Annotated in this window: 41 protein-coding genes; 16 read left to right on the top strand and 25 right to left on the bottom strand. The window is 56.4% G+C overall.

The features are described from left to right. Nucleotides 1-296: 296 nt before the first annotated feature. Nucleotides 297-647 carry a hypothetical protein gene (locus ACNPN0_RS01090; protein ID WP_402735350.1) on the top strand — a complete coding sequence of 117 codons (351 nt, stop codon included), beginning with the start codon at nucleotides 297-299 and terminating at the stop codon, nucleotides 645-647. Nucleotides 648-807: 160 nt separating this feature from the next. Here the strand turns inward: ACNPN0_RS01090 and ACNPN0_RS01085 are convergent, their stop codons facing one another. Together ACNPN0_RS01085 and ACNPN0_RS01080 are read right to left on the bottom strand one after the other, a co-directional pair. Then, on the bottom strand, nucleotides 808-1,170 hold the full coding sequence (locus ACNPN0_RS01085) for a hypothetical protein (RefSeq protein ID WP_332595321.1): 363 nt from the start codon (nucleotides 1,168-1,170) through the stop codon (nucleotides 808-810). A gap of 220 nt (nucleotides 1,171-1,390) precedes the next feature. Continuing rightward, nucleotides 1,391-2,302, bottom strand: coding sequence for a GT-D fold domain-containing glycosyltransferase (locus ACNPN0_RS01080; protein WP_448938829.1), 912 nt, complete (start codon nucleotides 2,300-2,302; stop codon nucleotides 1,391-1,393). Nucleotides 2,303-3,948: 1,646 nt separating this feature from the next. Between ACNPN0_RS01080 and ACNPN0_RS01075 the strand changes: the two genes are divergently transcribed. Beyond that, the gene (locus tag ACNPN0_RS01075) at nucleotides 3,949-4,371 is read left to right on the top strand and encodes a hypothetical protein (protein WP_448938549.1); all 423 of its coding nucleotides are present in this window, start codon (nucleotides 3,949-3,951) and stop codon (nucleotides 4,369-4,371) included. Nucleotides 4,372-4,649: 278 nt separating this feature from the next. Here ACNPN0_RS01075 and ACNPN0_RS01070 read toward each other — a convergent pair whose 3' ends face one another. After that, a complete protein-coding gene (locus tag ACNPN0_RS01070) occupies nucleotides 4,650-5,084 on the bottom strand; it encodes a hypothetical protein (RefSeq protein WP_332595318.1) in 435 nt (144 codons plus the stop codon). Between the two features lie 602 nt (nucleotides 5,085-5,686). Between ACNPN0_RS01070 and mobF the strand changes: the two genes are divergently transcribed. Both mobF and ACNPN0_RS01060 read left to right on the top strand, forming a co-directional pair. Further along, nucleotides 5,687-10,027 (top strand): MobF family relaxase, encoded by a 4,341-nt coding sequence (mobF, locus tag ACNPN0_RS01065; RefSeq protein WP_448938553.1) that lies wholly within the window; start codon nucleotides 5,687-5,689, stop codon nucleotides 10,025-10,027. Nucleotides 10,028-10,214: 187 nt separating this feature from the next. Next, the gene (locus ACNPN0_RS01060) at nucleotides 10,215-10,481 is read left to right on the top strand and encodes a hypothetical protein (RefSeq protein ID WP_332595317.1); all 267 of its coding nucleotides are present in this window, start codon (nucleotides 10,215-10,217) and stop codon (nucleotides 10,479-10,481) included. 156 nt (nucleotides 10,482-10,637) lie between these two features. Here ACNPN0_RS01060 and ACNPN0_RS01055 read toward each other — a convergent pair whose 3' ends face one another. After that, a complete protein-coding gene (locus tag ACNPN0_RS01055) occupies nucleotides 10,638-10,880 on the bottom strand; it encodes a hypothetical protein (RefSeq protein WP_332595316.1) in 243 nt (80 codons plus the stop codon). A 368-nt stretch (nucleotides 10,881-11,248) separates the two neighbouring features. Here ACNPN0_RS01055 and ACNPN0_RS01050 point away from each other — a divergent pair, with 368 nt between their 5' ends. Beyond that, complete coding sequence (locus ACNPN0_RS01050; RefSeq protein ID WP_332595315.1) at nucleotides 11,249-11,488, top strand: hypothetical protein; 240 nt, start codon at nucleotides 11,249-11,251, stop codon at nucleotides 11,486-11,488. Nucleotides 11,489-12,059: 571 nt separating this feature from the next. Here the strand turns inward: ACNPN0_RS01050 and ACNPN0_RS01045 are convergent. Next, nucleotides 12,060-13,448 (bottom strand): IS256 family transposase, encoded by a 1,389-nt coding sequence (locus tag ACNPN0_RS01045; protein ID WP_332731467.1) that lies wholly within the window; start codon nucleotides 13,446-13,448, stop codon nucleotides 12,060-12,062. A gap of 522 nt (nucleotides 13,449-13,970) precedes the next feature. Here ACNPN0_RS01045 and ACNPN0_RS01040 point away from each other — a divergent pair. From ACNPN0_RS01040 to ACNPN0_RS01030, 3 genes are all read left to right on the top strand, one after another. Next, nucleotides 13,971-14,597 (top strand): hypothetical protein, encoded by a 627-nt coding sequence (locus ACNPN0_RS01040; RefSeq protein ID WP_448938548.1) that lies wholly within the window; start codon nucleotides 13,971-13,973, stop codon nucleotides 14,595-14,597. A 10-nt stretch (nucleotides 14,598-14,607) separates the two neighbouring features. After that, complete coding sequence (locus ACNPN0_RS01035; protein ID WP_332731465.1) at nucleotides 14,608-14,817, top strand: hypothetical protein; 210 nt, start codon at nucleotides 14,608-14,610, stop codon at nucleotides 14,815-14,817. Nucleotides 14,818-15,141: 324 nt separating this feature from the next. Continuing rightward, complete coding sequence (locus ACNPN0_RS01030; protein WP_332731464.1) at nucleotides 15,142-15,966, top strand: hypothetical protein; 825 nt, start codon at nucleotides 15,142-15,144, stop codon at nucleotides 15,964-15,966. A gap of 80 nt (nucleotides 15,967-16,046) precedes the next feature. Here ACNPN0_RS01030 and ACNPN0_RS01025 read toward each other — a convergent pair whose 3' ends face one another. The 8 genes from ACNPN0_RS01025 to ACNPN0_RS00990 form a co-directional block, all read right to left on the bottom strand. After that, the gene (locus ACNPN0_RS01025) at nucleotides 16,047-16,685 is read right to left on the bottom strand and encodes a hypothetical protein (RefSeq protein WP_402735321.1); all 639 of its coding nucleotides are present in this window, start codon (nucleotides 16,683-16,685) and stop codon (nucleotides 16,047-16,049) included. Further along, nucleotides 16,682-18,442: a type IV secretory system conjugative DNA transfer family protein gene (locus tag ACNPN0_RS01020; protein WP_448938547.1), complete on the bottom strand. Its 1,761-nt coding sequence runs from the start codon at nucleotides 18,440-18,442 to the stop codon at nucleotides 16,682-16,684. The genes ACNPN0_RS01025 and ACNPN0_RS01020 overlap by 4 nt, the downstream gene beginning before the upstream one ends. Next, nucleotides 18,417-19,814, bottom strand: coding sequence for an ATP/GTP-binding protein (locus tag ACNPN0_RS01015; protein ID WP_402735323.1), 1,398 nt, complete (start codon nucleotides 19,812-19,814; stop codon nucleotides 18,417-18,419). The genes ACNPN0_RS01020 and ACNPN0_RS01015 overlap by 26 nt, the downstream gene beginning before the upstream one ends. 233 nt (nucleotides 19,815-20,047) lie before the next feature. Then, complete coding sequence (locus tag ACNPN0_RS01010; protein WP_402735324.1) at nucleotides 20,048-21,670, bottom strand: hypothetical protein; 1,623 nt, start codon at nucleotides 21,668-21,670, stop codon at nucleotides 20,048-20,050. Between the two features lie 9 nt (nucleotides 21,671-21,679). Next, nucleotides 21,680-23,764 carry a hypothetical protein gene (locus ACNPN0_RS01005; protein WP_448938546.1) on the bottom strand — a complete coding sequence of 695 codons (2,085 nt, stop codon included), beginning with the start codon at nucleotides 23,762-23,764 and terminating at the stop codon, nucleotides 21,680-21,682. After that, the gene (locus tag ACNPN0_RS01000; RefSeq protein ID WP_448938545.1) at nucleotides 23,761-24,516 is read right to left on the bottom strand and encodes a hypothetical protein; all 756 of its coding nucleotides are present in this window, start codon (nucleotides 24,514-24,516) and stop codon (nucleotides 23,761-23,763) included. Before ACNPN0_RS01000 ends, ACNPN0_RS01005 begins: the two co-directional genes overlap by 4 nt. Next, the gene (locus ACNPN0_RS00995) at nucleotides 24,516-24,869 is read right to left on the bottom strand and encodes a hypothetical protein (RefSeq protein ID WP_448938544.1); all 354 of its coding nucleotides are present in this window, start codon (nucleotides 24,867-24,869) and stop codon (nucleotides 24,516-24,518) included. The genes ACNPN0_RS01000 and ACNPN0_RS00995 overlap by 1 nt, the downstream gene beginning before the upstream one ends. A gap of 3 nt (nucleotides 24,870-24,872) precedes the next feature. Next, nucleotides 24,873-26,159, bottom strand: coding sequence for a MinD/ParA family ATP-binding protein (locus ACNPN0_RS00990; protein ID WP_448938543.1), 1,287 nt, complete (start codon nucleotides 26,157-26,159; stop codon nucleotides 24,873-24,875). A gap of 90 nt (nucleotides 26,160-26,249) precedes the next feature. Between ACNPN0_RS00990 and ACNPN0_RS00985 the strand changes: the two genes are divergently transcribed. Both ACNPN0_RS00985 and ACNPN0_RS00980 read left to right on the top strand, forming a co-directional pair. Beyond that, nucleotides 26,250-26,768, top strand: a complete 519-nt coding sequence (locus ACNPN0_RS00985; RefSeq protein ID WP_448938542.1) for a hypothetical protein — start codon at nucleotides 26,250-26,252, stop codon at nucleotides 26,766-26,768. Beyond that, on the top strand, nucleotides 26,768-27,967 hold the full coding sequence (locus ACNPN0_RS00980) for a M23 family metallopeptidase (protein WP_448938541.1): 1,200 nt from the start codon (nucleotides 26,768-26,770) through the stop codon (nucleotides 27,965-27,967). The genes ACNPN0_RS00985 and ACNPN0_RS00980 overlap by 1 nt, the downstream gene beginning before the upstream one ends. Here the strand turns inward: ACNPN0_RS00980 and ACNPN0_RS00975 are convergent. The 3 genes from ACNPN0_RS00975 to ACNPN0_RS00965 all read right to left on the bottom strand — a co-directional run bounded on the left by ACNPN0_RS00975 (nucleotide 27,951) and on the right by ACNPN0_RS00965 (nucleotide 30,519). Further along, nucleotides 27,951-28,685 carry a hypothetical protein gene (locus ACNPN0_RS00975; RefSeq protein WP_448938540.1) on the bottom strand — a complete coding sequence of 245 codons (735 nt, stop codon included), beginning with the start codon at nucleotides 28,683-28,685 and terminating at the stop codon, nucleotides 27,951-27,953. The genes ACNPN0_RS00980 and ACNPN0_RS00975 overlap by 17 nt on opposite strands. A gap of 5 nt (nucleotides 28,686-28,690) precedes the next feature. Next, nucleotides 28,691-29,383, bottom strand: a complete 693-nt coding sequence (locus ACNPN0_RS00970; RefSeq protein ID WP_448938539.1) for a hypothetical protein — start codon at nucleotides 29,381-29,383, stop codon at nucleotides 28,691-28,693. A gap of 428 nt (nucleotides 29,384-29,811) precedes the next feature. Then, on the bottom strand, nucleotides 29,812-30,519 hold the full coding sequence (locus tag ACNPN0_RS00965; protein WP_448938828.1) for a helicase associated domain-containing protein: 708 nt from the start codon (nucleotides 30,517-30,519) through the stop codon (nucleotides 29,812-29,814). Between the two features lie 339 nt (nucleotides 30,520-30,858). On the opposite strand from ACNPN0_RS00965, the gene ACNPN0_RS00960 reads away from it, so the two are divergent. Further along, on the top strand, nucleotides 30,859-31,827 hold the full coding sequence (locus ACNPN0_RS00960) for a GGDEF domain-containing protein (protein WP_448938537.1): 969 nt from the start codon (nucleotides 30,859-30,861) through the stop codon (nucleotides 31,825-31,827). A gap of 967 nt (nucleotides 31,828-32,794) precedes the next feature. Here ACNPN0_RS00960 and ACNPN0_RS00955 read toward each other — a convergent pair. The 3 genes from ACNPN0_RS00955 to ACNPN0_RS00945 all read right to left on the bottom strand — a co-directional run bounded on the left by ACNPN0_RS00955 (nucleotide 32,795) and on the right by ACNPN0_RS00945 (nucleotide 35,661). Beyond that, complete coding sequence (locus tag ACNPN0_RS00955; RefSeq protein ID WP_448938536.1) at nucleotides 32,795-33,481, bottom strand: MAE_28990/MAE_18760 family HEPN-like nuclease; 687 nt, start codon at nucleotides 33,479-33,481, stop codon at nucleotides 32,795-32,797. Further along, nucleotides 33,453-34,514 (bottom strand): DUF262 domain-containing protein, encoded by a 1,062-nt coding sequence (locus ACNPN0_RS00950; RefSeq protein ID WP_448938552.1) that lies wholly within the window; start codon nucleotides 34,512-34,514, stop codon nucleotides 33,453-33,455. Before ACNPN0_RS00950 ends, ACNPN0_RS00955 begins: the two co-directional genes overlap by 29 nt. Before the next feature lie 205 nt (nucleotides 34,515-34,719). After that, the gene (locus ACNPN0_RS00945) at nucleotides 34,720-35,661 is read right to left on the bottom strand and encodes a toll/interleukin-1 receptor domain-containing protein (protein WP_448938535.1); all 942 of its coding nucleotides are present in this window, start codon (nucleotides 35,659-35,661) and stop codon (nucleotides 34,720-34,722) included. Nucleotides 35,662-36,024: 363 nt separating this feature from the next. Here ACNPN0_RS00945 and ACNPN0_RS00940 point away from each other — a divergent pair, with 363 nt between their 5' ends. After that, nucleotides 36,025-36,588 carry a recombinase family protein gene (locus tag ACNPN0_RS00940; RefSeq protein WP_434694034.1) on the top strand — a complete coding sequence of 188 codons (564 nt, stop codon included), beginning with the start codon at nucleotides 36,025-36,027 and terminating at the stop codon, nucleotides 36,586-36,588. A 26-nt stretch (nucleotides 36,589-36,614) separates the two neighbouring features. Next, nucleotides 36,615-37,421 carry an abortive infection family protein gene (locus tag ACNPN0_RS00935; RefSeq protein ID WP_434694037.1) on the top strand — a complete coding sequence of 269 codons (807 nt, stop codon included), beginning with the start codon at nucleotides 36,615-36,617 and terminating at the stop codon, nucleotides 37,419-37,421. 406 nt (nucleotides 37,422-37,827) lie between these two features. Here the strand turns inward: ACNPN0_RS00935 and ACNPN0_RS00930 are convergent, their stop codons facing one another. The 4 genes from ACNPN0_RS00930 to ACNPN0_RS00915 form a co-directional block, all read right to left on the bottom strand. Continuing rightward, nucleotides 37,828-38,070: a hypothetical protein gene (locus ACNPN0_RS00930; RefSeq protein ID WP_402473985.1), complete on the bottom strand. Its 243-nt coding sequence runs from the start codon at nucleotides 38,068-38,070 to the stop codon at nucleotides 37,828-37,830. 1,115 nt (nucleotides 38,071-39,185) lie between these two features. Continuing rightward, nucleotides 39,186-39,710, bottom strand: a complete 525-nt coding sequence (locus ACNPN0_RS00925) for a DUF2812 domain-containing protein (protein ID WP_434693979.1) — start codon at nucleotides 39,708-39,710, stop codon at nucleotides 39,186-39,188. Further along, entirely contained in the window at nucleotides 39,707-40,030 is a 324-nt protein-coding gene (locus ACNPN0_RS00920; protein ID WP_434693976.1) for a helix-turn-helix transcriptional regulator, read from the bottom strand. The genes ACNPN0_RS00925 and ACNPN0_RS00920 overlap by 4 nt, the downstream gene beginning before the upstream one ends. Before the next feature lie 410 nt (nucleotides 40,031-40,440). Continuing rightward, the gene (locus ACNPN0_RS00915) at nucleotides 40,441-40,737 is read right to left on the bottom strand and encodes a DUF4190 domain-containing protein (protein ID WP_448938534.1); all 297 of its coding nucleotides are present in this window, start codon (nucleotides 40,735-40,737) and stop codon (nucleotides 40,441-40,443) included. A 258-nt stretch (nucleotides 40,738-40,995) separates the two neighbouring features. On the opposite strand from ACNPN0_RS00915, the gene dapF reads away from it, so the two are divergent. Then, nucleotides 40,996-41,868 (top strand): diaminopimelate epimerase, encoded by an 873-nt coding sequence (gene dapF, locus ACNPN0_RS00910; protein WP_448938533.1) that lies wholly within the window; start codon nucleotides 40,996-40,998, stop codon nucleotides 41,866-41,868. Between the two features lie 107 nt (nucleotides 41,869-41,975). Here dapF and ACNPN0_RS00905 read toward each other — a convergent pair whose 3' ends face one another. Both ACNPN0_RS00905 and ACNPN0_RS00900 read right to left on the bottom strand, forming a co-directional pair. After that, a complete protein-coding gene (locus ACNPN0_RS00905) occupies nucleotides 41,976-42,710 on the bottom strand; it encodes a hypothetical protein (protein ID WP_448938532.1) in 735 nt (244 codons plus the stop codon). A 279-nt stretch (nucleotides 42,711-42,989) separates the two neighbouring features. Then, the gene (locus ACNPN0_RS00900) at nucleotides 42,990-43,487 is read right to left on the bottom strand and encodes a GNAT family N-acetyltransferase (RefSeq protein ID WP_448938531.1); all 498 of its coding nucleotides are present in this window, start codon (nucleotides 43,485-43,487) and stop codon (nucleotides 42,990-42,992) included. Nucleotides 43,488-43,776: 289 nt separating this feature from the next. Here ACNPN0_RS00900 and ACNPN0_RS00895 point away from each other — a divergent pair, with 289 nt between their 5' ends. Next, nucleotides 43,777-44,376 (top strand): recombinase family protein, encoded by a 600-nt coding sequence (locus ACNPN0_RS00895; RefSeq protein ID WP_448938530.1) that lies wholly within the window; start codon nucleotides 43,777-43,779, stop codon nucleotides 44,374-44,376. Between the two features lie 311 nt (nucleotides 44,377-44,687). Continuing rightward, the coding region (locus ACNPN0_RS00890; protein ID WP_448938827.1) for an AAA family ATPase at nucleotides 44,688-45,739 on the top strand (1,052 nt) is incomplete at its 3' end.

Here is a 45,739-nt window from a genome sequence, read left to right as displayed (position 1 = left end):
AGTTTCAACCGAGTTCAGGTCCCGAACCATGAAATGTATGCACGCACCAACCTCCGTGGGAACTGGACCAACATCCATAGGCTCAAGCGGAAATCTTTCGCTTGCTTAGCTGTCCCTTGCGGAAATAATGCATACGGCCGAACTGTGAAATTGAAGATCAATTGAACTACAGCTAAAAATAATATTTTGAAAGGTCTTACGAGTTGGAAAATTGCGTTAAAGAACGTCTTAGCTCACAGATGCTATCGCTGCCGATATTTATTCTCATTGCATTCACTGTTGATCTGATCTCATACATGTCTGAAGCTACGCCGCTAGGGTACACGACGTTGTGGGCTGGCATTCTTGTTCCTTTTACCGCCATTTTGATCTTTGCCACCGTACCGACCTTGATCAAGAAGACTCGTTCCGTGGTGCGTGATCTGATCGGCGTCTTCCTCGGTGCAACACTGTTTGGCGTAATTGCCAGTCTTCCCATCTGGAGTTCGACAGCAGGACAAAGTGATGTTGCTCGGGGAGACTACGCATCAGGCGTTATGCTGTCACCGATTCTGGGATTGATCGTCGTAGCGACCTTTGCTGTTTCCTCGGGATTTTTTGAATACCTATTGCATCGACGTATTCGGACCCGCAGCACGAAAAGGTAGATCTTTCGCTAAGGGTGAGTTGAACCAGGCAGCCCCTGAACTACAGCTTTATTGACGCCCTTGGAAATGATTGCATCGTTGACGTAGCGACCCGGTTCTAAGTAACTGGCACTAGACAGGGACCGCGCCTACCCGGCGCGGTCCCTGTTCGCGCTGCTTGCTATGTTGAAGGTGATGGCATCGGTTCCAACCGGCGTGCGAGCTTCACCAGCAAGCCCAAGGCCAGGAAGCCGATAAATAGCGCTCCGAGGCCAGCGGGCGCAGTCCAGAGCCACAGCCAGGCATTCGTCGGTGCGTGTGGGTACATCGCAGAAACGAGGATGGACGGGGTGCTGATGATGGCTAAAGCCACGACGGCAGCGGGCAAGCTGGCCACCAGGGCCTTGGCGGAGCCAGTAAGAACGTTCTCAGAAGGCATGACGTGCTTGAAGGTATTGCGGCCCAAGCACCATAGTGCCATGAGGCTGGTGGTCAACAATGACCACCAAAGAGCATATTCAGCGGCTTGTACTGCTTTGTTCATGGTGTTTTCTCATTTCAGATGATTTGTTGAAAACATACCATTTAGAGGTTGGTTCGCCGTTCCAGGCTCCCATTTGACTGCAGGCTTCGGTAAGAGAGCGCGAGTGAGGTCCATGGTCCTCAAGTCAGCTCGATTTATGCGCGGAATTGGATGGCGTTCCAGTAAGTGCAAGGGGGAACGCGCTGCTTCACGGAGGCGGCATTTGGGGCAAAGGTGCGGGCTATTTGCGTAGTTGCCGCGTTGCGGGAGTATGTTCCGGACGTGCTTGGCCTTGCACCACGTTGAGGTAACTGCTGCTCAAATGGCCAATATCAAGAGCTCGGATCCCGCGTTCGGAGAGTTTTTTGGCCAAGACGGTTCCGGCCGGGCCCAGGGAAATAATGGCAAGGTCCGGATTCTTTTCCAGGGTCTCGGAGACAACTCGTTCCAGGTCGGTAAATGCGTCTTTGGGAGTTGAATGGATAAAGTCTGCGGTTTTCAGGTTATCGAAAAGTGCCGGGACCAAATCAAACCGTGAGCCCTCGCCGGTGATGATGACGGCATCTTTCCGGTCCCAGACTTTACGCCATAGCTCTACTGCTTCCTGGCCCAGGACTTCAAACACTCGGGGCCTGGTGATATGGGCATTGATGTATTTTTGCTGAGGGTTAACCAGTGGCTTCAAGCTGGGCCACAGCTCGGCATACACGTTGGACCAGTGGGCATCTCGGAATAAGAAGGGGAAACCGATGAGCAGGTCTTCGGATTGAGTTTCAAAGACTTCCCGGAGCTGATACTGGAGCTCCTTGGAGTTGCTTTGGAAGCCTAGGTTGAACTCTGGGCGGAGCATGAGCCGGAATTCGCCATCTCCGAATCGTGCGATGGAGGCGTTAGACGCGGCCAGTAGCTCCAGAGACTCCTTAAAGGGCAGGACTTGGTGCGCGTAGACTTCTGCCACTTCGTCCATGTACCGGCCAGTGGTGGCAGTGCGAATCGCGGTCAGCTCGTTGCGATTTTTCTTCAGTTCGGCGATCACTTGCTTGAGCAGTGCCGGCAGTTCCTCGTGTCCGCTCATCTTGACAGGAATGGGTTTCTTATTCCGGATCTCCACGTGGAAGGTGCGATTCGCGATTTCTTTGATCTTTGACAGCAAAACTAGTATCCGTTCTCGCGGAGGAGCCGCGTTATCCCGCACTGCAGGGCCGCAGGGTGATGCGCAGAGGGTGCAATGTATTGCAGTGATTCTATGCGTTTGGATTCATCTTACGATGCGCTTCGATGCCAGCTCAGGGCTGTGGTCGTGTCGCTCAAACAATTAGATGGATGGATAAGCGAAGTATCTGCGGTTCAAATGTGGGCAATTATCCTTTTACGAGTCTGCAGTGGACGCGCAATGTTAAAGCGATTCCAGGGGCGACGGGCGCGTCTTACCGTCTATCTGGGAAGGATCGAATGCTGTGATCGCGGGTGGACTACCCGACCAATCCCGTGTTCACGAGTGCGTCTACTGCAACGGATGTTCCAACGAAGCTGAAGGTAGTAAAGGAGCGTGCGACTATTGGCATGAAAGCCACTGGCAGGGAGCTCAAAGTAAGCGCTGGTACCTGAAACGCGAAGGGCGTGAAAGATTTGTATCAGTGGCTGCGCTCGGGAAAGATTATCGGCAAGATCACCCAGCCGAATTAGACCGTGACCAAGAAGGACGCTGCTAAGAAATCGACGGTCTGGTTAACTGTCGCGAAGCCTGGATATGCCACAGTGGCGATGACGCTGAATAAGAAGTAAATATCGCTTGCTCGTGGTTGTTCATCGCTGGTTTAAGACCGTTGAAGTGTGGCTGCCCTGGTCCACAGAACGTCAATCTAAGCCTGTTCAGTGCTTGCAGATGAAAATGGCTAGGTGCCCAATAGGGCACCTAGCCATTATGCAGGGTTCCCGCACGGATGAGAGAGGTGAAACGCTCAATCCGAACAGTGCGTGGTGTCGCCATGAGACTGAACCACGCATGAAACTAGGCTAAACCACCAGCTGTATGCTTACTGGCACACCACGCCCTGAAGATTTCTGGTTTTTCATTAAGCCAGTTACCGGTGGACCAGTTCTCACGCGCTGAGCCGGTAGGCCGGAAGATACTCACCGCGCATGGTCCTACGCCCTTGTCGCTTCCAAATTGAGTCAGATAGCATACCGCGATGAACGAGTACTTTGCGCTTTCGTGTGCTGCTCGTAGTTGATCTGTGGGGCATCATGGGCGACTTGCAGAGAGTTGATTGTTTCCTGTGTTTCAAGGGCTGCGTGAACCCGATGTCCCGAACTTTTGTGACAACTCCCGCTGGTGGTCCTGAACATGCGAGCATTCCCCGTTCAGGCTAGTCGTGGACGTTAGACGCAGTCTAGGTATGCCGTGAGGTGCCCGTCCCGCTGAGCACCCTGGCCCCTCGCAAACTCGTCTCCAGTGTGTATCGGGCGTCCGCAGGCGCGGCCGGCTGTTGGCCCGGACTCCGTCCGGTTTTTTCCTGTTTTTTGCTGCTGTCCTTCGGAGTGTACGGGCCACCTACAAACCCACAAGCCACTCGCTGCGCTTCGGGCGTGCTCCACCCAGAAATTCTCGGGCCGCGCTCCTTCGTCGCTTCTTTCGGCCCAAGATTTTCCTGGATTGCGCACCCCTGACGGGTTGATGGGTTTTCCGGCTGGCCCCGCTTCATTTCATTTCGCCAGCAGGCAAAAAACAACCGGGGGAGGGCTTCGGCGGGAGGCTGGCAACCTGCCCCTCTTCCGTAAAGCGAAGGACAAAAACCTATGCAGACCACAACCAAGGACACCCGCGAAACCGTCACCGTCCCAGCGACGGTCGAACGCGATATGTATGGCGAAGGGTATGACTGGATGGAATCGCTGGCCGGCACTGGATGGCACGAAGTTCCAGGGTGGGGACGCGATGGATGGGACTTGGGATCCTGGCCCTACATCATCTTCGCCGCAGCTAAGGCGACCGATGAAACCGGGATGCTCTTCGGATACACCACGTACGTGGAGGGCGATGTGACCGCGCGCTGGTACCGCAGCTGCGAAGCCCGCAACCTTGCCATCAGCAAGGAGGCGTTCTGGTACTGGGCGAGCGGGCAATCGGATGGACCGGAAGCGCTGGAAGGGATGAACCCGCAAGAGTTCAAGCAGATCGACGGGCTATGTGAACCATACATTCCGGACTTCGGGAACTAACCCAGCACTTTGGCTCTGAGTGCTCACGCGTTCAGAGCCAAAGCTCTGTCACGGGCATTCTGCCAGTGGCAATGGGCTGTATGTTCCGCCGCTCGATTGAGGATGTTTTTCTAGCACAAAAGCACCGGCGCTGCCGTGTTGCATGGATTGCGCAGGAGCCGGTCTGAGGGGAAGACGTTCGCGCCTCAAGATCCGCAGTCAACGGCCAAACGTGGGCCGAACACATAAGCTCAAACCCGACGCATCGGCAGAAGCGGCACCGCGCTCAGCATTCGGCCTTAGGCGTTGGCCGCAACTCCGGAAGTTTGTCCCTCGGCAGTCGACGCTGGGGCCTGGGCAGTCTCTTCGTTTTGTTCTTCGACCACTTTGGGTTCCTTCGCTGGAGCCGCCTGGGGTAGGAAGCTCTTCAACTCCGCGGAGCTGAGCCCCAGACGCTCACCGATCGACTTCTTCGACTCTCCCGTACCGAGCATCTGCTCCACCACCGACGCCGCAGCAACTCGCGCCTTATCCTTCTTCACTTCGGCAGTCGCATGCAGCTCGGCGATCTTCTTCGCGGCATCCTCATCGATCAGTTCGATCTCGTCCTCATGGATGAAGAACTTCGCCGCCAACTCGATCAACTGCTCATTGCGGCGCGTGATCTCCTCAGCCTTCGCACGCGCCTTCTCCCGGGCGGCCAACGCTGCAGCAGACTTGCGTGGCTTACTCATCAAAACACTTCATCCTTCGCCAACTCGAAAACAAAATTTTGCGAGGGGACACCCCTCGCGCACCCCGGCCCAAAAACGCGTTAACGGGCTTCGCTGACGCTCAGGCTCTGTCCTGCCCGATGTTTGCCACCTGTGGACGGCTTTGAGATTAAGCGCCGTCTCCACCCGCCCACACGTGGAAAACATCGGGCCACGGTTTCACACAAGAGACTTGCCCTGGGCACAGCAGCGACCCTATCAAACCCACCTTGGACGCACCTGCACACAGCGAAGATCGCATATGCAAAACCGCACCAAAAACATCCTTCTTTTGATGGCCAGATCTCTTTGCCCGCCTCTGCACTATTTCTTCTTCGTTCCTCAAAGGATGCAGAGCCGACCAACATGATGAATCGGTAGCAGCCCTCCGGCCAGTTCCATCCCCGACACGCAAGAGCCTTGGCCCGCCAGTTTCCACTCGTACCTCATTCGGACGTCCCAAGATCTCTCACGCATCGTCGAAGTCCTCCGGCCCTATTTTCTCCCGATCCATCAAGACCAGATCTGTCACACCTCTTGCATCCTCGATAACTTTGGCCGGAATTGCTAGAGTCGAACGTGTGATGACCCTGCATAAGCTCAGTGCAGGGGACGGCCATCTCTACTACACCCGCGAAGTTGCCTCCGCTGATGAGCTGCGCTCACCGGATCGGAAGCTCGGGGATTACTACACCGTCACCGGCCACCCGCCCGGCATTTGGGGAGGACGGGGTGCTAAGAACCTCGGCGTGAACGGGGAAGTCACCGAAGAGCAAATGGAGCTGCTCTACGGGCTAGGACAACACCCATTAGCCGGCCAGATGGATCCGGTGTCGGGGGAGAAGATCCACGCGCAGCTGGGTCAACGCTACAAGCGTTTCGACCAGTTCGACGGCGAACTGGCCAAGAAGATTAACACCGCCCTGGGTGATTTCACCAGGCTCAAGCACCGCGAACCGACCGCTGATGAACGACGCGTCCTCCGCACCAAGGCCGGTGGCGAACACTTCTACAAACTGCACGGCCGCAAGCCGAAGACCAAGGAAGAACTCTCCCAGTTCATTTCCCGGCAGACCCATAGGGGCTCGAACGCGGTGGCCGGGTATGACATGGTGTTCTCCCCGTCCAAGAGCATCTCCTACCTCTGGGGAGTCAGCGACCGCAAGGTCCAGGAAGTCATCGAGAAAGCCCATCACGAGGCCATCGAAGACGCCATGAAGTACTTGGAGAACAATGCGGTCTTCACCCGCCGCGGCAAGAACGGGGTCCGCTCGGAAGACGTGGACGGTGGCCTGATCTACACCACCTTCCGGCATTATGACTCCCGTGATGGGGATCCGCAGCTGCATGACCACATTGTCGTTTCCAACAAAGTGCTGGGGATGGATGGCAAGTGGAGTGCCATCGACGGGACCGTCCTGCACAAGTATGCGGTATCTGCTTCGGAGCATTACAACGCAAGGGTCATGCAGAACATCTGCCGCGACCTGGGACTCGCCACCACCCAACGAACGGTGGAAGGCAAACGCCAGATCACCGAAATTGGCGGCATCCCCCTGGCCAGTATTGAGGCTGCGTCCTCACGCCGGAGCAATATCAAAGCCCAGCTGAAGACCCTCGTTGATGAGTTCGAGGACAAGTATGGGCGGGCTCCGAGTCCGAAGCAGCTGATCAAGCTCTCCCAGCAAGCCACTTTGGAAACCCGTGCTGAGAAGAAGAAAGGTCTCTCCCTTTCAGAGCTCACCGAGCACTGGCAAGACAAATTCTCCACCGTCCCCGGAGCCTTGGTGGGCGATGAATTATTCGCTGCGGCGCGCAAGTATTCCGTCGGCCAGGAACCGGTTTACACGCCGATCGGCCAGCTGCCAGAGGAACAGATCCGTGAGTTGGCGCAGTCCACCATCACCCGCCTGGAGCAGTCGCGGGCGACGTGGAATCAGGCGCATGTGGAAGCTGAAGTGCGCCGCCAGCTTTCCAGCCAATATCAAGCCCAACCCGTCGCTGATGCGGTTATCGCCCAAGTCCGATCCACCGCGATCGACTCTCTGAGCTTGAAAGTCACCCCTGATTTTCCTGTGCCTGCATCGGTGGCGGGGGCTATGGTGGCGGTGCACAAGTACCAGAAACCCCACGCCGCCCTCTATACCTCAGAGACGGTGTTAGAAGCCGAACACAAGGTTTTGCAGGCCGCGCGCACCGACGTTATTCCCACGGTCACGACTGATCATTTCCAGAGCGTCCTTGATAGTTTTGAGGGCCGCTTGAACGAGGCGCAGGTGGCGTTGGCCCGCGAATTCTCCTGCAGCCCCAAACTCCTCGTCGCAGGTATCGGACCAGCTGGTACCGGTAAAACAACCTCGATGAAACTGGCCGTAAACGCCATGAAGCAAGCCGATCACCACGTGATTGCTGTGGCTCCCTCGGCCAAAGCAGCGACCCTGTTGGGCCATGAGGTCGGGGTGGAAGCGATGACTGTGGACCGGCTCCTGGCCAGCGAGGAGAAGCTGTCGCCGGGGGACGTGGTGATCATCGACGAAGCCGGCATGATCGGCACCACCCAATTTCTGGCCCTGATCGAACAAGCCCAGGAGCACGGCGCTCTGGTGCGGGCGATTGGTGATGACAAGCAGCTGGCTGCTGTGGGCTCTGGCGGCATCCTGCGCCTGCTCAACCAGGAAGAGCAACTGGTTCACCTGGAGGAAATCCACCGGTTCAGGAACGCCGATGGCAGCCCGAATCTCAGCGAAGCCGCCGCATCCCTGGCCCTGCGTGAAGCTCCCGCACTCGGGAAGGATGACCCGTGGGCGTACTACCGTGCTGAAGGGAAGATCAAAGCTGGCATCACCGGTGACATGGCTGATCAAGTGTTCGCTGCCTGGCAGAAAGACACCAACGAGGAGCGCACCTCGCTCATGCTGGCCGGCACCAATGAACAAGTCGCCACCCTGAACCAAAAGGCCCAGGTCTACCGGCTCGGGCGCGGCGAACTGGATGAAACCCAGGTGATCACCGGCCGCAACGACACCCAGATTTATGTTGGCGATGTCATCCTGACCAAGAATAACGACCGCCGCCTCAGCGTCCACCAGGGCAAGGACTTCGTGAAGAACAACGATTCCTGGGTGGTCGAAGGCATCGAATCCGGGCACCTGCTCGCCCGGCACCAGCAACACCACGGACTGGCCGCCATCCCCGCCGACTACGTCGCTGAAAGCGTGATCCTCGGTTATGCAGATACCGTGCATAGTGCCCAGGGCGCCACCGTGGACACAGCCCACGCACTGCTGACCAGCAGCACTGATCGTGCCGGCGCGTATGTGGCGACCAGTCGCGGCAAATATGACAACCGCATCTATGTGGGCCTGGCCGACGGGGACCGAGCCGACACGGTCCTGAACGGTATTGCCGAGCGGACGGACCTGAACCTCACCGCCCACGAAACCGTGACTCGCGAATTCGAGCAGGCCCGAGACATCAACAGCCTCGGAATGATCTATCGGGACCTGGTAGTCCAAGCCCAGACTGCCAAATACGAGCAGATCCTGCGCACCACCCTCAGCAACCCGATCGCCCAGCCAATCCTTGAAGACCCGGCCTGGGGAGCTGTGGCCCGGCATCTGGAGCGGGCCGAAGAGTCCGGGGTAAAGCTCGAAACCCTCATCGAGGACGCCTACTCCCAGCACGACTTCGCCGAAGCAGACAGCATCGCCGCGATCCTGGCCTGGCGTATGGGCACCCTGCTCGACAACCGCGAAGCCACCCTCGCCACCGCCGAACGCCCACTGCGCGAGGTCGACCAGGACCACCTTGTCGCATTGAAGGAACGCGCTATGGATCGGGCTGAAGACGCCGGCACCTCGTACCGCAAGAGCGCGGTCGAGCTTGCCGAAGCTGAAAAGATCTCACCGCTGCCCCGCCGGCTGTATGGCCACCTGTCCGAGGAGGAACTAGCAGCCCGGATCAAGTGCACCGATAACGAACTGATCCGCCAGATCCCCTCCGACATGGACAACAACGAAGAGTACCTATCCTGGTCACTGGGCCGACTGCGCGCAGAACAGCAGCTGCGCCAGGACATGCCAGAACCACTGGCCCAAGCAGAGATCCGCGACCGCGACCACAAGAACCTGGCCGCCACCAGCGGCACCGTCCTGCGCCGCATCAGCACCGAGCTGAAACTGCGCGAACTGGAACAGGCCCCGTTCGATAAGCACCGTGAACCGAACAGGTTGGGCGAGTGGTTCGCACCGCGCGAGCCGTTGGCTGACCCGCGCCTGCCCGCGGCGTGGAAGGAACAGATCGAAGCATACCGTCCCGTGGTTGATGCCGAGCATCAGCGGCTCGGAGCAGAACTCGCCCAAAACCCACCAGCATGGCTGGAAGACCTGGGCCCAGTACCGGGCCGGGCTGACCGGGCTGAAGAATGGCGCCGGCTGGCCGCGGAAATCGCAGCCTACCGCCGCACCTACAACATCCCCGATGCTGAACCAGCCCTCCTGCCTGCACAGCATGTGAAGAACAGTCCGGTGGCGCAGGATCTGCGCAACCGCGCCGCGGCACTGCATAAGCACTCTGAACTGACGAACCGCGAGCCAATGCCAGCCGATGCGAAGGAACAACTAGCACAGCAGAAGACGAATGAATCTGCCGCAACGGTGGGGCAGTCAGACGCTGCGGCGAAGATCGCGGCGCTACGCCAACGAGCCCAAGCCAGAAACGAAACGACCCCACAGGAGAAGGAGAACGCCATGAGCACGAGCGAACACCATGCCGGCCAGGAAGGGTCCGGGGCTGCTGAGACCAACGAACTGCTGGTCCGCCTGCGCAAAACCCAAGAGGCACAGGAACAAGCAGCTGATCAGCAGCGTAAGCTCAAGGACGATGAAGCGCAGCGCCGAGGACCATCTGGCCCAACACTGAGATAAGGGGTTTGAACTACTTATCGTGTTGAATGCACGCTTGGGTTAATGACGTGGTCTAACATCCTGCCCCTCGCAAGACAGAAGGAAATCGGACATTGAGCAATAAGCAGCATGCTGACAATGGCAGTTGTTTGCAGAGGAGATGGGGCATGCGGATCAGCGGTGGGTGATGGTCCGTCACAGGAAGACCATGCCTATATCATCGTCTTATCAGGATGGCCTAGGTCCGTTATGGCATGCCAAGAACGATCTCTGGGTAACTCAAAAAGCCTGCGCCAGTTTGGAAAAGGCTTATGGGCTGGAGGCTGCGCCGCGACTTCGAAAACAAATGAAACAGCTGGAGCTGGTGGAGCGCGAGAACGTCTGGTTAAAAACACAGTTGGCTGCCGTGAAACGTGCGCAAAAGGAACGAGAGGCTCAGAACGTGGCAGCAAGAGCAGTGCGCCTCGCGAAATAACGTGCCTTCAGATTCCCGACCCTGCCGACTACTCGAAGCCCTGCTATGCCACCTCGGAAAATTGCGACGCCATATGTCCCGGTGCAAGCTATACGTCCAAAGGACGGTGGCTATGAAAGATAGCGGTAAGCGCTCTCTTTCATAGCCACCGGGCACTTAATTACGGTGCTTATCGTGATCTAGCCAAGGAACAAAACGACCTTTGTTGCCAGCTGCGATGAGATAGGTGAAGCACAAAATTGCGCCGAGCTGAAGAAGACCTATCCATAGTCCGTTGGTCTGGAAGGTAGCAGGAAGCTGCGAAAGGCCCAAGAGAGCGAGGACGAGATAAAAGTAGTCGCTAAGAATAGCCTTCGGCTTACGTTTATTTTGCGACGTTGGGTTAGCTTCAGTAGCCATTGGGAACTTCTTTCCGGATTAGGAGAAACAGTTTTGCTTGATGTCGTTAATGCCAATAAGCTCGGCGAACAGGCCACCAGCTACAGCTACAGCTGCATTTCGCTTTGCGGTTGCGCCCTTTTTGCTGTGGTACGCACGCCATATAATATTCACGCCTTTTTTGACGGATCCGAACCGCTTGACTAACTTATATCCAACTTTTGCAGCAGCTCCCAAGGCATTAGGTTGGCACCCACTGTAGCAACACAAACAGTCCAGAGACCAAGGCCAGCGCCCTAGCTGACCGGCTCAGGTCCTATCGGCCCACATCTGAGGACCGGCTGGTTGCCGGTACTGCGCGCGGCAGTGAAAAGACGATTGTCCACGGGGTGCAGCAGTATGCCGGTGAGCAGGTCTCCGACGGCACTCGGCCGCGGAAGAGGACCGAAGCGCTGATCGAACGGATCAAAGGATCGGCTCAAACCAGCGAACCGGCCTCGGCCGCCATCGAAGACATCATGAGCAAGCTGCAGCGGATCAAGCAACAACAAGCCAGTGAGCGGCAGCCACCGCCTGCTGAACACAATCGAGCAACGAAGCCGACACCAGAGGGCCCTCAGCTCAGCTGAGCGGCCTTTTGGTGTGAACGTAAGAAACCCACGGAATCCGTGGGTTTCTTCGACGTAGAAAGCAGGAGCCCTCGTCCCTTGCTATTTATACGAGGATGCATGCGATTCGGATAACAGCAGACATGAAATGAACCGCTTTACCGCCGATGCTTCACAGCAGTTTCCTTTTACGCGGAGCCAGAGCGTTGAGCGCAGGAAACGTACGTAGATAAAAAAGAAGCCCCACACCGCTTGGCGATACGAGGACTTCCCATCAGCACTGATTGTCAGCTCAGTTGCTTTCATTGCTTTTGCAGTCTTTTCAGCGCCCACCTGTTCGCGTAAGAGACGTCTGGCCCCGTTTTGATTGTTTTCTGACGATCTACCGACCCATGTGATGCCCTGAATGGAGACGGATAAGAAATGCTGAAGGAGAAAAGTTTAAAAGTCCCTGACAGGGGCGAGCGATACCACTCCTGCATGGAGACTTCCCCCCTCTCACCCCAGAAATGGGATTCATGGAAACGCTCGGAGCCTGTCAGTTTGTTTGTGTAAGCCCCTAGTCACGTCCGTTATTCAGGGATCGTAATACTCACGTCAAATACGGTTCAATCCGCTCCGGGTACGCCATCGCCAACTGCTGCAACGCCTGCTTCCAACCGTTCGTCCCGGCCCCTTCCACCAGATGCGACCCGGCACCAGCCCGCGGCGTGCGGCCCTTCTTCTGCGCATCCTTGAAACGCTCCCTCGCCCGCTTGTCCTCGATATTGCAGATCGCCAGCCACAGCATCTTCACCGCCGCCGCATCGGAAGGAAAATGGCCTCGGGACTTGGTGACCTTGCGCAGCTGGTAGTTCATCGACTCAATCGCATTGGTCGTGTAGATGACCTTGCGCAGCTCCGGGGGAAACGCGAGGAACGGGGTGAACCGCTCCCACGCGTTACGCCACGTCGCCACCGCTGAAAGATACTTCCGCCCCAGCTCGGACGCTTCGAAATCATCCAGGGCCTTGGCTGCGGATTCGATGCTCGGGGCGGTGTAAATGCTCTTCAACTGCGCACTGACGGCCTTGCGGTCGCCGTAGGACACGAACCGGTTCGCCGCCCTGATCAGGTGCACGACGCAGGTCTGCACGGTCGCACGAGTCCAAGTCGCCTCGATCGCCTCGGGGAAGCCGGTCAGGCCGTCGCAGCAGGCGATGAGGACGTCCTTTACGCCCCGGTTGGCCAGCTGCGCGCAGACTTGCGCCCAGAACTTCGCGCCCTCGTTCTCGGTAACCCAGAGGCCCAGCACGTGCTTGATGCCCTCCACGGTGACGCCGATGGCCATGTGGGCGGCCTTGTTGCGGACCTGATGCCCGTCGCGGACCTTGATCACGATGGCGTCCAGGTAGAGGATCGGGTAGAACTCCTCGAGTGGGCGTTCCTGCCAGGCCGAGACTTCCTCCAGCACCTCGTCGGTGATCTTGCTGATCGTGTCGTGGGACAGCTGGGTGCCGACGGTCGTTTCCAGATGGTAGGCGATATCGCGGACGGTCATGCCGCCGGCGTAGAGGGAGATGATCATTTCATCCAGGCCGCCGGTGCGCCGTGAGCCTTTGGGCACCAGGGTTGGGGTGAAGGTTCCGGCCCGGTCTCGTGGGATCTGCAGGTCGATATCGCCGGCGATGGTTGACACGGTTTTCGGGTAGGACCCGTTGCGGGAGTTCGGCAGGAACCGGCCGTGGCTTTCGCCTTGTTCGTAGCCCAGGTGACTGCTCAGCTCGGATTTCAGGCCGCGTTCCAGTCCGGCGCGGATGATCTGCTGGATGAAGCCGTCTTTGCCGTCGAGCTGGATCTCTCCGCGGTCGATGAATCCCATGAGCTCGTCGAAGGCCCCGGATTCCTTGACGGCATCCATGGAGCCGAGGGCTGCGAACTTGTCGGCGATGTCTGAGGCGTTTACCACTGGTTGTTCAGCCTGGTCTTTCTGGATGGTCATGTCGTGTTTTCCTAGTCTCTTTCTATCAATTGACTAGGGTTCTTACACAATCAGCCTGACAGGCTCAACGCTCGATTGACGCAATGGTGGTCCCTTAGGGTTCTTCGTATGCTCGATAGGCACACCAAAATCTGAGTTCGTTGTCAATGGCCCTAGAGCCCTGTCTGTCAGGGCAAATGCATCTATGCAACACACACCCGCAGCACAAGACCCACCAGAGTAGCGTCCTCAAAAGAAAACTCCGCGACCACGAGCAGGCAAACGCAAGTGTTAGAAACGTACCTAGCGACGTCACAAGAAAGTCGCACGCGCTGAACCGTTCGGAATTAAAACGGAAGCTTCCCCTCCTACTAAAGTATGATTTACAAGCAGATTCGTCTTCACTACCGTGTAATTTATCGGTTAGTAAGAGAAAAATAGTCGTCCGCTCAATTGATCTTTTCTCGAACTCTCGCAGAAAGCATCGGTTGTAGGAAGCTTCAGCCGATTATCATCACTGTTACACTCAATGAGGAGTACCCGATGTTCAAGAAAAGTACGGTTATGTTGTGCTCCGCAACTCTGGTCGGTGCCTTGCTTGCAGGAGTTCCGTCCGGTGCGTTCGCTGCCTCTCAGCAAAGCACTGGAACTATTGCTACTTCTGTAGCTGTTGACTCGTCAGGTGAAATTAGCCAGAAGGAAATGGAACAGCTGGAAAAAAACGTGGAGACTCTGTTCACGCGCTATATCCAGATGGATTCTTCGGGTCAGTTCTTTGTGAACACAAAGAATCTTGCTGAGGATGGGGTTCAGGACAGGACAGCTGAGTTACGTATGTTGAGCGACTCGTTAAACCTGATGGCTGAGAAAGAATCTGAGCAAGCAACTAACGAGATTGAGCGCCGTACTCCTGGGAAAACACTCCAGCCCTACGGATCGACAGAATTCGCAAAGTGCGTAATTTTGAACGGTTTGGGCATCCCCGCTCTAGGTGGATCTCCGGGCATCATTTCAGCTATAAAACTCGGAATCAGCTCTTGGAACTGGGGAATTGCGGCAAAAGCAGTTGCTAAGTTCCTAGGCCCTGCTGTCGTAAAGTCTTTGGGCGGTCCTGTGGGGATTGGCGTGGCGCTGGGATGGGGCGCATGGAGTTGCCGCGGCAAACTATAAAGGAGTTGAAATGGAAAATTCTGCTCGCTCAAGTAGAGCGCTAAAAACTGTCCTGACCTTTGTATGGGTTCTGCTAGTTGCCCGAATCATTACTGGTCTGACGATTTCACATGATCTTTCTTCAATGCAGGCGTGGTTCTCGGTTCAGGCTTGGATTGCACCTTTAGGGTTTGCTGTCATCGGCACTGTTATCTATTGGAAGAACTCTGCGAATAAATAATTAGCAGGATCTAGGACGCTTGATGACTGCTAGGAAAACTTTTCTAGCGGTCGTCGAGCGTCCTTTCTCGGCTACCTAAGAATTCTCTCCTAGTACGTGAATATGGTTGCTTGCGAGCAAACCTGGCTACGGACTGCGGGCAAAGTTCAGGGACCCCCGTCTAATGTGATCAAAGCGGGCCGTACTTGGCCATGAAGCGTCTGTAGATAAAAAGAAGCCCCATACCGCTTGGCGGTACGAGGACTTCCCAATGATATATGCACGGATCACAATCCCAACTTATACAAGTTAGGCGGTCCAGCTTCTGTCTAATATTCTACTTTGGTGACCCCAACGAATCAACTAGCGGATTTTGGTAGCTTCCTGGCCGGCGCTCGGTTTCAAACCTACTTGGATTGCTGCCAGGACGACCGCAAATTAGCTTTAGCTACCTACACGTGGAACTCAAAGCTCGCGGCGGAACTTTCACGAGTTCTGGGACACGTTGAAGTTGTCCTCCGCCATGCGATGGATCTGCAACTTCGTATCTGGAATTCGGCCCAACCTCTCACCCTCGGGCAGCCGAACTCTAACGATGCTCGTCAACGCAACGGCGGCAATTCCGAAGAGTGGCTCAAGCACCCGGCGCCGCTGTTGTTCAAACTCGTCAATACGAGAACGCGCAAGGGCAAAATCTTGTCAACCTACGAGGGTGCCTTGCGGCGGGCTATTGACGGAAGCAACGAAAGAGACCCAGCCCACCCCAGGCATGGAGCCCACATCACGCACGATGACATCATCGCACACACCACCTTTGGTTTTTGGCTGCATTTATTGCCCAACCCCAAGCATCGACACACTCCGCTGTCCCAGCTCAGCCAGCAGGAACGGACGAAAGAGCTGGCCGCTAGACGACTTTGGTCTGAAGCCCTGTCCAAAGCCTTCCCAGGCCTGAGCAACGTCTACGTGGTTCAGTACTACCTTCAGAGGGCGCACGCCTTGCGAAACCGCATTGCTCATCACGAACCACTGTTGAATACCGACGCGAAATCATACTTCAGAACCTCCACCCGGCTGCTACACGGAATTAGCCCGGCGGTCGGCAGCTGGGTCGGTGCTACCGCCGAAGTCGTGCAGATCCTCAGAAAACGACCAACCGGGAATTCATGAAAGCAAAACCCTGCGGATGCTATCCCGCAGGGTTCCAGCTTCCTAGCAGGGTCTCGCCCCTAACTTCTGGGATGATCGTTTTACTGCTGTGGCTCCCCGACGGGGCCAGGTTCTAGGTCGGGTTCCTTTGAATCATCTGGCTTTTCCAGGGGATACGCTTCGGCGAGCCACTGTGCGAAGTCATCCTGGAGAGCTTCGGGGACTGGATCCATTCGCTCAGGTGTGCGGTGCTCACGTCGGCAGCCGGCCATCCCTCCCTTATCTGCTGGCGCGTTCACGATATCCAGGACGTCGGGCAGGCAGCGCAGGTTCCAATACACCAGATCACTATTCGGAGTCTCGGACCCGTAGTTCGCCGCCGTCCACGACGTATATAACCCGACCACGTGCGCGACGACGTTCGGGTGGAGGAACCAGCAGGTGGGGATCATGTTCGTGCTTTGCCCGGCTCCGTAGGTTGCGTTCATCCAGGGCAGCCACTGGTTGATCTCAGTGAGCAGCTCCGAGATTTGCTTCGGGTTGGCCGTATAGAGGTTCCAAGGTGCTACCTCTTGTTCGGGTCTTATGTTGGTGAGTCGTTCCAGCTGGTTCGTGAGTTCCACAAGAACTGTTTCTTGTGCGGCGAGGCCTTGCTCGACTTTTTCTTGCCGTTCGATCAGCGGCTCAACCAGCGGAACGATCAGCTCGAGGACATCATCGGTGGGTTGCGTATCGCTCATCGCGCACCGCCAAGGGTTTCTGCCGGATCGCTACCTGCCAGGGTTTGGGTGGGTTCGTGGAAGATCTTGCCGCACCTGCGCAACGTCTGATCCTTCATCTCATTCAGCTCCTGGTGGTCTTTGCGCTGCCACACCATCTCGGTATGCACCACATGCGGCGGCAGATTCCGATACACCGCGGTGGCCTGCCCGAAGCGCAGATGCTTGAGCTCTTCAGCGCGCACGATCGCTTTCTCCTCGGAACTAGTGGTCCTCGAGCCTCCACTCTTGCTAGAAGAATGGCTGATGCGTGCCTTATTTCGGACGCCCATGTCGTTGGCGTAGGTCTTCAGGTCTTCGCTGTTGATGCCGGGGAATATCAGCTTCAAGCTCGCGTTGGATTCGATGGTTTTCGCTTCTTCCTTGCCCCAGCGTGCTTCGTTCTGGATGAAGGATTGGCTGATGCCGATCACTTGGATGCCCCGTCCGCCGGTATCAGTGATCAGTTCGCTCATGTTGCTGAATGCGGCAACGTTTGGTGCTTCGTCCAGGACCATGCGGAAGACAGGCCAGAGCCGGCCGGAGGCGAACTGGCTGGATTTGCGGCGAGCTGCCCGATAGACCTGGTCAGCGAACATCGTGCTCAAAGTCCCCAGCGGGGATTTTTCCCCGTCAACCACGATGTGCAGGGTGTTCGGCCCTTCAAGGAACGTGTTGATGTCGAAGGCTTCCTCCTTGCGGAATCGGAATTGCGAGAGCACTTTCTCGGTGACCAAGGGTTCGGCTAGGGAGAGGAGGGTGGCTTTGATGGAGTCTTCGGTTTCGCCGGCCCGTGATTCGGTGCGCTCACGCAGGGGTTGGATGAAGGCCCTGGATTTGTGGTGGTCTTCGAGGATGGTGATGGGTTCGGGGTTGTGGGAGTCGAAGATCCACATGAGCAGGTCATCCATGGTGCAGTCTTCCAGTGCGGCGGCGTGCAGGAGCCGGCCGAGGACGGTGCCGGCTTTGGCGCTGAACCATGACCCGTTTTTGGTGCCTTCCATCGGGGCGGCGTTCGCCCAGGCTTTGCCGCGCTCGAGGGCTTCGTCTTCGTCTTCGCACCCGTAAATGGGTGTCCAGTTCACCCTGGTCGGCCAGCCGGTGATGTTTTCCCAGTCGCACACAAATACGTGCCCTTGTTTTTCCCGGGCAATGGCGGTCCAGGCGACCACATCGGGTTTCGTGGAGGTGGCTAGGACGGGGCCTGGGGCGTTGAGGATCATGGGGATGACGATGCTGGAGGTTTTGCCGCCGCGGGCTGGGGCGTAGACCCACATGCTGTCTTCCAGTTGGATATACAGCGGGGTTTTCTTCGACGCATTGGCATAGACGGCCAGGGCGATGAATGCTTCGGCGGTCTTCTTCGTGACCTGCGCCCCATAGATTTGGCGGGCTTTGCGCCAGGCGGAGGTGAAGCCCATCATTGACGTAATCGCGGCCCCTTGTGGGGTGAATTTCTCAGCCTCGTCCCGCGAGCTTCCCCAGATTTCGGTGAACAGCACATATGCCACGATCAGTAGGGCTGCGAAGCCGCCGAGGATGAACCAGGACGCGGTCGGCCAGGCGAGGTTCTTGTCGATGGCGGCTTGGACCAGTTCCATGGGGTTCCACGAGATCCCGGTGCCGGTGGGGGTGAGTCGTTCGCCCCAGTTCAACGCCACCAAGGCCAGCCCGGCGAGGGCGGCGATGATCAGCCAGGCGGGGATTTCGCGGTTACGCTGCGTGGGGTTCGAGCTCATCGGTGATCACCTCGTTCATTTTCTGGGCGGTGAGGGCCTTGTCGGTGTCGGTGAGGATTTTCTCCACGTCGCTGCGCAGGTGCTTGACCTCGAACGGAGCTTCGTTGCCGATCTTCATCAGGCACGTGCCAGTCGCCAAGTTCAGGATCGTGCCATAACTGGAAGCGGGCAGGTCGAACATTTCCACTGCAGCCCGCGCATCCGGGGCTTTCTTCTGCTGATACACCAAAACGGTGTCGCATTCCTTGATGATCGCCTCAGCTTCGGTGCCGGGCGGGATGTCTGAGACGTGGTGGAACATGAACCAGTTCGACAGGCCGATGGCGCGGGAGACTTTCTGGTTGCGGCGGATGACTTTGGCGACGGAGGTTTGGACGACGTGCCAGGCTTCTTCGACGATGAAGTGGGTTTGGCGCCGGTTCTTGGCCCGGAAGAGCCGGTTGGTCATCCACGTGTTGATCACGGTCATGATGATCGCCAACGCCGGCCCGGTCTCTGGCAACTGGGAGACATCGAAGACGGTCAACCCGTCAGCCAACACGACGTTTTCTGAGGTTTCGCCGTCGATTAGGCCGGAGAGGTCTTCATCGACGAACCGTTCCAGTTCGAATGCCAGATCGTACCCCCATTCGCGCAAGACTGTCCGTTCGATCTGCAGTTCCTCGCAGTCAATCGGGGAGGGGTCGAGCATGCGGGCGATGACCAAGCCGATGGTGGGGGTACGGCCAGCAGCGCGGGTTTCTTTCAGCACGCGGTGGTGGGCAGTGCGCATGGCTTTGCCTTCGCGGGAGGAGACAGGCCGGCCGAGGACTTCGGTGGCAACCGCGCGCAATAGCTGAGCTTGGCTTGGTGGGGCTTCGGAGCCGTTGGTTCGGGTGTCTTCGACTTCAGGGGAGATGGCCGGGTCGAAGATGTTCAGGCAGGCGCCGCCTCCACCGATTTTGAAGGTGATCGGCTCGCGCCCGAAGAATCGGGACAGGGCTGCGTATTCGCCTTCTTCCGGGTTGGAGTCCGAGGGTTTCTTGTCGACGACGATGACGTTGCGGTTCAAGATCAGCGGGCGCAGGCAGCCCCAGGTTTTGCCGCCGGAGCTTTTGGCGGAGCCGAGGTCGCCGATGAGAATGACGTTGGCGTTGTTCACGGTGTTCGGGTAGGCGAAGATCGGGTCGTGCATGACACCCCACCCTGATTCCAGGTCCAAGCCGAAGAGTAGGCCTTTGTAGGAGGTGGGAGACCAGGGGACGGCGAGGTTGCTGATCTCTGTTTGCCGGGTGGTGCTGATTCCGCCTTCAGGTGCCGGGTCGTAGAGGCCGTAGGCGGATCCGGTGCGGGAACGGCGGCCAGCGTCCCAGGACACGTCCGGGCGGAACATGTCCGCGGGTGCCTGGGTGTAGCCATTTTGATTGCTTGCTAGTTTGCTCGTTTGTGTTCGAGCTAGTTTCCTGGCTTGCTTAGCGGCCCTCCGGTCCTTCCTCGAATGTTTCTTCGTGTCTCCTTGGCCGGCGACTGTGCTGGCAGGGGAGGTGGGACCGGATGCGGTCTTCCCAGATGTGCTGGCGTCTGCGGGGTTGGTGGTGGTGCCGGTTTTCTTGAAATATTTCATGATTAACGGATCCCTCGTCCTAGCGGCATCACGGCAGCCAACGCCATATGGTGGCGGTCATCGAGCCAGATCAGCCGCTCGATCCCGCAATCAGTGGCCACCGATTCAATCTGTGTGGACACAGCCAGCAGTTCTTCTTCGGACTGCACAGTGAAGCTCAGGTACGCACCCCATTTCACTCCGTGATGCCCGCTGCCGGGCATGAGGTCGGCGCCGCGCTGGTCCGAGGAGCTGGACATGACGTGTTCGGTGCCGTCGCTGACTTTGCCTTTCTCTGCATCGGATTTGCGCTTGGCCTTGTCACTGGTGCGATCAGAGACCGCTTGGGCACGGGCGGTGCGGGCATCGACAACTTCGTTGACCCACGACACCGAATGGATCACTGCGGGCACGATCCCGTTGACCAGCTGCCGCATGGATTGGACGGGAAGGGCGGAGCCGGCCATGAACCCATGGCGGGGAATGTAAGCCACTCGTGTGTAGGCATGGTTGTTCACCAGTACTGCTTTGGACGTTTTTGTGGCGTCCAGACGCTGCCAGACCGAACTGAGGTTTTGGTCTGGGTCGTCGATGCTGACCTCGTACGGGTCTTGTAGGTGGGAGAGGAGTGCTGCGGCCATGTTGGAGTTCACCGGCCGGAAACTGCGGATCGCTTTATGGGTGACTGCTTGGGACATCAGGGCGTGGGCTTCGCTGACGATCGCGTCATGCACCGCCCGCGGGCCAGGGGTTTGGGCGGTGATGGCGCGCTGCAGTGCGGCGAGGTTGTCGAAGCGCAGCACCCAGTAGGAGCGGTGCTGTTCGGCCTTCTGCTCCACATCCAGGCATAGCTCTTGGTAGGAGCGGACCAGGTGGTCATGGGCTTGGGGGTGGACGTAGTCAGAGAGCCAGGAAATGTGGTCGGTGATGTCCAAGGGGACGGAGCGGGTGAAGCTTTGGATGTGGGAGATGGCGCTGGTGCGCCGCGCTGCCCGGGCGAGGACTTTGCCGAATCCGATGAACGGGATGTCTTCGATGTCTTCTTCCACGACACCGCCGGTGCTGCCGCGCACTTCGAAGATCGCGGTATAGAACACCGGGCTGGTGTTCGCATGCCTGAACACGGTGAGGCGTTCGCGGGTGTTGAAGGGGACTTCGGTGGCGCTCATCTTCCCGATCATCAACGGGGCCGGCTGGTCGGTGGCTTTGCGGCGTTGGGCCCTGCGCACTGCGAACCCTTTGGGGCGGGCAGTTTTCGGCTGGTTCGAAGTTTTCTGTTTGTTCTGTGTTCTCTGCTTATTTTGGGTGGCGTGCTGGTAGGTTCTCAGGCGCTCTGCGGCGATCTGTTCGTGGACGGGATCGAAGACATCGGTGCCGGTGGTTTTCTGCCAGATCCGGTAGGCCCGTTCGGCATAAATGGCTGCCAGGCTGCGGCCTTCATTGATGGCGGTAGGCATCGTAGTCAGGATGCTGGCCACGGCCACGAAGAGCGCCGCGACGAGGAAGAAGAAGCTGAACGATCCCAACATGACCAGGAACGCGGAGAGCGCGAGACCAATGAAGAGGAGGAGCTTTTCGGGCAGGGAACGGCCTGAGAGCAGTCCGCGGGACTTGAACTCACCGCCGAGGGCAACGTGACGAGTCATGAGGGTTGATCAGTCCTTAAACGAATCCCAGGTATCGGGGTCGGAGTCCTGTTGGGCGATGCGGGCTTGGGCTGCCGCGTTGGACATGGCGTAGCGGGCGTTGGCGAGCATCCCGACCTTGCCGGTGTGCAACGGCCGATACGCCTTGCTAGAGGTGGCATTGGTTGGAGAGTTAGGGCCTGCGGGCTGGGTTTGCCGGCCGGAAGCACCAGCAGCCTGGCCAGAAGTGCCAATACCGGCACTGTCGAAGGTCGGTTCTCCAGCAGAGCCACCTTCAGGATTGCGGCCTGAGGAACCCGTTGTCCTTGGAGCACCCGCGCCGCTGGAACCACTGGCATTTCCTGTGCTGCCTGTTCGGGGGCTGGTTGGCCGTTCCATGACCTCGGTCGGAGTACCCTGCCCAGGGCTGCCAGGCGACGACTGGCCACCAGAAGAACCCTGCGGCTGGCCAGCATCCGGGCCGCCGGACGCGCCGGCCCCTGAAGGTGGGGCTGAACCATCCTCACCGCCACGCGCAGCTGAAGATCCCTGGCTGGCAGCACCGGTACTTGCTGCTCCAGCACCTGCTGCAGTACCGCCGCCCGATGTACCGTTACCGGCCCGGGGGGCAGGCGAAGGTGTGCTGGAAGCATTGCCGCGGCGTGAGGAGATCGCGCGACGCACGGCTCCTGCGCCGGCACCGGCGAGTGAGCCGGCCATGCCACCTGCCGCAGCGCCGACACCAGCAGAAATTTCAGGGGAGATCCCGCCGAAGTTCGCTTCACGGCTTTGGATGATGGGCATCCACCGGAAGATCGCTGCGGGGGAAAGAACGATCAGCAGCATGATGAATGCGGTCGCTCCGAGGTTGCCCACATTGACCAGCACATCGTCGGTGCCTTCCTTGAACGCGGTCTGCGAGGCCAGGACCCCGAAGACGGCGCCCATGACGAGGAAGACCACGGGCTTGAGGATCAGCAGGGTGGCGAGGGTAGAAGCGATCTTCAGTACGTAGCGGCGGGTTTTCGGCGAGATGAGCATGCCGATCAGGGCGGCGATGGCCAGTCCCATGAGCTGCTGGAAGATCGGGATGAGCAGGAAGTAAATCATCAGGGCGATCGAGCCGATGAACAGCATCCCGAAGAAGATGATCGCCGCCAGCGGGCCGAACCAGCTGCTGGATTCCAAGGAAGCGAAGCGGGAGATCACGGTGATGAAATTACTGATCATTTCCGCGGACCAGTTAGTGGCCCCGGAGGTCAGTGGGGCGATGCGCTGCTGTATTTCGTTCATGGCCCACGGACCGTAGATCACCAGGAAGAGGCTGACCGGGAGGTAGTAGAGCAGGGAGTTGCTGAAGTCGTCGTCGCTGATCTCTCCGTTGCTGTGGTGCTTGAATAAGGTGAGCAGCATGATGGAGAGCCCGACGACGCCGATGCCCGCGTAGAGTGCCCAGCGGTCTTTGAACTCTTGGCTGGAGGCGTCGAATTCGGTGGTGGAGGTGAGCTCTTCGAGGACTTTTGAGGTGAGTGCGATGGATTCTGATTTGCTGCTGTTGGCGACTTCTTCGAGTCCGCTTTTGGGGTCGGCAACGAAGTCGATGGTGTTGCCGATGGCGTCCATGGCGTTCAGGACCGATCGGCCGATCTCGCTTTGGCCCATCCAATTTCTCAGAGTGCCTGAAGCCCACCCCATAAGGAATTCATTAGCTTGCTGTCTGATGCAGAAAGTAACGCTTTGCTGTCCCGCACCCGTGGAACTCAGGGCCTCGCACAAATCCATCGCTGGTTCCTGCTTGATGATCAGCGCGTCAGGGTCCGGATACATGGCGTGCAACGCATCGCGCGTCTGTTCTTCGCAGTTGCGGGTATCGAAGTTGAGGAAAGATTCCATGCTGCGGTAGTACGTGAAATTGCTGCATTCGTCGGCGCCGATCTCCGTGATGACATCATGCAGCAAGGTGTTCTTATCGTCATCCGATAAGTTCTCGTACCGCTTGACCTGGTCTTGGCTCAGAACCTCAGAGACATTTTCATCTGTTCCGGTGGCTTGGGCCGGAGCCGCTAGACCTAGGGTGAGCAAGGCAGCGAAGACGGCGGTCAGCAACCGCCTCATCGTGCAAGCTCCATCCAACCATCGCGGCTTAGCGGATTGCCCTTGGAGTCCACGAAAATTTGGTTCAGCAGATCGTTCGGCGATTCTGGAGCTTTCTCGCCATCGGCAATGATCAATTGAGATTCTGCACGGACGGGCGTCGGCGAGAGATCGAGCTTCCAATCGCTGCCGTCCCACACCAAAGCTTGATTCTGAGTACGGATTTTAACCGAGGGACCAATAGCTCTTCCGTCGAGAATGAGCCCTGGATCGTCAATCTTGAGTGCCACGGCAATGTTTGCTGATTTGCCTGATTCGCAGTTCTCGACCTTGTAGATCGCCGGAGAGATCAGGCTGCTTTCAGCGGAGGCTGAATTATTGGAGACCAGTGAAGCTGTGGCGTTGATGTACTTCGTGTTGTACTCGCCCGAAGCGGTGATCTGCTGAAGCGTTGCCTTCTGGTTCTTCCAGTTTTCAGGGGAGTAGGAATCGGCCGCCACATAATTAACGGCAGCACGGACGGCGTCTTCACACGAAGCCGTGTATCCAATAGGGGTTTTGCCGTCGGGTGCCGTCCCGGTTCCGCCTTCACCGAGGCGGATGCTGGAGACAGGGAACCCGTACTCGCTGGTTTTGGCGGGTGTGGCAGGGGTGGTGGCCGCCGAAGAACCGGGTTGATCCTGATTCTGGGACATGAGGACGCTGGCTACCACGACGAGGGCGATGGCCACCACAGCGACGATGAGGACAATAATTCTGCGGCGGCTGGCCATTAGAGCATCCCCGCTAATTTCAGGACTGCACCGATGATGACACCGAACGCGGCAACCGCGACCAGGGCAATGCCGCGGCGTTTCATCTCATCGGTATGCTCGCCGAGCTCTTCGTAGTGGCCTTGCTTTTTCGCACCGGCGAACTTGCCAAGACTGGTCAGCAGCTTCACGGCCACATAAATCAGTACGACGCCCCAGATGACGCCGAGGATGATGCCCAGTGCGCTGTCGAATCCATCGCCCAAAGGCGAGATGTCGGGGGAGACGCCCTCGAACGGGTTTTTCACGGTCGTTGTGGTTTCTTCGGTTTGTTCCGCAACGATTCTGGGCGCGGTGTGTACTGGTGCGAACACGGGCTAGTTCTCCTTGGTGTTTCGTGGGGTCGTGTCGTTGGAGGCTGAGCGGAAGAGTCCGGCGCTGACGGCAGCGGCGACTTTCTCGAAGGCGCGCACTGACTCGTCAGTGGCTAGCTGCCAGTCGATCAGCCCGTTCGTGTCCAGGGCCGGCTCATAGGGGACGGCCAGGAATGTGGCGGTCTCGCCGAGGGCTTGTTCGAGCATCTGGCGCAGTTCTTTGCAGCGCTCCGCGGCCACGGCCCGTCGGTGGGAGCCCGGGGTGATGACCAGGACCGCATGCTCACACAGGCTGGCATAGTGCTGGTTGCCGGTGACGTGGGACATCGCCTGCAGTTGCTCGACGGTGCGCAGGACAGAGACGACGGATTTGTCGTTGAGCTCTACTGGGAAGACGAGCTGGTCGGTGGCGTCGATGCCGGCCAGCCAGTTCTCGGCACGGGTGTTGTTTCCGGTGTCCAGGACGACGACGTTCCAGAAACGCTGGACGACTTCGAGCAGTTCGTTGAAGGTGGGGCGGGTGAGCATTTGCATCCGGTCTGGATCTTCATCGGAGGCCAGTACGCTGAAGCGGTTGTCGCCTTGCGGGCGGGTGTAGTACTGGACATCGCCGCTGCGGGTCCGTTCGCTTTTGAGCTGCTCGAGCGCGTCGAGCAGGTCGATGATGGTCATGTTCGACCCGTTGGAACGGGTTCGCACCCCGAGAGTGCCCATGGTTTCGTTGTTGTCCATGGCCAGCACGTTGTGATCCGAGGTGTTGCCGATGGTTGAGGCCAGGGCGACGGTGAGAGAAGTTTTCCCTGCGCCGCCGGCAGGTTGGGCGATGGTCACTGTCACCGGCCGCGGGTAAACCCTGCGGATTGAGGCGAGCGTGGCCCGGCGTTCCAGTTCTTGGGGTCCTGGTTTCGGGGCGATCAGCCCGCCAGTGAAGGTGCGGATCTTTTTCTGCCATCCTTCTTCGGCTGGCAATGGTGTTTCCAGGGCGTCGGAACCGGTGATGGCACTGCTGAGCGTTCCCGAAACCAGCGGTGTCCCTGAGCCCAGTAGTGTCCCTGATCCCGGAGTCGTCCCGGATGCCGGGGATGCCTGTGCGGAATACGGATGCCCAAGAGCGTCAGCTGAATCTTGTCCCGCAGTGCTTGGGCTGGCAGTGCTCGAAACAGCTGCTGGATTGTCGCCGGCTGGTTGCTGGGTGGGTGGGTTGCTGGTGTCCTTTTCGTTGGGTGCTGGTTTCACCAGAAGGTCTGTTCTCATGCGGCGGCGTTCTTCGCCCGGCCAATCCCCGCTCATGCAGGTCCCCTTTCGTTCATCAAACCAATAGTATCAATTAGTATTGAAAATATAAGCTTCAACACTAAACAATACTCAACGGGGATTGCCATGAACCAGAGAATGCACCGCACCACGCACCACGCTAGGGAACACTCTCGCCGCCGTGCCGCCACGGCAGGGCTCGCTCTGGCCTTAGCCAGTGCGCTGCTTGCTAGCTGCGCGCCAGCCGACCCAGAAGACACGCCGGGGGATGAGAACGGGATCATGCACGACATCCACGCCTCACCGGAACAATCAGCCATCGAAAAATGGAGCCCCGAGATCGCCCAAGAAGCCAGCGACGTCGCCACCAACGCCGCGACAGCCTACGCCCGCCCCGGCCTGGAACAGTCCCAATGGTTTACCGGGCTGCGGCCCTACCTTTCGGACGACGCGCAACGCACCTTCCAGAACGTCTCGAACCTGAACATCACCGCCACCAAAGTCACCAGCACCGAAGACCCCGTCAAAGGACGGTCACCTGCGATCGCCACCGTCACCGTGAATACCAACACCGGCTCCCTGGACTTCCTGCTGAGCCGGGCTGATGGTGAATGGGTCGTCGAAAAGATCACCAGCACCAAGTAATGCGACGCTTCAGACTCATCAAAATCCTCGCCATCACCCTGATGATCTTCTTCGGCGGCATTTTCCTCTCTCTGACCATCCTCGGACCACGAGACGCCACGGATCCCCGGACTATGGACTGCAACCCGAACAGCAGCATCGGGGACAACATCAACGTCACCCACCTGCCAACCACCCCAGTCGGCAGCTACACCGAGAAACAACTGGCTAACGCCGCGATTATCATCAACGAAGCTAGCACCGCAGACCTGCCCCAACGCGCGGCCATCATCGGACTGATGACCTCCATCCAGGAAAGCAGCCTAACCATCCTGGCCAACGACGGGAGCTGGGAGTACCCGAAAGGTACCCGCATCATGACCAAAAACGAATGGGAACAAGCCAAAGAGGTGGCCGTGGCTTCCTTGGATGAACCGCATGAAGGCGTCGGGCACGCTTGGGATGCCATGGGCACCTTCCAGCAACGGCCCAGCGCCGGCTGGGGCACCGTCAAACAGATCATGAACCCCACCTTTGCGGCCGCGCCCTTCTTCGACCGCCTCCAGAACATCGACGGGTGGGAAGAGCTGCCCTACGAGCAAGCCGCCGAAGCCGTCCAAGCCTCCGGCCTGCCTGATAACTACGCACAACGCAGGGACGACGCGGAACTGATTTATGCAGCCCTGCAAGGCACAGAAGTCACCGTCACCGACCAAGACGAACCCCACGCCACATGCGATAACGGAACCGAAACCCGCAACCCGAAAAAGATAAACATCCCAAACAACGATTCGGAGTGGGTTTTCCCCTTGGAAACGTTGACGAAGATCTGGCATAACTACGGCGAATCCCGCGGCCCCTACCCGCACGCCGGCGAAGACTTCGCCGCCCCGGAAGACACCCCGATCTACGCGGCAGCCGCCGGGCAAGTCATCCGCGCCAGCTGCGATGACCTCGTCGTCGGCCGCTCACCCTGCCAGATCGAAATCGACCACGGCACCCACGACGGCGCCCAGATCACGACCTTATATGTTCACATGTTCCCGGATGATCTGATCGCGCACGTCGGCGACGAAGTTGAAGCAGGAGAACAGATCGCCCAGGTGGGCACCAACGGCAACTCCACCGGTTTCCATCTGCACTTCGAAGTATGGAAAGACGGGCAAATCACGAACCCGATGGAGCTGCTCGAGCAGCAAGAAGTCACGATGCCTGGATAAAGTCCCGCCGCTGCTGCCTCCGGCACAGCACCGCATCCACCAGCCCCAACGTCATGCCTACCAGGACACTGAAAATCGCAGGATAGATGAACAAGTCCGTAATCCAGCCCAGTTGCCGGTTCGCCAACTCGGCCAGATGCCCCAGCGGGGCGGCGATGACCAGGCCGAAGCCGAAGCCCATGAGCTTCTTGGAGTAGTACGGAATCCTGGATACCGACTCGGTAGCTGCCCTCATCAGCGGGGCCACCAGGAACGAGGAAACAATTGCCGGGTAGATATAGAGCGCGAGCTTATATAAGACCACCAGCGGGTTATCCCTGAACGCATTCAACCCAACATCAGAATAGGAACTGCCACTGAACACGAACAGGACACCCATCAGGGCGGCAGAAGCCGGCAACGCGACAGTGGAGAGTTTCAGGATCTTGCTGGCGATCTCGGGACGGTTGATGCCATGGGAAATCTGTATGCCGCCACAGAAGAACACCAGCGCAATACCAATATGGGATACGAGGTTCGCAAAATTATGGGATCCCGCAAGGGAATCAACGAACTCATAGACCGGGTCAACAGCCAAAGACAAGACGAGGGCCATGCCTAAATGGGTGAGCCACAACCAGAGATTCCCGATCCCTTGGATCAGGCGAGGAAGGCGGGCGATGAGGGCTGCGAGGAAACTGGTGGCAAGGATTGCAGACACCCAGCTCGAAACCGCCACATCATTCATCCTAAATGACGGTCGAAGCTCTCCCGGTCGCGTTCCTGCTTGCCCACCTGCTGCAAACGTTGCTCAGTGCAACTGAGCAACTGCCCGACCGGAACTGTATTAACCCAAGTCGAACGGCATTCTTCAACCCAACCAGCTTCTTTCCCCGTGAGCACTTCAGAGATCACTAAAGCCGACACGCCCGGCCACCCAGCATGCTCACACACCGCCAGTGCCACATCTTCACGCAACCTGGTGCGCAGCATCTTCCATAGCGTCGGCTGATTCACGCCCAACTCATCAGCAATCCTGGCACGCAACGCCCCGTCGTTGGCGAGGTTGAACCAATACAACGCCGCCAAATCATAGGATTCAGGCCCGAGTTGGGTTTCGGTCACTGGCTGATTTTCCAAGCGTTCAGCACTGGCACGGAACAACCCTGGCGATGAAATGAAACCTGGCATCTCACCGACAGCCGGCGACGAAGGAACAAGATCTGAGAAGGCTTCGAATCGGGCGAGCTGGGTGAGAGGATCCAAATCCAGGCCGCGGGAGATGGCAGCGATTGTTGCCGGGGCGACGTTGCCTCGAGCGAGCTGTTGCTTGACCCGCAACCTCGGCAGGTCAGCGACGGCGGCAAGGCGCACGGAACCGGTGCCTGGAGAAACCTCATCCAGCCACGCTTGAAATTCATCGCGCCCTAGCTTCAATTACCGCTCATTCACTCTCATCACATCAACATGCTTACACCGCGCCCTGAGGCTCGGTGCTTTGCCAACGTGTCTCAATTTATCCTGTCTGACGCGTCTGTAATCCCAGTTTAGAGGCGGGGACAAGACACAATTCGGCCACAAAACACCGGACAACCAGAAAACCGGCGCCCAAGACTCTGCTATGGCCGGCGAACGTGCCGGCCGGCGGATGCTTAACGAAGGTGTACTCGCGATAGCCGAACAAAAGCGGAGGCTTGTCGGTAGGGCACGTACGATCATGAGTAGGTTTTGCAGTTGATTCCGGGCGTGGGGACGCCTATCGGAATCGTTGGCCTGCCTTCTTGGGGGCGGTAGCAGTCGCCGTTCAGACCACTCGCAGGGTCCCTGTCACAATTGTGCGGCTGGTCCTCGTCTTCTGTTGTTGGTCAAGCTTGGCTGGACCACCCCGGAAAAGCTTCTTCCAGAGCGTCGCACCGCCATGCCGCCAGCTTCTTCTCCGATCGGGACTGGTGCTGGTTGTGCAGCCAGACACCCAAGGATCGTTCCTTCTCGGATGCGTAGGTCCGGTAATGTGGGAAGTGACTGTGCTCTTCAACGTACTGGACAAGAGCCTCAAACCGGGACTGCCATCGCTCATTGAGTTCGAATTGCCGCGGGTCGATATGCCAGTTGGGAACGTCTTGCAAAAGCACGATTTTAGCGGCGGGCAACTGGCCGGCCTGGAGTTTTTTGCGTTGAACAGCAAGCCAGGCGTGCAAGGAACGCTCGGCGCGGCCCCCGGTGGTGCGGGGAACCCTTTTGTACTCAGCATGGAATGCTGTCAGTTCATTTGCTCGTCGCCGCCACATGCTGGAGGGCCTGTTGTTGTTGCGTGAGGCCACTGCAGCTTCGTGCTTGGCGCGAAAACCGGGTTCATAATGCTCGCGTCGTCGCAGGTGGTAGTGGATGGTGGCAGGACCGCGGTGGCAAAGTTCGGCGATTTCCCGCACCGTGATTCCGGCGAGCAGCAGCTGGTCCCATTCGGGGTGCCTTGAGATGCTCCAGCTGGTCATGGCCTTAAGATACCCTACGCGACGAGCACTGAGGACGGATTCTTGGGATTTGGTGGGGTATTGTAGTCCAGGCTTTTGCATGCCGGTCCCGGCGTGCTTGTATCCTATAGGGGCACCGGTTCTAGTAGGTGCCGTAACCACCGCTAAAAGCGAATGCAGGCTAGCGATACTTACCAAAGTTTTTGAAACTATACCGGTGCTTGTCTCAATGAATGCTCGATCATTCGTTAAATACCCAAACGGTTCTGGTGGGATTTAGAGAGGACATGCATCAATTCAGCACCTGACGGTTGTTATTCTGTTTAGTAGGAAATGGTTTCACACAGGATCGCTGTTCTCGTTGAGAATTTAAGTTTGATTAATTTCGAATGGTGCTCTGAGGGTATTATCGCCTGAGCTGCATGGAGGTTAAAGCCTAAGATGACACGCATTGCGAATGATGCTCAGGTATTTAACGGTGCTCAGATATTCACCGATTCGGCTGAACAGGCTATTTCTTACCTTAAAATGCATACTCCGCTGACAGATTGGTCAGTTTCTCGCGTAATCGATGGAGAGCAGGTCCACTTGCACGTGCAGCCGGATCAGTTGCTCAAAACTGGTCTACGTGTTGAGTGGGAGGAATCTTTATGCAGTCGAATGGCCAATGGTGCTGCTCATATTGTGGAAAATACGCAGCAAGATCCTGACTATTCGTGTATGCGATTTTCAGCCGAGGTGGGGGCCTATGCCGGGTACACCATCAATGATGACCGGGATGAGATGTTTGGTGTCCTGTGCGGGGTGCGCACCGATCCGCTCACTGAGGGAGAGAAAATAGATGAAGAACTCGTTGCCCTCATCAGTTCACTTCTATCTGCCCAATTGAAGTTAGCAAGAGTAGCTGATAGAGAAAGGAGAAATAGCGAGCTATCCGATGCCTTGGCGCAAACAGATGCTTTGACTGGTCTGTTGAACCGACGCGGCTGGGATAAGATCACCAGCGATGCGCAAGAACGTCTCGACGCTTTTGGCGATTCCGTCTCGGTTGCTGTGATAGACCTCAATGGGCTTAAGCAGGTCAATGACAGCCAAGGTCATACAGCTGGAGATTTATTGTTGCAGCGCACTGGTGAGATCCTGAGAGGTAAAAGCACTGAGTCCTGCCGCGTCGCTCGATATGGGGGTGATGAGTTCATGATTTTGGCCAACGGAGTAGCTCCATCCCAGACAGAGGCTTATTTCTCAGTATTCAAAGAGTCCTTGGAAGAGGCAGGGATTCCTGCAGCCATAGGATTCTATTCAGCTCAGCCAGGTAGTACCAACATTGATCAGTGCATTGCCGCGGCTGATGCTTTAATGTATCAGCAGAAATATCAGAGTCGCGTTCGTGCCAGGAAAAACAGCTAACAGACTGTCCTTGCAACGGCCTTTAGAGAACTATATCCATCTAAATGCGCTCTTGCCAAGAAGATCTCTAGATCGAAAACTGTGTTCACTAATATCATTACTGACATGCTATTTTGCTGACCTTATCTACCTCTGCAACCGCTTCTTTGGACGGAATTCGTTCACCGATAACCTCCGTTATGTAAAGTTAAGGCTGTTGTATTGTCAGAACATGCGAACTCACGGTCCCCTCGATAATTCATTGATAACGCAGGCGCCCTGATCCCTGCAGGACAATCGTTGACGGTACTGCCATTCTTGCAACGTGAAACCACTGTTCTTCCGACCTGGTACTGATCACCGCTGTCGCTGCTCGAAGGCGGATCGTTCAACCAACTTTCGGCCTCAAATCTGTCAACGGGAACTTCACTTGGCTGAGGACGAAGAGGGGCTTGGCACGCCCGGTTTATTTGCCAGCGTGGCAGCTCGTTGCCATTCCGAAAGCGCCGCGGAGATGCTACCCAAGTTTCAATCGAGGGATGATCTGACGATTCCTGGGTCCCAGGCTTTGCGGACACGAGGATTCACCGTCCTTCAGCAGCGACGAAGCTACCGCGTTGCGCACGACGTCCGACGGCTAGACGGCCACGTGGTTGGGTTTGTCCGATGCGATCCTCATGGACTCCTAACGCGCCAATGTTCACGTCATCAGCGGTACCTTATAGCAGGAATTGAAATACCAGATCGTAAGAATCGCTCGGTACCCGGTCGCAGGAACTGAAGTACCACTTCGGGCTATTCAGCAATCCCTAGCCGCCACCTGACCTGAGCATTATCATTGCTGTCATCCAACAGTCGCACGATGCTTATTAACTTAGGGTGACGCAAGCAACCCAGTGACGACGGAGGACTCGTTGTTAAATAGTAACCCTCTGCAATAAAACTGTTTACAAAATCAGAAAATTTACAAACTAAAAACTTTCGTAAACTATTTGGGAAGTAAATAGAAGCTCGAATCGACGCATTGGTCTTCGATCCATGTAATGAACTCTAGCCAACTAAATTCCCAGTCGTCGACCATATTAATTACTTCATTGAAGCTATAGTCTCGCCCAACTTCATCCGCTCGGCGTTCTCCGTGCGCGATAGCGTTCCTTCTCTTCACGATAACGTCGAAATTCAACCAGATTCGATGCAGTGGGATCGACGGATCGGAAAAATCAAAAACGTCACATAGAGTGACGACCTGCGTCCTCCTCATATAGGAGCCGTCATTCGGCCAAACATTCGCAGAAATACTTAGATTCGATGGAGAGGTTGCTGATTTCATTAGCGTCATTCCAGCACCTACCCATAAACCTTTCTCGCCCTTATCCATCAGGCTCTGAAACAAGTTTTTGGTTGCGATTAGCTTATACCCCGGTTTAAGTCTTCTATTTCCTGCTCGGGATCGGCTAACTTCCTCCAGTATTGATCTGCATACTTTTTTCAGTAGATTTTCATACGCCGCAAAAGTTAATAGTATGCATAGACCGCGAGATTCACGGGATATGTCGTTAGCTAATCCCGACGTACTATTTCCTGAAATTGCAAGCCTCTTTGCGGAGGCCATCCGATCCATGAAATCCAATCGATGACTCGAAAGATCAAGCATCGCTGGCGAGGAATCTGTCACGGCAATATTCGATACGCCCAGTGACTCGAGGGCGACTGTTAGTAGCGCCGGTAGTAAAACGACGCAGCTCAGGCGAAGCTACCCATTGCGGGTTTGGTACAGGTAAGATGGTTGGATCTTCTGCCAGGGCAAGTGCCGCTCCTACCGTAACAGCTTCAAATAGGTTGACGGGGGTAGCGCCCTTGCGAGTCTTTAGACCCTTAGGAAAAACTTTGTTCAAAAAAGAAAAAGTATCGATGAACTCCGCCTTGTCATCCTTAGACACGCCAATACTTGACATTTCTTGCGCGAAATCGTTTAGAAAGTCTTGAACGGAATGATCGAATTCCTTATATTTTTTCAAAAAAGCAAAGAATCGAAGAACGAAATCCTGCGGAGTCCCATCTTTCCACTTGGACTCTGGTAGAACAACAAAATCCCTAAATAAACTTAATTCGGCGAGCTCTGCAAGAGTGTTTATGAATTCACCCCTATAAACGCTTTGCCGAATTTCATGAGGCGATAGAACAATCCCACCTGTGTTTAGTCGCTCGAAAAGATCAAACCTCACCTCTAGATCACTTTTGTCATTTAATACGATAACTTTGAGAGGCCTATCCTCTAGACCTTCTTTAATATCCTGAGGAAAATCTTCAAATCTAAGCCCCTCAAAATCGGTTAATTTCTCTAGATCCTTTAACTTCAAGGGCAACCCAAGGAGCCCCGCAGCATCCCTAGCACTCTGATCACCTGCGAAATTCACAAGACTCAATAAACGTTGCAAGCCGTCTACAACCTCCCACGAACTGCCGATTCCAGCATTGGTATTCGTTGCCATGAAGAGTGGAGGAACCGGAATGCCGAGAAGGACTGACTCCACGAGTCTCGATTGCCGATCGGATGACCAACGGAATTGTCGCTGGTATATCGGTGCTATATCGATTCGACCTTTAGAGACACGTCTCAGGAGCTCATCTACAGTGACGTCATAGGTATCGAAATCTACTTGGCGACGCTGTGCTTCTAGTTGCACTCTTTGCTGGTCTGGTTTCACTTTACTCAAGTTGAGTCCCTCCGATTGGTTGTATGAACGAAGATACCCTGTAATCAATCCCATTCGGATGAAATTGAATTGGGGAAACTTCACGCGTTGCTATCCGGCGAAAGTTGAAGAAGTCTGTTCTTCGTCGAATATCCACATGTCTCTCAAACTATGGTTCGAAAGCCGTTTTCATGAGCAGACCGACAGATTCGTTCCTCTAGTAATTGTTCTCCGCGATCGCATACCGCAAACTGAGTTGGGGAATACCATCAGCTGCGGTTGCACGTGTCGAAACGTCCAGAACTTCGAAGGCAGCAACCCTGCCTGCCGTATTAATCATCACGACAGAATCGCCCACCCTGGCGGTCCGCGAGCGGGATGATGCGTCATACTCGTCTGGCGCTCCTACTTCATCGAGACTGGTATTGGCTGCTAACGCGATTGTAGCGATATCGGCAGGGTCGTTATATACGTGAATGGAACCAGGGCCGGCAGTTGAGACCTGGATAGTGAAAGCTTCTACGCCACTGCCGATTACAAAGTGCCCGTTATTATTCTCGTACGGGTAGGTCACGTTACCCGTGGGCGTCGTCGACGTATATTTGGTTGGATCGAACCGGATCTGTTGCGCGGTCAGCGTGACGCCTCCAGCTGCGAACGGATTGGGCCCGAGTAGCGGTTTCGCCTTGACCCTCTGTCCATACAAGTCGTAGAGGAGTTCCTCGTACTTGGCGTCCCACTCGAGGTCATCCCGGAAGTCCACATATCGGGCCCCAGATAAGAATGTCGGTAGAACCTTTTCGCTGGTGGCATCGCGAATTATGGGCACAACGTGATCGCTGACGGCGAGTCTCATTAAATCGCCAGTTATGATTTTCTTTTCGTACCCGACCCCCCTTTCTCCAGCATTGGCCTTTGCAATGTAGGCGTCAGAACAGATAACGATGACTCGATCCGCCCCCATTAGGCCCTGCTCCATGAAGTGCGGCAAGTCTGCACCGAGGCGGACATCCCATTGATCGAGAACAACATCGATACCGTTGTGCACGAGGCGCTTGCTAAGGCGCAGCACCCAATCGTTATGTTGATCGGCCGAGGAGTACGACACGAAGACACGGGGGTGAAAGTCGGGAGAATCATAAGCTAGATCATTGTCCATGAATCCATTCTGGCTGATGTAGAGAAGACGTTGTTTGAGGCGCGCAGTTCACTACAAGACCTAGCAAGACGCGCTTTTATCTCACCGCTGTTTCCCCGTCCCCCGACCTAGCGCGGGGGAACACCTCGGTCTAATTCCTTCACCGCCCCGCGGCGTAAGTGACTCGAAACCCTTGGATTGCAAGACGTGTCGCGCAAGTATCAAAATCGTTCGTTTTTGACACATTGATCACTTGGTCGTTGTGAAGATTCCTGACAGTTGAAAATTCAACAGATTTCGAGCAGCATTTAGTCGCATAACTCAGTGCCACAAACTATGCGTCGATACATCGCTTATCCCACGAGTATTGATACATTTAGGCCCATGGGACACCTCCTCGGATACGCCAGAGTCTCCACCGGCGACCAAGACGCACAACTTCAACTCGATGCACTGACCAAAGCGGGGTGCTATCGCATATTCACCGACACGGCATCCGGCTCACTCGAGTCTCGGCCCGAACTCGACAAACTCCTGGACCAGATCAGACCCGGCGATACCCTCGTGGTCTGGCGTCTCGACCGTCTCGGCCGATCCATCCGCCATCTGATCAACCACATGGACGCGCTGCAGCAACGAGGCGTTGAGTTCAAATCCCTGCAGGAGAACATCGACACCAGTTCTTCAGGCGGCCGGCTTGTGTTCAACATCTTCGCGTCCCTGGCGGAATTTGAACGCGACCTCATCCGCGAGCGCACCAACGCCGGCCTAGCAGCGGCCCGGGCACGTGGCCGCACCGGAGGGCGCCCAACATCCCTCTCCCCCGACAAGCTTCGCACTGCGAAGAGGATGTACGAACAGCGAGACATGACCGTGGCACAAATTGGCGAAGTTCTCGGCGTCAGTCGCAGTACCGTTTACAGGGCGTTGCAGAAGTCCAGACTGTAGCAAACGAAGACAGGCACAATTGGTACATGAGTTCACCGCTAAATGACGAGATTGCAGGAGCCATTGGACAGTTCTTCTTCGCTGGGGATGGCCCTTCGCATTCCGTTTTGACACGAGTTTTCAAGACAGCGGGCATGTCAGATCATGACCCCTATGATCCGGAGACACAGACACCGAATAAACAACAACGTGTACTTGCTGTAGCTAGTGTAGGATCCCGCAAATCCGAAACAGCACGAAAACTCGTTGATAGCTTGCTCAACGCACTCAGACTCCATGGCTCATTTAGCCTTTCTGAAGACCAGCAGAGAGTCGATACTCTGCGATCCGCGCTTACCCACAGTGGATGGGGTTTAACGACTGATGGACGCCTAGAACAGCTAGGAAAGATTGATCTCGAAACTGGTGGCCGTGCAGCCCTCGATGAGCAGCTTAATCGATTGCGCAGAAATGTGGACGACCCGGCGGCTGTCTTGGGCGGAGCAAAGGAGCTCTTGGAGGCAATAGCCAAGTTTGTTCTCGAAGAAGGCGGTCTCCCCCTGGATCCGAGGGTCCCATTCCCTGGTCTTATTGAAATATCGTTCGAGCGTCTAGGTTTGCTCCCCGCCGTAGTTAACAACTCTGTTGAGGGGTCAAAACAAATCCATGACATCTACAGGTCAGCTAAGAAGATAGTTATCGCCGTCAACGAATTAAGAAACCTGCAAGGGACTGGGCACGGCAGAACACTCCCGACAGGAGTAACTGTGGAAGCAGCTCGTTACGTTATTCGAGAAGCAACGCACGTTGCCGAGCTCATGCTAACGACCCATGATCGACAAATGGGCCGATAAGCACTTTTATCGGTTCCGATCATGCGCCAAGTATGAAAATACTGAATGCAGATATCCTACAACTGAAGGGTTGCAAGACGTCTCACCGAGGACCACTCCCCCGATGAAAATTCTGCGAAAAGTCCATGCTCCAAAATTCTCGCAACTCTGTTTCGCAACTGATTTCCTAGAATCATGTCAAAACCATTAGTTGCGAGACACTTTTCGTCTTCCTGGCAACACTTGACGAAGACCAGCGCGAAATCTCGTTGCGGGAATTAGTTGCTGCAAGCAATAACTTCATAAATTCGCCGCTTGCGAAAAATAGGAAGTGGCGGATTTCAGTTTCCAATAACACCTTTTTTGTTTCTCGTAAGGGGAACCTCTTGCGGGACACCGGACCGATGCGACGAAGGGAAGATGCAGATCATGCTGCTCTTCGGGGAGACACAGCGCCATCTACTAGAACCAGAATTCGTTCGTCAGCCGCCGCGGTTTCAATCGCTTCGATGACGTGAACAGAAAACAACCTCCAACGTCCATCATCCTCGGTATCAATTGTGGGATCCCACAGCGGTACGTCCTCGAAAGCTAGAACGTGATGGAGAATCGCGGAAGGGGAGTCCGCGAATTCGAAGTGCTGACCGCCTTCATTAGCAATGATGCGCACGTGTGTTCCATCAGTCCGTTCGACACTAGTCACATGCGCATAGCTCTTTAGGAATTGGGTCAATTTATCGAGGATAACTTTCAGATTTTCACTCAGCGCACTGTCTCCTTTGCTCTTGCCCTGATCTATTTGGAGTACGATATCAGGAACCGCTACCGGGACGCTGATTACCTGCTCGGGTGGTCGAAGGTAACTAGTGAGACAGGATCTCCCAGTAGCGTACTGGTGCATTCTTGTATATTGGTCCCATGCGCGCCATAGAAACAGTTCACGCGGGACCACACGACTCGGTTGATTCACCCTGTTATCGAGTCAATTTTTGGGAACGACCTCGTCCTGGATACGGCTGGAACCTAGATGCTTTTGTACTAGTTGAGGTGCAGGACGTATCAGAGGCGCTCTGTTGGGCAGAGGAGCACGCGAATGGGCGGCCCTTCGAACTGTTTGTAGAAATGGACTCCGAGCCCGAGAAGCCGTTCGGTGATTCGCGAGAAACTGCTCTTGTACGTTTGTGCGGAAACAACCCCAATGCCGACTATACCGATGAGGTATCAATATTTGGCGTTTGGTATTAGCCCTAAATGATGTTTCGACCGGTCCCAGTAGAGGAAACCTCACGGGGACGGTGCAAGGTAGATGCGGAGCGCCACTCAATTTCTGAGGAGACTCGGCATCGGACCCTAGTCGAGCTTCCCAAAGGGGCCGGCCGCGTCGAGCGGAATCCGCTCTGACCTCCTGGACATGATCAAGAACGATACCCCTACGAGGAGTACGGAAATGGCAAGGCCAAGTAGGCCCAAATCATTTGATGTCGCAGGACAGCCCGCAGAACTGTCATCAATCTCAGGACAGCTCCTCCACGGCTGCAAGAACATCACGAAACCACCTGCCGCTCCTGCGAGCGTCAGCAGGAGTCCCAACATCATGTAAACAGTATTTCTGGAAGCTTTCACGCTTCATTCAAACACAGCAATGCTTGCCTTCTTCATGGCACCGTATGAGGAAGGCTCTACGGGACAGTCACACCAAAAGGTGGTTAGAGTAACGACCGCTGTTTCTCCTATGTTGCTATGAGGTCCATTTTCTGACCGCGATGATCAATCTAACCTAGGTGATCAGCTTGAGCGATTTAGCTTATTCAAATGACTCCAGTAACCGACCAGCGGAACGACGGTGTAGACGACGGGAAATACGAACACCATCAGCAAAGACAGTTCTAGCCATTCATTCCATGAGGCCACACGAACTCCCAAACCGACAAGCAGGAAGGCAATCAGCGCGATGACGCTGTAGCGAAGATAGCGATCTCGATTTCGGGTAAGTTCGTCTCGTCGTGACTCGGCGTTGGTGTGGATCGGAGCCGTTCCCGGTACTGCTTTAAAGATGTGCACGTCTCCTATCGAGATCACGAGCTCCCAGCCAGCCGCCTGGAAGATGTCGAAGTACTCCGACGATGCGTTGCTTTCGTAAGCGAGGTCGAAGACCGCCTCTTCGGGGACCCCATCGACGAAGCTCCATCCGTGACCCAGCATCGCGATACCGTTCAGGTGTTTTCCCTGACCTGCCATGTCCGCGAACATAGCCAGGTCCTTCTCGGGGCTGACTGCCAGACCGTTGCTCATCTTGTTAGTGGTGCTCATGCTTCCTCCATGATGTGATCCGCCATGACCAGCAACTGGCGGCGACGTTCGATATTGCGGACGAGGACCTCGTGACCCTTCGCGGTTAGGTGGTAAGTCCGACGCGACTCGTCACCCTCGATTTCCTTGATGAGGCCGGCGACGGCAAGCTTCTTGAGCGTCGTGTAGAGCGAGGCAGGCCCGAGCGTGATAGCCCCCTCGCTCTCCTGTTCGAGGAAATGCATCACGGCATAACCATGGCGCGGGTGGACCAGTGCGAGCAGGACGTGCAGTGCAGTGTCGACAAGGTCTCCACTCTGATAACCAGAATTACGTCCCATTACGACACTCCGCGGGGAATGTATCCATAAACGATATATCCATGATTGATATATAAACACGGGAGTCCATATGAGGTCAAACAGAAGACCACCTCGTCGCCCTCTTCGCATTACCGTGGCGCCCGCAAGCCGGTCCCCGAGAGGAACGCCCGTAAGAGGAACCCTCACCGGACGCTATTTTCGGCGCAGACGCCCTACGCTGCCCAAGCGATTGATTGTTTTAAAACTCAAACTTGCTGATTTGAATCGGGTGCCATGCGCGCGAGGGAGAAAGTCCGGGCTTGTCTGCCTGATGGGAAGTGCCCCAATGCTGGGGCACACGTTGAGGTAGGCCGCTTCAAGAAATGAGGCGACACCCCGGTGGGTTGGCCTCAGCGCGGGTCAGGAAACCAAACTCGTGAAATGCGGTGTTATGCGGTGTAGTGCTGAATCAATGCCGGGATGGCAGTCAACATCGAGAAGAGCGCGAAAGCGGCAATGGCGTATCCAATCACGAGCGCAACGATTGCCAGCCAGCGGCCGCGTCCGCCCCGCAAAGCGATCTGGCTCAGCGCGACGTGACCTGCGCCCACTGCAAAGATGGCCAGACCTGAAGTGCCAAGGAAACACAGGCCCAAAATGGCTAAGGCCGCGAGGGCCAGGGCTACAACGGAGAACTTGTTCAGCGGTTCCGTATCCGTGTGTGACGATACTCTTTGCGTTGACATGCGATTCCTCCATCGTTTGCTGTTACAACGGAGTCTAGGCGTTTATGCCCTCGAAAGGCCAGAGACAACCAGTAGGAGCGCTTCGCGAACTTCTGAACAACCGTATAAGCCCGGTAGGGTTCGTCCGGCGTGGCATGCCTGGCTGTTCCAAATAGGGGCCGTAGGGGGAACCTTCAATGGGACGCTCATCTAGGAACCATTTCAGGAGTGGAATGTGGAGTTACTCAAAAATATGGTGCACTTCGACGGACCAAGCGTATGCAAAAATTAACCATGGAAAACCAGTTTTTTGATGTCCCGCGCGAATACCACTTTGAAAAATGGGTAGCGCTCGGCAATGACTATCTCATCATTGAACGAGACGCAGCAGAACCGTCAATGACTGCCGCAGAGGTAGTGACGTTTTGTAATCGTCACGAAGGCCCAGGTGCCGACGGAGTACTGGAAGTTATGCGAGGGTCAGACAATAACGTCGGCTCGATTCGCATTATCAACCCAGACGGAAGCGACGCCGAACTGAGCGGTAATGGAACTCGAGAAGCCATCATGTACATGTTCCGTAAAGGATGGACTGATCGCACAGAGTTCCAGGTAAGTGCGCCTTCAGGCATCCTAAGCGCCCATATCCTTGGAAGCGACAAATGCCGGGTAAAACTTGGCGATGCCGTCGTCCGATTCCCGGACCTTCGGTTCTTCGAATTACCCGCAGTGCACATCAGAATTGGTAACCCACAAACCCCGCTGCGCGTCGGATCCTTAACTGAGCTGCAGAATATCGACCTGGCACAAGTTGGGCATGCCGTTGAAAATGACCCGATGTTCGAGGGTAGGACCAATGTCTCGGTATGGACACCTGTAAATGAGGGAGTGATTAGAGCTCGCATTTGGGAACGCGGCGTGGGTCTGACCGATTCCAGCGGAACAGGCGCTACGGGTGCAGCGATTGCGTATTTTCTTGAGTCAGGTTGCAGAAAAGTTCAAGTTCAGATGCCGGGTGGGGAACTGCTTGTAGAAATCACTGAAGGCAGTTCCGGCAATCTGAGCATTGATCTCACTGGGACTGCCCGCCGCGTCTATCGCGGATTTTGGGGATCGGTTACTGAGACTTCCGGAACTGTCTTAACACGGTAGATCTTGGCAAATGCCAGAAACCGACTGTGCTGGATCTCCAAAGTCGATTCCGCTGCGATTTCGCGTCCGAAACGGGAACCTTCACTGGGCACAATCTCCCACCCTTTTCATGGGGTTCGGTTCACTCGTGCTGAGACGAGCCCGCTGACCGGTTCGCGGTTGATGATTTCTGTGACATCGCTGATTTCCGTGATCCAGTCATGGACTTCGGGTGCCACAAGCTTGAAGAGGGCGTTCATATCGGCCAAGCGCTCCGTGACACTGGTTGAGGCACTGGCAACCGGTTCGAGGTGGGCCAGCCGATTTCTTAAACTTACTGCCGATTCGAGAAACCTGGAGACGTCCGCCCGGGCTGTGCCGCGTGGGAAACCCCGATGTAGATAGGGGGTCCAGAGCGTGCTTTCTCGGACTCTCGGCGTGATGAGGAATTGCCAGAAGCCAAATGAGAGCCTGGCAATGACCATACCGTGGGTGGCAGCCGCTCCGACGTCACGTTGGGCTTGGCGGAGTAGTTTCAGGCCGTCGTTGTTTAATTTTTGCTGTCGCATGCGGACCCTTTGCGTACCGTTTTGCAGTTGCAGCCAGCCGGGCGTTGGTTGTGCTGCCCAGTCGGGAAAAGTCGGTGCCAACTGACCGTCAAGGGCGTTGCGAACTGCGACTTCCACATGGGCTAGATCGCGAAGGATTGCCGAAGAGAGTTCAGAGTTCCAGGAGTAGATTTCCATGGCCAGCGAGTGATCACCTGAGGCCAACGCCAGATACTTGTCGTAGCGGTGTTGCGATAGCCATGCGATGGCCTGCCTGGGAGTGGGAGCATTGGCATGTGGTAATCCTTCAGGCATAAGTAGTAGACTACAGGGGCACTACGGGATCGGTCCTCTGTTCAATGGTTCGCCATTCGAATAGGCAGCGTGGTGCATAGAAGGTATTGAAGGGCCCACGATGGTGGGCCCTTTCTTTCGTTAAGCCTCTTGTTCCGGATCTGGAACCAAAGTCCCTTTCAGTGCGTTTGCGCGTCCGTAAGAGGAACCTTGACCGGGCATGTTGAGGAAATCACTGCATGGAAGCTTGTGGTGGTGTCATGCCTCGTTTATCCGACGTATGACACCACCGCTATTCGGTTAGGCCAATTCGAGGAACCCAAATCGCTTATATAGCTCCAGCGCAGCACCGGAAGTTCCATCACCGATCCGGAGACTCAGCGTGTCCGCGCCATGCTTCTTACACGCAGACATGGCAGCGGCAATCAAGGTGCGGCCCAGTCCATGCCCCTGATGCCGAGGATCAACAAAAAGATCGATGATGAATGGGCCGAGTAAGTCTTCATCCCAGATCGACTCCTTGACAACAAAGATCGCCCCAATCGGCGTTCCCTGTTGCATTGCGACAAAAGAAGAATTTTCGAGGAGCTGCCCATACTCGTGAGCGAAGGTTTCTTCCATCTCGGATTGCGCTTCTTCAAGAGTTCCGGCCGCAATGCCAGGTGGGTATGCTGCGAAATACGCATCAGCTAGTGCTGCCGGGGATGATGAATCTGCATGGCAAATATCTGCGTACGAAGAAACGGCGGGAGTGAAATCTGCGTGCTGAAGAACAGCTTGTAAAACGTCGGAGGGCATGACAAATCCATTCGTAGGTCTTCTGAACTAGTTGCGAGAAAACTTTATGAATGGAACATGATTCGAATCTAGCACCGAAAAGATCAATGGGCTACAGAAAATTTTCCAATACTTTTGAGTTGTTGAAGAGGCTCAAGTGACCTTCGATGGAAGTGTCCCGTAAGCCGGTCCTCCACCGGACACGCCAACCGCTGACCTGCTGCTTTGCTAATGGTGACCTATGAAGTGTCCGTATAGGGTGTACGGTGAACTGTCCGGTGAAGGATCCCTATGTGACACACTGATCTACATGTCTAAGATCATGGTCGGTTACGCACGCGTGTCCACGGAGGAGCAAGACCTCACCGCCCAGCGTGATGCCCTGGCATCCCTCGGCGTTGAACCCGAACGCGTCTATGTTGATCATGGCTTTACCGGCAGGAACAAGAATCGCGCAGGACTTCACGAAGCCCTCGCCGCCTGCCGGGCCGGAGATACCTTCGTCGTTACCAAACTCGACCGCCTGGCCCGGTCCGTCCGAGACGCCCACGAGATAGCCGACGACCTCGCCAGACGCGAAATCAGACTCAGCATCGGTGGTTCCGTCCACGACCCCACCGACCCAATGGGCAAACTGCTGTTCAACGTCCTGGCGATGATCGCTGAGTTCGAACCCGACCTCATCAGCATGCGCACCCGCGAAGGAATGAAGGTTGCCAAGGCCAACGGCCGACTCCGGGGAAAACAGCCAAAACTCACCGTGAAACAAGAAACACACCTCCTCGAACTGCACGATGCCGGCAAACACACCATGACCGAAATGGCAGAACTATTCTCCATCAGCCGATCCACCATCTACCGGGCCGTTGAACGCGGCCAACGCAAGAAAACCGGCACAATCACTCCGTGACCTCTTCCTGCCACCACCGAAAGATGACGTGCGGCTCTCATCCGTTGCCCCACACTGCGAAAGCTTTGCGTCGGGCATTTCGCTTTTTCGCGAGCCCTATCCACGCCAGGATCGACACCGGGATGTCGTTAGCGTGAATTTCCGTACCGATCTTCCTCAGACCCCGAGCCTGACACGACGAACCCACCGCAGCGCCGAGAGAAACCAGCACGCCGCCGCGCTGATAGCCCAGTAACCCATGTGGCCACCACCGACCAGCAGTCATTGACCAAGCGGCCGCACAAGACACTGAGGAAACACCAGAACAGCCAGTGTCCGAGGCACCGGCCTCAACGGAACCTACCGCCGAAGGGGAAGAACCAGCAATGGAAACCGTGCAAGCAAAGGCACCCCAAGGACAAACTACGCCGCAGCCAGCTACGGCAGCTAAAGCCCCCCAAGATAACCCCTTCGCCAAGAAGTCTCCTACCCAGGACAGCGCCCCGGCAACGCGCCGCGAAGCGCGGCAAAGCTTCCTAACCCAGGAACAAGTCGAAGAACCAGCCACCAAAGGCTGGCGCGGCACCATGACCCGCATGGGCATCCGCATGGCCCCGAGCGAGGACGAACGCGCCGAACGTGCAGATGTGCAGGCCGTGAGCCAGCACTGGCCAGGCCCACGCACCATCGCCATTGTCAGCGGCAAAGGAGGGGCAGGGAAAACCCCCACCACCGTCCTGCTCAGTGCGATCTTCGCCCGTTACGGCGGGGCAGGTGTACTGGCTTGGGACAATAACCAAACCCGAGGCACCCTGGGCTGGCGCACCGAGCAAGGCCCGCACGAGGCGACCTTGTTGGAGCTGCTACCTGAATCAGAAAAGCTCCTAGGCACCGGGGCACAATCCGCAGACCTAGCCCATTTCGTGCACCACCAGACCCGAGACCGGTTCGACGTGCTGCGCTCTAAGCCAATGGAATTGGCCAGCGCACAGCGCGTGGACGCCGAAGACGTGGACGCAATTCACCGGGTGGCCTCGAAGTACTACCGGCTGATCTTCATCGACTCAGGAAACGACGAATCAGATCCGATGTGGCGGCGCATGATCGACCACACTGACCAGCTTGTCGTGGCAACCACCACCCGTGATGACCACGCCGAAGCCGGTGCCCTGCTGCTGGAAGCGCTCGCGCAGCAAAACGACAAGGCTCACGCCCTGGCACAAAACGCCGTAGCCGTCGTGACCCAAGCAGATTCCAAAGCCACTACCGCCGACGTGAAGCGCGTGGCCGATGGCTACAAAACCCTGGCCCGCGACGTAGCAACTATTCCGTTTGATCCAGCTATCGTGGACGGTATCCTGCGCTATGACGCGCTGCGGGGGGG

The sequence above is a fragment of the Glutamicibacter sp. AGC84 genome (genome assembly GCF_053543575.1).
This window is presented reverse-complemented; position numbering and strand designations above follow the sequence as displayed.

Coding starts and splice junctions, on each gene's coding strand:
- ACNPN0_RS01075 (WP_448938549.1), top strand. CDS start 3,949: ATGCAGACCACAACCAAGGACACCCGCGAAACCGTCACCGTCCCAGCG.
- ACNPN0_RS01060 (WP_332595317.1), top strand. CDS start 10,215: ATGCCTATATCATCGTCTTATCAGGATGGCCTAGGTCCGTTATGGCAT.
- ACNPN0_RS01035 (WP_332731465.1), top strand. CDS start 14,608: ATGGAAAATTCTGCTCGCTCAAGTAGAGCGCTAAAAACTGTCCTGACC.
- dapF (WP_448938533.1), top strand. CDS start 40,996: ATGCAAAAATTAACCATGGAAAACCAGTTTTTTGATGTCCCGCGCGAA.
- ACNPN0_RS00900 (WP_448938531.1), bottom strand. CDS start 43,487: ATGCCCTCCGACGTTTTACAAGCTGTTCTTCAGCACGCAGATTTCACT.
- ACNPN0_RS01055 (WP_332595316.1), bottom strand. CDS start 10,880: ATGGCTACTGAAGCTAACCCAACGTCGCAAAATAAACGTAAGCCGAAG.
- ACNPN0_RS00925 (WP_434693979.1), bottom strand. CDS start 39,710: ATGAGCACCACTAACAAGATGAGCAACGGTCTGGCAGTCAGCCCCGAG.
- ACNPN0_RS00895 (WP_448938530.1), top strand. CDS start 43,777: ATGTCTAAGATCATGGTCGGTTACGCACGCGTGTCCACGGAGGAGCAA.
- ACNPN0_RS01010 (WP_402735324.1), bottom strand. CDS start 21,670: ATGACTCGTCACGTTGCCCTCGGCGGTGAGTTCAAGTCCCGCGGACTG.
- ACNPN0_RS00990 (WP_448938543.1), bottom strand. CDS start 26,159: ATGAGCGGGGATTGGCCGGGCGAAGAACGCCGCCGCATGAGAACAGAC.
- ACNPN0_RS00905 (WP_448938532.1), bottom strand. CDS start 42,710: ATGCCTGAAGGATTACCACATGCCAATGCTCCCACTCCCAGGCAGGCC.
- ACNPN0_RS00965 (WP_448938828.1), bottom strand. CDS start 30,519: ATGCAAAAGCCTGGACTACAATACCCCACCAAATCCCAAGAATCCGTC.
- ACNPN0_RS01015 (WP_402735323.1), bottom strand. CDS start 19,814: ATGTTCCGCCCGGACGTGTCCTGGGACGCTGGCCGCCGTTCCCGCACC.
- ACNPN0_RS01020 (WP_448938547.1), bottom strand. CDS start 18,442: ATGAGCTCGAACCCCACGCAGCGTAACCGCGAAATCCCCGCCTGGCTG.
- ACNPN0_RS00915 (WP_448938534.1), bottom strand. CDS start 40,737: ATGTCAACGCAAAGAGTATCGTCACACACGGATACGGAACCGCTGAAC.
- ACNPN0_RS00980 (WP_448938541.1), top strand. CDS start 26,768: ATGCGACGCTTCAGACTCATCAAAATCCTCGCCATCACCCTGATGATC.
- ACNPN0_RS01040 (WP_448938548.1), top strand. CDS start 13,971: ATGTTCAAGAAAAGTACGGTTATGTTGTGCTCCGCAACTCTGGTCGGT.
- ACNPN0_RS00920 (WP_434693976.1), bottom strand. CDS start 40,030: ATGGGACGTAATTCTGGTTATCAGAGTGGAGACCTTGTCGACACTGCA.
- ACNPN0_RS01045 (WP_332731467.1), bottom strand. CDS start 13,448: ATGACCATCCAGAAAGACCAGGCTGAACAACCAGTGGTAAACGCCTCA.
- ACNPN0_RS00935 (WP_434694037.1), top strand. CDS start 36,615: ATGAGTTCACCGCTAAATGACGAGATTGCAGGAGCCATTGGACAGTTC.
- ACNPN0_RS00985 (WP_448938542.1), top strand. CDS start 26,250: ATGAACCAGAGAATGCACCGCACCACGCACCACGCTAGGGAACACTCT.
- ACNPN0_RS01000 (WP_448938545.1), bottom strand. CDS start 24,516: ATGGCCAGCCGCCGCAGAATTATTGTCCTCATCGTCGCTGTGGTGGCC.
- ACNPN0_RS01005 (WP_448938546.1), bottom strand. CDS start 23,764: ATGAGGCGGTTGCTGACCGCCGTCTTCGCTGCCTTGCTCACCCTAGGT.
- mobF (WP_448938553.1), top strand. CDS start 5,687: ATGACCCTGCATAAGCTCAGTGCAGGGGACGGCCATCTCTACTACACC.
- ACNPN0_RS00960 (WP_448938537.1), top strand. CDS start 30,859: ATGACACGCATTGCGAATGATGCTCAGGTATTTAACGGTGCTCAGATA.
- ACNPN0_RS01085 (WP_332595321.1), bottom strand. CDS start 1,170: ATGAACAAAGCAGTACAAGCCGCTGAATATGCTCTTTGGTGGTCATTG.
- ACNPN0_RS00940 (WP_434694034.1), top strand. CDS start 36,025: ATGGGACACCTCCTCGGATACGCCAGAGTCTCCACCGGCGACCAAGAC.
- ACNPN0_RS01025 (WP_402735321.1), bottom strand. CDS start 16,685: ATGAGCGATACGCAACCCACCGATGATGTCCTCGAGCTGATCGTTCCG.
- ACNPN0_RS01090 (WP_402735350.1), top strand. CDS start 297: ATGTCTGAAGCTACGCCGCTAGGGTACACGACGTTGTGGGCTGGCATT.
- ACNPN0_RS01070 (WP_332595318.1), bottom strand. CDS start 5,084: ATGAGTAAGCCACGCAAGTCTGCTGCAGCGTTGGCCGCCCGGGAGAAG.
- ACNPN0_RS00945 (WP_448938535.1), bottom strand. CDS start 35,661: ATGGACAATGATCTAGCTTATGATTCTCCCGACTTTCACCCCCGTGTC.